A 55,129-nucleotide genomic window follows, 5' to 3' on the forward strand; every position below is an offset into this window, starting at 1 on the left:
CTCGGTGACGGCTTCCTTGTTGTGCTCGAAGTCTTCGCGGCTGAACGCGTCGGGGTATCGCTCCATGAGGATGTTCCCCGTCTTCTTGACGTAGTCGGGCTTGATGGCCATACGGACTGGTTCATTCGCCGCGCGTTAAAAGGATTCGTTTCGCGAGCACGACCCGGTTTCTGGAAGGGAATCTGAGTGAGCGACGTTAACGACGTCAACACCTCGAAAGCCCCCGTGCTGCCGACTCCCGGGACTCGCTGTGCTCCTCGGCCTCGGGCCTGCGGTGCTTGCGTCGTCCGGGTTCGTCGGCAGCACGGCCCCTTTCTGTCCACCCAGTTACCGGCTGACCAACCGCTCCGGGTGGGAATGAAAGGGGCGAGGCTGTAGACGAAGGCAGGCGAAGTAAGCACCGCAGCGTAGCGAGGAGCGCAGCGAGCGCGAGGCCGACCAACGGGAGGCCTCGAACTGCTCGAACGGGGAACGTAGTGACCCGTGAGAGCCTCCCGAGTCTACAGCCTCGGGGCTTTCGAGGAGAACGAGCCGAAGAAATCAGTTACGGCGCGCTACTCCGAGTCGCGCTCGAACGCACCAGCAACCAGAAGCGGGAAGACGAGCGTGGCTTCGGCCTCGATCTGGGTGTAGTTGGTCTCGGTCTCGTCCTTGATTTTCCCCCACGAGACGGCTTCCTCGGGCGGCGCGCCCGAGAGCGAGCCGTCGCCCTCCATGCCGGTGGAGATGTAGACGGCGTACTCGGCGCCGCCGCGGAAGAGGTTCGTCATGATAGCGTGGTGCTTGGGGACGCCGTCGCCGACCGCGATGAGGCCCGTGGTGTCCGCGAGCAGGCCCTCCTCGATGAGCGTGTCGTAGTCGTCGACGATTTCGATGCCGACGTCGGAGTCGTAGCCCTGTCGGTAGTAGTAGAGGAAGTTCCCGATTTCGGCGTCCGTGAGCGCGGGACAGAACACCGGGACGTCGTTGTCGGCGGCGTTCTTCAGCACGGAGTCCTCGTCGTCCAAGGTCTCGCCGAGTTCCTTCGCGAACTCGGTGGGCGTGCGCACCTTCTCCTCGGCGAAGAAGTCCTCGAAGAAGTCGTAGAGGTACTCCTCCAGCCAGACGTAGCGGTCCGAGGGCACGAAGATGTTGCCGAGGCGGTTGATCCCCTCCTCGCGGAGCGCGGCCTCGTCGGCGTCCCACTCGCCCATCTTAAACGGCTTCGCGGTCTTGATGACGTCCTCAGTGAGCGACCCGGAGGTGGTGATGATGACGTCGACGTGGCCCTCGCGGACGAGGTGCGCGACGACCTCCCGGAGCCCCGAGGAGATGATGTTCGACGTGAACGTCAGGTAGACGGTGGCGTCGTCGTCCTGCATGTCCCGCACGATGTCGACGCCCTCCGCGAGGTGCGTCGCCTGGAAGCCCGTGGTCGCGTACGCGTCCAGCATCTCGAAGAAGTCGAAGTCGCCGCGGAAGTCGTACCCGCGGACGTCCTCGGTGTCCAGCTCGCCGTCCGAGCCCGGGAGGACGTTGTCGCGTGTCTCGTCAGTCATGCCACCGCCTAGTGGCCGCGCGGATTTGAACGTCCCGACACGCGACCGGCTACGAACGTGGTGACCCCTCAAAACAGAACTACGCGTTGCGGTCGATCCACTCACAGAACGCGTCGAATTCACGGGCGCCAGCACTCTCCGCGATACCGCGGAGCGTTCCCGTTCGCAGTTCGTCGTGCAGCGGAACGGTCACCTGTCGCTGGTCGTCGTCGTTCGTCGGATGCTCGTAGTACAGCTGCGCGTGGTCGCCGGTCGTTCGACGCCACTCGAAGCCGCCGTGGTTGACGAGAACGCGCACGACTTCGGCGCCGGAGAACGTTCGCCGCCCCATCTCAGTCGAGCACGTCCGGCGGTTCGTCGTCGGCGGTCTCGTTGTCCGCGGGGTCGACGCCGAGTTCTCGGAGTTCCTCGGGAGTCGGCTCCCGACCAGCGTCGCCCTCGTGGAGCGAAACGGCGTCGTCGAGGTTCGCCAGCGCGTCCTCCCGAGTCTCGCCCTGCGTCGTGACGCCGGTTTCGACGTCCTCCGCGACCCACCAGCCGTCCTCGCGCCAGAGGCGGATTTCGTCCTCGTGGGCCTCGCCGTTCCGCGTGGAACTCGCCATCACGACACGGTTGGTCGACCAACCGTATAAGGATTCGGCGGGGAGGCGGCGCGGTGCGCAGTTCTACCGGTAGCTACCACTCGCCGTCGACGTACTCGCGCACTCGCTGGATGGCCTCGCGTTCGCGCTCGCCGCCGCACTTGCGCGCGACGCCCGCGAAGAACCGCAGGCGCTCGCGCAGGGTTTCGGTGTCGTAGGCGGGCACGTCCAGCCGCGACGCGGCGACGGTCGCTTCCACGACGGCGTTGAAGCCGCGGTTTATCGTCGCCGGCGACGCCCGCACGACCTCGCTCTCGACGGGACGGAGTTCCCAGTGCTCGCGCCGCGTGCCGTCGTCCTCGTCCGTCCCGACGTGTTCGACCTCGACCTCGGCCCACGCGTCCGCCGCGTCCAGCACGCGCTCGCGCTCCTCGCGAATCGAGAGCGCGGCGTCAGCGAACACGACGGGGTCGGAGACGAACTGGACGTAGCCGCCGCCCTCGCGGTGGAAGTTCCGGCGCGTGCGCGTGTTCCCCCACGTCGTCGCGGTCGCCGTTTCCCCGTCCTCGGGAGCTGCTCGCGGCTCGCTGCGCTCACGGCTCGCTACGCTCGCCGTTCGTCGTTCCGTGCTCTCCCTGCGGTCGAGCACGCTCTCGCCGCTCGCTCGTTCGGCACCTGCGGGCGCCCGTACCCCCAGCGCCGCGACGTTCCACAGGTCGTTCGGCCCGCGCGTCGTCACGACCGTCTCCGTCGTCCCGCGGAGCGAGACCGGCCACTCAGCCACGGACGGACACCCCGCGTTCGAGCGCGACGAACACCGCGGCGGCGGTGAGGTCCGCGGTCGTCCCGGGGTTGATGCCGCGCTCCACGAGGTCGTCGGCGAACGCCTCGACTTCATCGGTGTCGGCGCGCTGGAGGGAGAGCGCGCGCTCCTGGACCTCGCGGGCGACGCCCTCGCCGTGCTCGGTGACGACGAGCGTGTCGAACTCCTCGGCGAGCAGCGTGAGGAACGCGGAGGCGGCGCGGTCGGTGAGCGGGCCGCGCTCGGCTTCGATGCGGGCGGCGGCGCGGAACACGCGCGGGAACCCCTCGTCCCACTCGCGGGCGTTGGCGTCGTGGTCGGTGCTGAGTTCCATCACGTCTGCGAGCGTGAGGTCGCGCTCGCGGAGCGCGGGAATCGCGGCCGCGCCGCGGCGGACGTCCAGCGCGTCCACTCCCTCGGGCGGGTCCGGGACCGCGACCTCGGCGTGCTCGAACGCGCGGTAGAACGCCGCGGCGTCCGCGACGGTCGTCGCCTCCACGACCTCGGTGACACCGTCGGGCGAGAGGTCGCCCCGGCTCGCGGCGCGCACGAGCGGCGTCAGCAACAGCAGGCAGCCGAACTGCGTGTTCGTCCCGCTGCCGTCGGCCATCCCCGCGACCGCCGTCTCGAAGGCGTCGCCGACGGGCCCGTCTTGGGCGGCTTCGAGGCCGTCGCGCGCGCCGACTGCCCCGGCGAGGAACTGCTCGAAGTGGAGGTCCGCGAGGTCGCGCTCGCGGTCGACATTCCCCGGCTTGGGCGTGCCCGCGACCTCCACGAGCAGCGCGAGTTCGGCGTGCTCGGCGGGCGTCACAGGAACCACTCCTTGACCGCGGCGTACACCGACTGCACTTTCTCGGGGTCGCGGCTCGGCCGCCCGACGCTGACCGCGTCCGCGCCGTACGCGAGGTACTCGAAGACGTCCTCGCGGTCGCGGACGCCGTTGTTGGCGACGACGAAGCAGTCCGTGGCTTCGGCGACGTCACGGACGACGCGCCGGGAGTCCATCGCGTCCACGTGAATCGCGTCGGCGCCGGCACGCTCGATGGCTTTCGCGAGCGTCGGCAGGTGGACGCCCTCGACTTCCGCGCGCACCTTCACGGAGACCGCGGCGCCCGCGTCGCTGGCCGTCTCGACCTGCTCGCAGAGCCGCTCGGTGTCTCGGAGGAGGGTTTCGCCGGCGCCGGCGTCGCACATCTCGTCCTGCCGGCAGTGCGCGTTCACTTCGAGCATCGCGTCGTGGTCGGCGCAGACCACTGCGACCTCCCGGAGCGAGTCGAGTTCGACCGCGCGGACGTTCATGCCCGCGCGGAGGAACGCGTCGTCGAGGTCGGCGAGCTGGTCGTCGACGAACGCAATCGGGTCCGCGGGGAGGAACTCCTCGCGGTCGCGTTCGACCATCTCACGGGCCGCGTCGCGGGTCGGTTCGTCGATGGCGATGCCGCCGAGGAAGGCTGCGCCGGCGGGGCGCGCGCAGGCCTCCGCCCACTCGGCGTCGGACTCGCCGCTGAGGCTCGCGAGCGCGACGCGCGGCGCGAACATCAGGCCACCTCCCCACTGGCGCGCTCGACGGCCTGCTGGCACGCGCGTGCGACGCGCTCGGCGTCCGCGTCGTCGTTCATCGCGGTGTCCGTGCGGACGACCGGCCGGTCGAGGCTCGTGTTGTCGGCGTCGTCGAGCACGAACGCGTCCGCGAACGGGTAGGCGTCCGCGACGCCCGCCGTCGACGGCTCGTAGCCCACTGCGTCCATCAGTTTCGCCGCTGGCCCCGAGAACACCTCGTCCTCCACGAACGGCGAGACGGCGACGACTGTGGACTCGCGGAGCGCCTCGCGCACGCCGTCGAGCGCGAGCATCGGGCCGATACTCGTGACGGGGTTCGACGGGCCGATGACCACGGGGCCGTCGCGGAGTGCGTCGAGGGCGGCGTCCGCGGGTGCGGCTCGGTCGGCGCCGCGGAACTCGACGTCCTCGACCGCGGGCTCGCCGTTCTCAGCGACCCAGAACTCCTGGAAGTGGACGGGGCCGTCGGGCGTGTGGACGATGGTCGCGACGGGGTCGTCGCTCATCGGCACGACGTCGGCCGTGAGGTCGAACGCGTCCGCGAGCGTCCGCGTGACCTCGGTGAGGGAGTTGCCCTCGTCGAGGAGGCTGGTGCGGAGGACGTGGACCGCGCGGTCGCGGTCCCCGATGAACATGAACTCCGACGCCGCCGAGAAGCGCCGCCAGCGCGCGAGGTCGCGGCCCGCGGTCTGTCGGTCGTCGGGGAGGTATCGCGGACCCGGTTCGATGCCGGCCGACCGCGAGAGGTCCGTGAGGTAATCGTGGGTCGTCGCGTCGTCGCCCTCGATGCCCCACCACGTCTCGCGGTCCAGCACGCCGCCGCCCTCGAAGAGCACGGTGTCGACGTCGGGGCAGACGAGCAGGCCGCCGAGCTCCACGTCGTCGCCGGTGTTCGCGACGACCGTGGCGTCGGCGGGGTCGAAGACCTCGCGGCCGCCCGCGAGGAGCTTGGGGGTGCCCGTCCCCCCGGCGAGGAACGTCGTCATGGCTCGTCGTCGGTGCGCGGTCGGGTAAACCCTTGCGTCACCGGCGTACGAACGCAGAAGTAGACCGGAGCGAATCAGGCGGAGGTGTTCGCGCGCGCCTCGTCGAGCCACGCGGGCTCGGAGACGGTCGTCGAGCCCACGTCGACGTACTGCTGGGTGAGGGACGCCGACGCTTCGCCGTTGCCCGTCTCGATGGACAGCGAGTACCCGAACTCGGTCACGAGCCCGTCGTCGGTGACGCGGACCTCCGAGCTGACGTTCGTGAGGTTGCTCGTGTCGAGGTTGGCGAAGCCGGGCGCTGACTCGTTGATTGCCTCGACGCCGTCAGCCTCGTAGACGTGGACGGTCGTGCCGTCGGCGCTCTCGGTGCCGTCGTAGGAGAACGCGAACAGGCCGACGAACGACGCCAGCTGGCCGCCCGCGAGCTGGGTGGTGTTGGGGGTCTGCTGGGGGACCGCGTACCGCGTCTGGTTACCCACGGTGACGCGCCGGAACGCCGTCCCGTTGCCGTAGCCGTACTCCAGGACGTTCTGACCGCGGACCGTCCGGTTGGAGAGGTACGCGCCGGAGCCGAGGTCGACCGCCGTCGACCCCTCGCGGGTGAACGTCTGGCCGGCCTGCGACTCCGTCGACGTGGAGACGAGCGTGAACGAGCCGGCCTCGCGAACCGCACTCTCGTGGTTCTGTGCGACCGTCGTCCCGTTCAGCGGCGACTCGTACACTGCGTCGGCGCCGGTCGCGGTCCCGGGCGCCGTCGTCCCGCCGCCCCCGCCGGCGCTACAGCCGGCGAGCACGAGGAGAGCGGCGACCGCGACAGCCGCAATCTGTTTTCGCATGCTCGCGATTCGAGGGGCGCGCGGAAAACCCCTCCGAACGCCGCCAGCGGGCCGGGTCCGACCGACGGCCCGCAGACGGCCGGCCGCGGCTTTTTACGCGAGAACGCCGAACGCACGCCCGATGACGACCATCAAGGACAGCGTCCACGACCACATCGAGGTCGAGGGCGTCGCCGCCGACTTGCTGGATACGCCGCCCGTCCAGCGGCTCCGCCGCATCAAGCAGTTGGGCACCGTCGCGCTCGTCTACCCCTCCGCGAACCACACGCGCTTCGAGCACTCCCTTGGCGTCTTCCACCTCGCCGACCGCGCGCTCGACCACCTCGGCATCGCCGGCCAGCGCGCCGACCGCGTGCGCGCCGCGGCGGTCCTCCACGACGTCGGCCACAGCCCGTACAGCCACAACGTCGAGGGCGTCGTCGCCCGCCGCACCGGCAAGGAACACGACGACGTGGACGAACTCGTCACCGAGGGCCGCGTCGCCGCCGTCCTCGACGACCACGACCTCTACCCCGCGGAGGTCGCGGCGCTGATTCGCGGCGACGGCGAACTCGCCCAGCTCGTGGCCGGCGAGTTGGACGTGGACCGGATGGACTACCTCGTCCGCGACGCCCACCACACCGGCGTCCCCTACGGAACCATCGACCACGGTCGGCTCGTCCGCGAGCTGACGTTCATCGACGGCGACCTCGTGCTCGACGAGGGGAACGTCCAGACTGCCGAGTCCCTCCTGCTGGCGCGCGCACTGATGAACCCGACCGTCTACAGCCACCACGTCGCCCGCATCAGCAAGTCGATGCTCCGCCGCGGCACCGAAGCCCTCCTGAACACCACGGAAATCGACGCCGAGCAGCTCCGCCGCATGGACGACCACGAGCTCTCCGTCGCCCTGCGAACTCACGACGCGAGCCGCGAGTTCGGCCGCCGGCTCGCCGAGCGCGACCTCTACAAGCGCGCCGTCTGGGCGGAGATGGGCGACGTCAGCGACGCCCTCCTCGACGCCGACCACGACGAAATCCGCGAGTTCGAGCGCGAGGTCGCCGAGGACGCGGGCGTCGATTCGGACGCCGTAATCTTGGACGTCCCCGGGAAGCCGTCGATGCGCGAGTCCACGACCGGCGTGCTGGTCGGCGGGGAGGTCCGTCGGCTGGACGAACAATCCACGCTCGTGCGCGCGCTCCAGGTCGCCCAGCGCGAGCAGTGGCGCCTCGGCGTCTACGCGCCCGAACCGCACCTCGAAGCCGTCGGCCACGCCGCCGAGCGCGTGCTCGGCCTCGAAACCGACGGCGCGCTCATCAGCGACGTGAACACGCCCGGGCGGTACGCGTCGCTGACAGAGTTCGAGTAGCGTGACCGACTGGAAGGAGGTCACGTTACGGCGAGCGCGGAGCGCGTGCTCGACCATCGGGAGAGCACGTTAACGCGAGCGGTGAACGGAGTGAACCGCGAGCAGCGTGACCGACCACGCGCGTCGAGTAACCTTGACGGTGACGGGGGCGCACCTCCCGGTATGGAACTCTCCGGAACCGTCCTCTGGGGCGAGGACTACGAGCCCGTGGAGGGCACGCTCGTCGTCGAGGACGGCGAGGTCGTCCGACTGGACGAGGAACTGACCGACTCCGAGGACATTGTACTGCCGGCGTTCGTGAACGCGCACACCCACCTCGGGGACTCCATCGCGAAGGAGGCGGGCCGCGGGCTCACGCTCGAAGAGCTCGTCGCACCGCCGGACGGCCTGAAACACCGATTGCTCCGCGAGGCGAGCCGCGAGGAGCTCGTCGAGGGGATGCGCCGCAGCCTCCAGTTCATGCACCAGACGGGCACGACGCGCACGCTGGAGTTCCGGGAGGGCGGCATCGAGGGCGTGCACGCGCTCCGCGAGGCCGCCGAGGGCACGGGCGTAGACCCGTTCATCTTCGGGCGGGAGACGACGGACGTGCTCGGCGTCGCGGACGGGTTCGGCGCGAGCGGCGCTGCCGACGGCGAGTTCGGGCGCGAGCGCAACGCCGCCCGTGACGCCGGGAAGCCGTTCGCCATCCACGCCGGCGAGGTGGACTCGCGGGACATCAACCCCGCCATCGACCTCGACCCGGACCTGCTCGTGCACATGGTCCACGCCGAGGGCCTGCACCTCGACCGCGTCGAGGACAACGGGATTCCGGTCGCGGTGTGTCCGCGGTCGAACCTCGTGACGGACGTCGGGACGCCGCCGGTCAGCGACCTTCTCGACCGCACGACGGTCGCGCTCGGCACGGACAACGTGATGACGAACAGCCCGTCGATGTTCCGCGAGATGGCGTTCGCGTCGAAGCTCTTCGACGTCTCCGCGCCCGAGGTGCTGCGGATGGCGACCCGCGCGGGCGCCGAGATTCTGGGAGAGGACCACGGCGTCCTCGAAGCCGGCCGCGACGCCCGGCTACTCGTACTGGACGGGGACTCCGACAACCTCGCCGGCGCCCGCGACCCGGTGCGCGCGGTCGTGCGCCGCGCCGGCGCCAGCGACGTGAAGCGCGTCGTCACGCCCGAGTCGCTGGCGGAGTAGCCGCCGCCCGGGAATCCGCCCCGAAAGTTAAGCCGCTCCCCGACAATCGGTCACACACATGGGCCGCTACGAGCGCATCCTCGTGCCGACCGACGGCAGCGAGGAGACACGGGAGGCGGTCGAACACGCCATCGACCTCGCCGCCGAACACGACGCGACCGTCCACGCGCTGTACGTCGTCAACTCCGCGAGCTTCTCCGGGCTCCCGATGGAGTCCTCGTGGGAGAGCGTCGCCGCGATGATGAACGAGGAGGGCGCCGCCGCGCTCGACGACGTCGAGGCGCTGGCGGACGACCGCGGCGTCCCCGTCGAGCGCGCGCTCGTCGACGGCAACCCCAGCAGAGAAATCGTCCGGTACGCCGAGGACGAGGACTGCGACCTCGTCGTGATGGGGACGCACGGCCGCGGCGGCATCGACCGGCTGCTGCTCGGGAGCGTCGCGGAGAAAGTCGTCCGGTCGTCGTCGGTGCCGGTGTTGACGGTGCGCGTCGACGACGAGAGCTAGGCGCCGTCGGCCGGCCGGAGGTGCTTGCAGTCCCCCGCGTGGACGACCGTTCTGCCGTCCGCCGTTTCCACGACGAGCGCGCCGTGCTCGGTGACGTCCACGGCGTCGCCGACCACGTCCCCGTCGGCGGTTTCGACGCGGACGCGCTGCCCGAGCGTCGCGGCGCGGTCCCGCCACGCGTCGAGCACGGCGTCGGGGTCGTCGCGGAGTTCGTGGAACCGTTCGAGGAACCGCTGGACGAACGCGCGGCGCTCGACGTCCCCCGCTTCCGCGCGCACGCTCGTCGCGTCCCCGGCCAGTTCCTCGGGCTCGACGTTGGCGTTCACTCCGACCCCGACGACCACCCACGAGACCCGGCTCGCCTCGCCCTCCATTTCGGTGAGGACGCCCGCGAGCTTGTCGCCGCCGCGCTCGCTCCCCTCGCGGGGGAGGATGCAGTCGTTGGGCCACTTGATTGCGGCGTCCACGCCGGCCTCCCGAGCGGCGTCCGTCACCGCCACCGCGGCCGCGAGCGTCACCAGCGGGACGCGCGCCGGCGGCACGTCCGGCCGCAACACGAGGCTCATCCAGACGCCGCCGGACGGCGACGACCACTCGCGGCCGCGCCGCCCGCGCCCGCCGGTCTGACGGTCCGCGAGCACCACCACGTCACTGGCACCGTCGGCGGCGAGTTCCCGCGCGCGGTCGTTCGTGCTCGGGAGCGCGTCGTGGTACGCCACGTCGAACGGCACGTCCAGCCCGAACTCGACGGCTTCGGCGCCGTACTCGGGAACGCCCGCGAGTACGTACCCGTCGCCCGTGCTCTCGACGGCGAACCCGGCCTCGCGGAGCGCTTCGACGTGCTTCCAGACCGCGGTCCGCGAGATGCCGAGGTCGTCGGCGAGCGCGGGACCGGCCACGGGCCCGTCGGCGAGCGCGTCCAAGACCGCGCGGCGCGTCTCGTTCATCGTGGGGAGGTTCCCGCTCTGCCAGCAAAAGTCCCGCCATTCGCGGGAAAGGCTGAAGAACCGCCCCGCCGAACCCCGAGACGAGCGTTTCGGGCCGGCTCTGTCCCCCGAACAGCTTTCCTACGAGTAATTTCGGTATATTTTATCTCGGTTATCTTCAAATAGATTGAATATACGGGCGGTGTACGGTGTGAGTAGACGATGTCAGACAACAAGTTCACGCAGTTCCTCGAGGACAACCCCCGGATGGTCGGCGTGCTGTTCAGCCTGATGGTGTTCCTGTCGACGACGGGCGCAGCAGCAGCAGCCCACGGAACCACCACGAGCGGTCCCTAAACGCCCTCGTTCTGCAGTAGCTCGTCGCTCCACGTGAGTTCCCCGTCGAACAGCACGGGGACTACGCCGCGGTTGAAGAACTCGCGCAGGTCACTTGTCGTCACGTCGAACGTATCGACGACCCCGGAATTCAGGTACTGCGTAGTGTTCTCCTTGATGTGAGGGAGGTACAGCGAGCCGATAGACGACCGGGGCGTCGGGTAGCCCCGTACCGTGAGTTCGTAACCGCTGGCGGTCTCCACAAGTTCGGTCGCAATCGGCGTGCCATCCTTGCTCTGGACTAACTGGAGCGTGCCGTCGCCGATGGTGATGTACTTGTTCCCGAACAGCGTCACGTGGCGCGCGACCGACAGCCCGGCCTGCAGCGTGAAGCCGTTGTTCAGCAGGCGAGCGAGCGCGCGACCGATGCGGACTGCGGGGTCGTTGCTGATGTTCGCGAGCGTGACGATGCCGCCGTAGCTCCCGCGCTCGACGAGCGCGTCCCCCTGCTCGTAGGACTTGCAGGCGTTCAACAGGAACGCGTCGACGTTGACCTCCTCCAGCGTCCGCGCGTCGAACATCCCGTCCGCACACTGGAAGCCCCGTTCGTCGACGTGGCCGATGTAGTGCAGGAAGTCGGTGTCCTTGCGCAGGACGTCGGCGAGCTCGTCGCCGGTGAGGTCGTAGTGGACCGCGATGTCGAACTCGAAGACGTCCCGCGTCCCGTAGAACTGTTCGACGATGTCCTCCTCGCTCATCTCGTCCTCGTTGCAGACGATGTCGATGCTGATGGAGTCCTGGTCGCGGGCGGGCCGGTCGAGCCGCCGGAGGTACGACTCCACGCGGGTCTTGCTCGCGCCCAGCGGGAACCCCTCCGCAATCCACGCGTGCTCGATTGCGTCCGTCTCGTCGGGCTTGACGACGTTCGACCAGTCGGCCGCCGCCTCCTCGCCGGCCGTGCTGCGGACGGTCGCGCCGTCGGCCCGGTAGAACTCCGTCAGCGCCTCGGGCTCGTCGTGGACGTCGGGGTCCTCTTCGTCCTCGGGAATCCTCACCGTCGCGAGTTCGTTCGCGACGAACGGAATCGCCTCGACGTGGTCGGGGTCGGGCTCGATGTCCGCGGTGAGCTTCCACTGCGGGAGGTGTGGCGCCGTGACCTCGTAGGGGACGTCGAGGTACGCGCGGAGGCGTTCGGCCGGCGTCGCGTCGTAGACGGCCGCCGAGTCGAACGGGAGGTCGGGCTCGACGACGTTCCGCTCGTGGAGGTTCACCGGGTAGAACCCCTCCGTGCGGGTGACGCAGTCGAGGAAGAAAACGTGCTTGAGCAGGTTCGACACCTCCGCTTCGAAGCCGCGGTCGGTGTCGAGGTCGTAGCGCTCGCCCGCGACGTCGAGCACGCGGTCGTCGCCGGGGACGACGTCCGCGCCGAGGTAGTACGCCAGCGAACTCACGCGGAAGAGGTCGCCGTAGTCGCGGGGAATCTCGATGGCGACGTCGGTCTCCGGGCGCTCGAAGGCGTCCGGCGCGTCGAAGCCGTCGGCGCGCTCGATGAGCGGCGGGTGGCCGCGCAGGGACGGGAACGACCGCTCCGGGGACGTCGTCTTCAGCGCGGAGCCACTGAGCGCAACGGCGCGCATCGCGTCCTCGACGTCGTCGCCGATGGTGATGGTGCCGGCGGGGGACTCGTGGAGCGACCGGACGCCGAGCAACAGCGGCGTCTCGCCGGCGAACTCCACCTGCGTCGCGTTCTCCGAGCGGCGAACCGTCAGCCCGCTCTCCGCCACTATCTGGAGTTTCATCGGGCCGAGCGGCAGGTCCAGCGAGTACCACCCGCTGGCGTGCTCGGTGTGTTGCTGGTTGACGGACTCGCCGACCATCGTCCCGTCGTCGTCCCACAGGAAGACGTTCACCAGCCGCGGAATCTCCAGTCTCCCGGCCTCGATGGCGACGGCGCTGTCCACCGGGAGGACGAACTGGTCGGTGTCGGTCTCCACGGGGTCGACGACGCGGTCGGTGTACAGTTCGAACTGCGCGTTCTCGATGGGGTCGCGCACGAGGACGCCGTCCGGGTCGACCAGCGGCTCGAACTCCGGCCTCATCGCTTTACCCGCGCGTCTCGTCGGTGAGTCGGCTCGCTGCTGGTGTCGCCACCCATGGTGCGTCGGTGCTCCAGCCTAGCGGGGCCGCTACGGTTACGCTGCTCGGTGCCTCCCGGCCGCGGCGCGGCGTCGAGTGGCGGCGCGGACCCGCGGCAGCCAGCGCTGTAGACGGCTGACAGGTCAACGAGCGCCCACGGGTCGTCGCACGACGACGCCGCCACCCCCGGCATTATGTCACAGAGGGATAGTACAGGTAATAAAAATTCGGGCGTCGGCGCTCAGTCGATGACGACGAGCACGTCGCCCATGTCCACGCTGTCGCCCTCCTCGACGGCGACCTGCGTGACGGTGCCGCCGTGGGAGGCGACCACGTCGTTCTCCATCTTCATCGCCTCCAGCACCACGAGCACGTCGCCGGGTTCGACCTCGTCGCCCTCCGCGACGTCCACCGAGAGAATCGTCCCCTGCATCTCGGACTCGACGGTCTCGCCGCCGCCCTCCACGACCGTCTCGGAGTCCTCGTCGCCGCTCCCGCCGGCGGTCTCGGGCGGTCGGCCGGCGCCGCTGTCGGACCCGCCGACCGCGAGCTGGGCGGCGCCGCGCTCCTCGAGTTCGACCTCGAAGCGCTTGCCGTTGACCTCCACGGTGAAGTCGCGCTCGACGACCTCCTCGTCGCTCTCCGTGCCCGCGGCCTCCGTCCCCCACTTCTCCTGGGCGTCGTCGATGCGCTCGGGGTCGAGGTGCTCGTCGAGGTACTTCGTCGTGTGCGTCCCGCCGACGAACGCGTCGTCGGTGAGCATCAGCCGGTGGAACGGCACGATGGTCGGGATGCCCTCGATGTCGTACTCGGCGAGCGCGCGCTCCGAGCGCGCGATGGTCTCCTCGCGGTCGCTCCCGTGAACGACGAGCTTCGCGACCATCGAGTCGTAGTCGGTGACGAGGTCGTCGCCCTGCCGGAGCGCGTCGTCGACGCGCACGCCGATGCCGCCCGGCGGGTCGTACGTCTCCAGGCTGCCGCCGGTTGCGGGCGCGAAGTCGTCGGCGGCGTTCTCGGCGTTGATGCGGTACTCGATGGCGTGGCCGTCCAGTTCCACGTCGTCTTGGGCGAAGTCCAGTTCCTCGCCGGCGGCGACCCGGAGCTGGTACTTCACGATGTCGATGCCCGTCAGCTCCTCCGTGACGGTGTGCTCGACCTGAATCCGAGTGTTGACTTCGAGGAAGTAGAAGTCCGCGTCCGCGTCCAGCAGTTCACCGGCCTCCCGGTCGGGGTCGTCCTCCACGAGGAACTCGAAGGTCCCGGCGTTCGTGTAGCCGGCGGTGTCGGCGCCGCGGCGCGCGGCCTCCCCGATTTCCTCGCGGAGGTCGTCCGTGAGCGCGGGACTGGGGCCCTCCTCGATGACCTTCTGGTGGCGTCGCTGCAGCGAGCAGTCGCGCTCGCCGAGGTGGCGGACGTTGCCCTGCTCGTCGGCGACGATTTGGACCTCGATGTGGCGCGGGTTCTGGAGGTAGCGTTCGAGGTAGACGTTGTCGTTGTCGAAGTACGCCTCGCCCTCGCGCTTCGCGGACTCGAACTGCTCTTCGGCCTCCTCCGCGCTGTGGACGATTTTCATGCCGCGGCCGCCACCGCCACCCTCCGCCTTGATGGCGACGGGGTAGCCGTGCTCGTCGCCGAACGCCTCGACCTCCTCGGCGGACTCGGCGGGCTCGGTTGTCCCGGGAACGATAGGGACGTCTGCCGCGCGCATCGTCTGTCGGGCCTTCGTCTTCTCGCCGAGCTGCTCCATCGAGTCGGCGGAGGGGCCGACCCACGTCACGCCCTCGGTCTCCTCGACCTTCCCGGCGAACTCGGCGTTCTCCGCGAGGAAGCCGTAGCCGGGGTGGATGGCGTCCGCGTCGGCCTGCCGGGCGGCGTCGATGATGGCCTCGTGGTCGAGGTACGAGTCCGCCGCGCGGGCGGGGCCGACGTTGTACGCCTCGTCGGCGTACCGGACGTGCCCGGAGTGCTTGTCGGCGTCGCTGTAGACGGCGACCGTCTCGATACCGAGTTCCTCGCACGCCCGCATCACGCGGACGGCGATTTCGCCGCGGTTCGCGACGAGAACCTTCTCGAACATTCTTGGGAGACCGTTCTGCGGACGCCCTACTCATACTGTCGGTTCGAATCCGGCCGACAAACGGTCGCACTTCGAGAACGAGCGTCGTCGCTCAGAATCGGTCGCTGCGGCCGGCCGCTGTCCACGGGTCCGTCGGCGCGCCGTCGGGAACGCGGTCCGCGCGCCCGTCCACGGCTTCGAGGCGGCCCGCGAACGTCCACTTCTCGTCGTCCCACGATTCTTCGTCGCCTTCGGCGGCCGCGGCTTCGGCTTCGAGGCGCGCGAGGTGGGCGCTCACCGCGGCCGCGATGGCGGCGGCTTCCGCCTCGGTCGCGTCGTCGGGAACGGAGATGTCGAGGTCGCTGGTAGCCATCACAGGGGGATGTTGCCGTGTTTCTTGTCCGGCGAGTCCTCGCGCTTGCTCGCCAGCATCTCTAGGTCCTGAATCAGGCGCGGGCGCGTCTCCGTCGGTTCGATGACGGCGTCGAGGTAGCCGCGGTCCGCGGCCGTGTAGGGGTTGGCGAACTCCTCGCGGTACTCGTCGATGAGCTGGTCGCGGAGCTCGTCGGGGTTCTCGGCGTCCGCCAGTTCCTCGCGGTAGAGGACGTTCACCGCGCCCTTCGGCCCCATCACGGCGATTTCGGCGGTCGGCCACGCGTAGTTGACGTCCGCGCCGAGGTGCTTCGAGGCCATCACGTCGTAGGCGCCGCCGTAGGCCTTCCGCGTGATGACCGTCAGGAGGGGGACGCTGGCCTCCGAGTACGCGTACAGTAGTTTCGCGCCGTGGCGGATGATGCCGTTGTGCTCCTGGTCGGTCCCCGGCATGAACCCGGGGACGTCCACGAACGTGACGATGGGGACGTTGAACGAGTCACAGAACCGCACGAACCGGCTGGCCTTCTCGGAGGCCTGGATGTCGAGGGTGCCCGCGCTCACGCGGGGCTGGTTGGCGACCACGCCGACCGAGCGGCCGTCGAGGCGCGCGAACCCGACGACCATGTTCTTCGCGTAGTTCTCCTGCACCTCGAAGAAGGAGTTCTCGTCGACGACGCTGCCCACCACGTCGGTCATGTCGTAGGGCTTGCGGGGTTCGTCGGGGACGATGGTTTCGAGGGCGTCGTCGCGGCGCTCGGGGTCGTCGTAGGGCTCGACGCGCGGCGGGTCCTCGACGTTGTTCTGGGGGAGATAGGAGAGCAGGCGCTTGATGTTGTCGAGGGCTTCCTCCTCGCTGTCGCAGGCGAAGTGCGCGACGCCGGACTCCGAGGAGTGGGTGGTCGCGCCGCCCAGTTCCTCGAAGCCGACCTGTTCGCCGGTGACTGTCTCGATGACGTCGGGGCCGGTGATGAACATGTGGCTGGTGTCTTTCACCATGAAGATGAAGTCCGTGATGGCGGGCGAGTAGACCGCGCCGCCCGCGCACGGCCCCATGATGGCCGAAATCTGGGGGACCACACCCGAAGCCTTCTCGTTGCGCGTGAAGATTTCCGCGAACCCGCCGAGGGCGTCCACGCCCTCCTGGATGCGGGCGCCCGCGGAGTCGTTGAGCCCGATGACGGGCGCGCCGACCTCCACGGCCTTGTCCATGACCTTCGTGACCTTCTCGGCGAACACCTCGCCGAGACTGCCGCCGAAGACCGTGAAGTCGTGGGCGAACACGAAGACGGTGCGGCCGTTCACCTCGCCGTAGCCCGTGACCACGCCGTCCCCGGGGAGCTGTTTCTCCTCCATCCCGAAGTTGTGGCTGCGGTGGGTTCGCAGCTGGTCGAACTCGTTGAACGTGCCGTCGTCGAGGAAGTAGTCGATGCGCTCCCGGGCGGTCATCTTCCCCTTGTCGTGTTGGGACTCGATTCGGTCCTCGCCGCCGCCGAGGAGTGCGCGCTCGGTCTTCTCGCGCAGTTCCTCGATGCGCTCTTCCATCGTCATCTGATTGTGACACCGTTCCCCCACCGGCGGCAAAAGGATTCCGAGACGGCCGCACGCGACGGTAGCTTACAGGACCGACCGGGAGCGGCGCAGGCCGAGGAACGACGCGACGGCGACCGCGACGGTGACCGCGAGGAACACGCGAGTCTGGTCGAAGGTGACGCCGAGCAGCGACAGCGGGCCGACGGCGACGCCGAGCGCGCCCGCGAGCCCGGAGACGAACGTGAAGATGAGGAACACGGGGATGACGACGCCGACGGCGTACAGCCACGGCGTCGCCACGGACTGCGCGAACGAGCCGGCGCCGCGGCGGAGTTCCTCGACGGCGGCCGTGCCGAGCACCCAGCCAGCGAACAGCAGGAAGCCGACGAGCCCGCCGGTCAGCAGGAGGTCCACGAGCGGGCCGGCGACGACGCCGAAGACGCCGGCGTCGAGCGCGCAGACGCTGCCGGTGACGGCGAACACGCCGAGCAGGCCGGCGACGGCGCGGCGCCGCGAGACGCCGTACTCGTCGACGAGGAACGACACCGGAATCTCCAGCATCGAGATCGAGGAGGAGAGCGCGGCCAGCAACACGACGCCGAAGAACACGACGCCGACGACCTCCCCGTAGGGGAGCGCGGCGAACGCGCCCGCGAGGCTGACGAACAGCGCGCCCGGGCCGCCGGCGCCCGCGCCGGACCCGAGCGCGAACAGGATGGGGAAGACGACGACGCCCGCGAGCACGCCGACGAGCGTGTTGAGCACGGCGATGGCGGTGCCGTCAGCGACCAGCGAGCGGTCCTCGCCGAGGTAGGAGGCGTAGGTCAGCATCGTCCCGGCGCCCAGCGACAGCGTGAACAGCGCCTGGCCGGCGGCCTGCGGGAGGATGTCGAAGAAGTTCGCGCGCAGGAAGCCGACGTCCGGCGAGAGGAAGAACGCGACGCCCTCGGCCGCGCCGTCGAGGGTGAGCCCCCACGCCGCGAGCGCGACGAGCAACGCGACGATGGCGGGCATCATCAGTTTCGTCGCGCGCTCGATGCCGCGGCGGACGCCGCGGAGGACGACGAGCGCGGTGACGCCGAGGAAGAGGAGGTGGAAGCCGACGGCGTCGAGCCCGTAGCTGACGGAGTCGAAGTGCGCGCCGGGGTTGGCGAAGTACGCGCCCGTGAAGCTCTCCGCGAAGTAGCGCAGAATCCACCCGCCGACGACGCTGTAGAACGAGAGGAGGACGACGCCGGTGACGACGAAGACGTGGCCGAACGCCGACCAGTACTTCGAGTTCGAGAGGTCCGAGAGCGCGCCCACGGGGTTGCGTCGGGAGCGTCGCCCGATGACGAACTCCGCGAGCAGGCCGGGGACGCCGACGAGCAACACGACGCCGAGGTAGACCAGGAGGAAGGCCGCACCGCCGTTCTCGCTTGTCATCCACGGGAACCGCCAGAGGTTCCCGAGCCCCACGGCCGACCCGACGGCCGCGAGGATGAACCCGATTCGCGTCTGCCAGGACTCGCGTGTCATTGTCACGGCGTAGCAACCCCCCGCATTTGAGGGTTGCGACTGACGAACCGTCAAACCGCAGAAAGCACGGCGGAACGACGCTAAAAGACCGTTATAGAACTATGGGTCGGCGCCAAAATCGCGGCGCCGGTGACGGTTCCTAGAGTCCCGGAATCGGCGGCGCGGCGTAGATGTCGGTGACGCCGAGGTACAGCGTCACGAACACGCCGACGAGCACGTACGTCCGAATCGACCACAGCCACGCGGTGGCGAACGTCTCGCCGCCGCTGGTGCCCTTCTTGATCTCGTCGACGGCCTGCGGGCCGTACACCCAGCCGACGAAGACGACGCCGAGCAGCACCGACAGCGGCAGCAGGACGCTGTACGCGAGCGTGTCGAACCACGTCAGCCACGCGGTGTTCCACGCCGCCAGCGTCCCGAGCACGAACAGACTGCCGGCGAACCCGAACGCGGTCGCGGGGCGGCTGTAGCCGTAGTTGTCCACGACGTAGGAGGTGACGACTTCCAGCAGGCTAATCGCGGAGGAGAGCGCGGCGATGAGCACGACGGCGAAGAACAGGGCGCCGAGCGCCTGTCCGGCGGTGCCGAGGTCAGCGAACGCCTGCGCGACGGAGACGAACAGCGCGCCCGCGCCGCCGCCGGCCGCGGCGTCCGGCACGCCGCCGAACTGGACGAACAGCAGCGGGATGACGACGAGGCCGGCGAGCAGGCCGACCGCGGTGTTGAGGACGACGACGAGGCTGCCGTCCGCGGGGAGGCTGTCGTCGTCGCCGAGGTAGGACGCGTACGTTATCATCGCGCCCATCCCCAGCGACAGCGAGAAGAACGCCTGACTCACGGCGAACGGGACGACGCTGCCGAGGTTGTTCGCGAGGTACTCGAAGTCCGGGGAGAGGTAGTAGCTGTACGCGGCCGCGGAGCCGTCGAGGGTGAACGCGTAGATGGCGAGGCCGACGAGCATGACGACGATGGACGGCACCATCAGCTTCGTCGCCTTCTCGATGCCGTCCTCGACGCCGAACGCGACGATGCCGGCGGTGACGGCCATGAAGACGGCGTGGAGGCCGATGGCCTCCCAGCCGGCGGAGACGGACGCGAAGTAGCCGGCGGCGTCACCGAAGTACGCGCCGGTCGCGCTCCCGAAGATGTACCGGATGACCCAGCCGCCGACGACGCTGTAGTAGGAGAGAATCCACAGGCCAGTCAGCAGGCCGAGCGCGCCGACGACCGTCCACGCGGGGTGTTTCAGCCGCTCGAACGCTTCGACGGCGTTGATGTTCGCGCGCCGCCCGACGACGAACTCCCCGAGGATGGCGGGGAGGCCGATGAGCAGCGCGGCCAGCAGGTAGACGAAGACGAACGCCGCGCCGCCGTTCGTTCCGGTCTTGAACGGGAACTGCCAGATGTTCCCGAGGCCGACGGCCGACCCGACTGCCGCGAGGATGAATCCGAGTCTCGTCGCCCAGGTTTCTCGTTCTGTCATGGTGTACCACGGCGTACCCACGCCGCCATTTAAAAAGCGTACGGTTTGAGAACGCGTCCCGCGGCACTCCCCGGCCAGCGAGCGCCGCTCGCCGTCGTCGTTCTCGTTCGCTCGCTCACGCGAGAGGGGACTCGACAGGCCGGGAACAGCGCTTAAATCGGCCGACAGCGGCGACCTCGAATCGTGTCACAGAGCCAACCGCAGGAAAGCGGCAGGGGTGAGTGAGAAGGGTTGGCTTTATGCGAACCCGCGACAGCCTTCCGAGTGCAAAATGAAGCTCCACGAGTATCAGGCGAAGCAGGTCTTCGCCGAGGCGGGCATCCCGACCCCCGGGTCGACGCTCGCCACGTCCGTCGACGAGGTCGTCGAGGCCGCGAGTGACCTCGGCTACCCCGTCGCGGTGAAGGCCCAGGTACACGTCGGCGGCCGCGGGAAGGCCGGCGGCATCAAGCTCGTCGAGAACGACGACGAAGCCCGCGAGGCCGCCGAGGCGATTCTCGGCATGGACCTCAAGGGGTACACCGTCGATAGAGTTCTCGTCGAGGAAGCAGTCGACTTCACGAACGAACTGTACGTCGGCGTCACGATGGACCGCGGCGAGGGCAAGCCCGTCGTGATGGTCTCCGAGAAGGGCGGCGTCAACATCGAGGAAGTCGCCGAGGAAGACCCCGAGGCAATCGCCCGGGAGCACGTCGACCCCGCGTTCGGCCTCCACCCCTTCCAGGCGCGGAAGGTCGTCTACGACGCCGGCATCCCCCGCGAGGTCGCGGGCGACGTCGCGTCCATCCTCACGACGCTGTACGACCTCTTCGAGGACCGCGACGGCAGCGACGTCGAAATCAACCCGCTGATGGTCACGGCCGACGACGAGGTCATCGCCGCGGACGCCGTGATGAACATCGACGAGGACGCGCTGTTCCGCCAGCCCGAACTCGCCGAGATGGAGGACGAGGCCGCCGAGGACGACCTCGAAGCCAAGGCCAACGAGTACGGCTTCGACTACGTGCGCCTCGACGGCAACGTCGGCATCATCGGCAACGGCGCCGGGCTCGTGATGACGACGCTGGACCTCGTGGACTACTACGGCGGCAAGCCCGCGAACTTCCTGGACATCGGCGGCGGCGCGAAGGCCGAGCGCGTCGCGAACGCCCTCGACATGGTGTTCAGCGACGAGAACGTCGACAGCGTCGTGTTCAACATCTTCGGGGGCATCACCCGGGGCGACGAGGTCGCGAAGGGCATCAACGCCGCGCTCGAACAGTTCGACGAGATTCCCAAGCGCGTCGTCGTCCGGCTCGCCGGCACGAACGCCGAGGAGGGCCGCGAGATTCTCAACGACGAGCTGGTGACCGTCGAGGAAACGCTCGAAGGCGCCGTGCAGCGCGCCGTCGAATACGCTGACACGGAGGCAGAACAATGAGCATTCTAGTCGACGACGACACCCGCGTCGTGGTACAGGGCATCACCGGCGGGGAAGGGAAGTTCCACGCCGAACAGATGATCGACTACGGCACGAACGTCGTCGCGGGCGCGGTGCCGGGCAAGGGCGGCCAGGAGGTCGCCGGCGTCCCGGTCTACGACACCGTCCACGACGCCGTCGAGGAGGAGGACGCTGACGCCTCCGTCATCTTCGTGCCGCCGGCGTTCGCCGGGGACGCCATCTTCGAGGCTCTCGACACGGACCTCGACCTCGCGGTCGCCATCACCGAGGGCATCCCCACGCAGGACATGGCGAAGGTGAACAAGCGTCTGCAGGAGACGGACACGCGCCTGCAGGGGCCGAACTGCCCGGGCATCATCACGCCCGGCGAGGCGAAGCTCGGCATCCTCCCCGGGAACATCTTCTCGGAGGGGAAGGTCGGGCTCGTCTCCCGTTCGGGCACGCTGACCTACCAGGTCGTTGACTCGCTCACCCAGCGCGGCATCGGCCAGACCACCGCCATCGGCATCGGCGGCGACCCCATCATCGGGACGGACTTCATCGACGCCCTCGAACTGTTCGAGCAGGACGAGGAGACCGAGGCCGTCGTGATGTGCGGCGAAATCGGCGGCGAGGACGAGGAGGAGGCCGCCGAGTACATCGCGCAGAACATGGACACGCCGGTCGCCGGCTTCATCGCGGGCCGCACCGCGCCGCCGGGCAAGCGCATGGGCCACGCGGGCGCCATCGTCTCCGGCAGCGGCACCGGCACCGCGGAGTCCAAAATCAACGCGCTCAACGAGGCGGGCGTCCCCGTCGGCGACACCCCCGAGGAAGTCGCGGACAACATCGAAGAGCTGCTGTAGTCGGCGCGCGCCGCTTTTCTTTCGGAGCCGAGCGGCCGAGAGCCGCGGCTACCCGGTGAGAAACGTGAGGACGGAGCAGGTCGCTTCGCGCTCGGACACCCCTCGCCGAGCCACGCGACCGGCGTGTGAACGCACACCACGCGAGAAGTTAGGTCCAACGGCCGCGGCCAGCAGTTCTGGTTCCGCGGCGAACCGCGTCGGTAAACTGTCCTAACTCGCGTTAAGCGGCGTGAAACGACGGCCACGGTTTCCCCGGTTTATGTGGCGGGCGGTCGAGAGAGCGAGTACGATGACCACCACCGCACCCGACCCGACGCTCCGGGAGTTCTGCAACGACTGCGACCGACCGACCCGCCACGCGGTCCGCATCGAACTCCGCGTCGAGAACCCGGCCGCGGACAACCCCGGCTGCTCGCGGGAGCCCTACCGCGTGAGCCGGTGTCTGGTCTGCGACGCCACCGACGCGCGCCGCATGAGCGACGCCTGACGCCAGCGAAACGCCTACGTGTCGGCGCCCGGACCACTGAGTGAATGGAGACCACCCACCGCGTCCACGTCGGCGACGCGCGCGACCTCCCGCTCGCCGACAACTCCGTGGACCTCGTGGTCACGTCGCCGCCGTACCCCATGATTGAGATGTGGGACGACGTCTTCGCCGCCCTTGACCCCGCTATCGGCGACGCGCTCGACGCCGGCGACGGCGACCGCGCCCACGACCTGATGCTCTCCGTGCTGGACGAGGCGTGGGCGGAAGTCGCGCGCGTGCTCGCTCCGGGCGGCATCGCCGTCGTCAACGTCGGCGACGCCACCCGCAACCTCGGCCGGTTCCGCGTCTACGACAACCACGCCCGCGTCACCGACGCCTTCGAGTCGCTGGGCTTCGACCCGCTCCCGGGCGTGCTCTGGCGCAAGCCCGCCAACTCCACCGCGAAGTTCATGGGCAGCGGGATGGTGCCGCCGAACGCGTACGTCACGCTCGAACGCGAACACCTGCTGGTGTTCCGGAACGGCCAGCGCCGCGAATTCGAACCGCGCGCGGAGCGCCGCTACGAGGCCGCGTACTTCTGGGAGGAGCGCAACCGCTGGTTCTCCGACGTCTGGGACGACCTCAACGGCGAGCACCAGCCGCTCGCCGACCCCGAACTGCGCGAGCGCTCCGCGGCGTTCCCGCTGGAGCTCCCGTACCGACTCGTGAACATGTACTCCGTCTACGGCGACACTGTCCTCGACCCGTTCTGGGGGACCGGCACCACGAGCCTCGCCGCCGCAATTGCGGGCCGGCACTCCGTCGGCGTCGAACGCGACGACGGCCTCGCGGACGCCTTCGACGACCGCATCCGCGACGCCCCCGCGCTCTCCCGGGAGTTCGCCGCCAGCCGCCTCGACGACCACCGCGCGTTCGTCGAATCCTCTGACGACGACTTCGAGTACGCCGCCGAGCACTACGACACGCGCGTCCGCACCAAACAAGAACAGGGGATTCGCTTCTACGAAGTCGCGGACGTCGAACCGACGCTCGACGGCTGGGAAGCGATCCACGAACCCTACGAGGAGTAGCGGATTCGAGCCGGAGCGAGACGGTCGGGGCGGAGTTGAACCGAAGCAAGACGTGCTCGCGACGCTGCGCGCGACTTGCAGGGTTCAACTCCTTCCGACCGCACACACCCTCGAACGACGCGAGCGACACGCTGGTCGCTCGCGGTCGTTGCTTCGGTAGAAGTGGGTCGGGGCGGAGTTGAACCGCCGACCTGCTCCGTGTGAAGGAGCCGTCATAACCGGACTAGACCACCGACCCGCGCACCAGGTAGTACCCGCAGGCCGCCATTAAGACTTGCGTTTAGTCGGCGGGCGCGGCGACGCGCCGAACCCGGACCCGATGCCCGGCACCGATAGATTTTAGTTGTTTTGGGCCAACCTAAAAATCGAGCGGCGGGCGCCGCCGGCCGTCCGACCGCGTCTGTCCCACCCTGTCACCCGTCGGCACCAACCGCGTCCCGCACCGGGACGAAGGCATCATCATCTCGTCCGCGCGCCGTCAGTACGACGGCGACTCCTCGCGGACACCCTCTCTCCGGTTCGCCAGCCGCGCGAACACGAATAACGCGTCCGAGAGCCGGTTCAGGTACGCGACTGCGGTCTCGTTGACCTCGTCCTCGTGGTCCGCGAGCGCGACCGCGCGGCGCTCCGCGCGCCGGCAGACCGTCCGCGCGTGGTGGAGGCTCGCGCCCGCGTCGCTGCCGCCCGGCAGGACGAACGACTCCAGCGGCTCCAGCTGTTCCTCGCAGGCGTCGATCCACGCCTCGACCTCGTCGACGTGGTCGTCGGTGACGACCGGGTCGCCCTCCTCGGGTTCGGGGTTCGCGAGGTCCGCCTGCACGACGTGGAGGTGGTTCTGCGCGGCCTCCAGGTACTCGTCGAGTTCGTCGACGCCGGTCGGACGAATCGTCCCGAGCAGCGCGTTCACCTCGTCGACGGTGCCGTACGCTTCGATGCGCGGGCTGGTCTTCGACACCCGCGTCATGTCCCGGAGGTCGGTCTGCCCGGCGTCCCCGCGACGCGTGTAAATCTTCATGCGAGCGTCCGTTCCACGTAGTCGAGAATGTTCTCGCTCTCGGCCATCGTCACGCCGTGGTCGTCGTCCACGAGCACGGGGACGCCGCGCTGGCCGCTCACGCGCTTGACCTCGTTTCGCTCGGAGTGCATCGCGTCCACCCACACCGTCTCGTAGTCGACGCCCGCCTCGTCGAGGGCGTCGGCGGCCTTCTCGCAGTACGGGCAGCCGTCCAGTTCGTAGAGTGTCAGGCCCATACCGTCCCTTGGCGCGGCGGCGGCAAAGTAGTTGGTCCCGAACCGTTTTGCCCCCGCACGCCGTCGCGTCGGGCGTGCCATCAGACCTCTTCGAGACGACGTTCGCCGTCGGCGAAGTCGTCGCCGCGGAACCGTTCCCGGAAGCCCGCAAACCAGAGCTCGCGAAACTCGAAATCGACTTCGGCGACGAAGTGGTGCAGTCGGCCGCCCAGACCGGCTACAACTACGACCCCGACGACCTCGTCGGGCGGCAGGTGCTGTGCGCGACGAATCTCGGCACCGTCAACATCGCCGGCTACGAGTCGGAAGTGCTCACCGTCGGCGTCCCGGACGAGGACGGAAATCCCGTGCTCGTCGGCCCGGACGAGGACGTGCCGCTGGGCGGCGAACTCTACTGACTACTCGCCGGCCTCGACGACCTCGTAGCCGACGTTGCGCTCGCGCAGCGGGTCGGTGTGCTCGGAGAGCCGGTCGGTCGTCGCCACGAGCAACACGGACAGCCCCTTGCTCGCGGCCTCCGGGACGGCCTCGGGAGTGCCGAAGCGGATGTCGGGCTCGACGCCGGCGTCCCGCACCGCGACGAGCGCTTCGACGCCCGCGGCGGCGACGCGGTCGTGGTCGGCGAGCCGGTCCTCGACGGCGTCGTCGGCGAGCGCGTGGCTCCCGCCGTCCCGGACGGTCGGGACCGAGAGCACGGTGACTTCGCCGGGCTGGTAGTCGAGCATCCCCTCGAACTCCGCGGCACCCACGTCCTGCCCCGGTTCGGCGGCCGTCACGGCGACCGCGGTGGCGCTCCCGACGTCGCCGGGCGTGGCGTGCATCACGCCGTCCCGCATCGCCAGCGAGACGCGCTCGCCCTCCTCGATTTCGGCGGTCGCGACGGCGGTGTCGACCTCGACCTCCTCGATGACGTTCTCGGAGACGTACTCCACGAACGACCGGAGGTCGTCGGTCTCGGAGATGAGCCAGTCCACGCCCTCTTTGGTGACCTCGTAGCGGCCGCGGCCGTGCTTGCGCACGTGGCCGTCCTCAACGAGGTCGCCGAGGTAGTCGCTGACCGCTTGCGCGGTGACGCCGATAGCTTCCGCGATTTCGCGCTGGCTGACCGCGGGCTGGCGCTCGGCGATTTCGACGAGTATCTGATACCGCGTGGCGTTGCGCTTGCTCCGGAGGACCCCCAGCTCCCCGACGGTGCTCGAATCGCTCATTACCGATACCTGAGGTGTCCCGAGTTCAAGTATCTTTGTCCAAATTGCGCTCTCGGTTGCGCTATCGCCCGTTCCGCCGGCCGTAACGAAAACAAGCTTTGGTTAATACAACCAAAATTGTTTTAGGCGCTACTGCTGTTGTGTTCGGTGATGGCTCAGACCCGACTCCCCCACGACGCCAAGGCCGGACCGACCAAATCGGAGGTGCGAGCGGTCCTCCGGGACAAACTCGCGCTCGGCCCGGACGACCACTTCGCGGAGGTCGGCTCCTGCACGGGCGCCGTCACCGCCGACGCCGCCCGGGACGCCGGCCGCGTCACCGCCGTCGAGCGCAAGCGCGAGCGCGTCGAGACGACCCGACAGAACCTCGCGGCCAACGACCTCGCGGACGCCGTGGACGTGCGCCACGCCGAAGCCCCCGAGGGCCTCCCCGACGACGCCGACGCGCTGTTCCTCGGCGGCAGCCGCAACTACGAGGCGGTCCTCGACTATGCCGTCGAGACCGGCGTCGAGACGGTCGTGATGAACGTCTCCCGGCTGGAGGTCGCGGGCGCCGCCACCGAAGCGTTCCGCGAGCGCGACCTCTTGGACGAAGTGGTCCAGTTCCAGGTGAGCCACGGCTACGAGCTCGCGGGCGCGACCTCCTTCGACTCCCAGAATCCCGTCTACATGCTCGTCGGCAGCGCCACCGGGAACGACGCGGAGGGACAGCGATGACCCTCTACGGCGTCGGCCTCGGCCCCGGCGAAGCCGACCTCGTGACCGTGCGCGGGAAGCGCGTCCTCGAATCGGCGGACGTCGTCTACTCGCCGGGGCGGCTCTCCCGGACGGTCGCGACCGAGCACGTCCCCGAGTCGCGCATTGGCGACCTCGACTTCCCGATGACCCGCGACCCGCAGGAACTCCGCGACGCGTGGCGGGACGCCGCCGGCGAAGTCGCGCCGGAGGCCCGGGACGGCGACGCGGCGTTCGTGACGCTCGGCGACCCGAACGTCTACTCGACGTTCGGCCACCTCCGCCGCACGCTCGACGCCTTCCACCCCGACGTGGACGTGGAGGTCGTGCCGGGGGTCAGCGCGGTCACCGCGTTCGCCACCGCGCTCGGCGTCGAAATCGACGCGGGCGCGGGACTGGCGCTCCGCGAGGCCGCGCAGGGGAAGTCCCCGACCGGCCCCGACCGGATGGTCCTGTTCAAGGTCACCGACGCGCCCGCGACCCACGAGGGGCTCGTGGACGCCGGCTACGACGTGACCTATGGCCGCCGGCTGTTCATGGAGCAGGGCGACGAGCGTGTGACAACGGACCCCACCGAAATCGCCGAGCGGGACTACTACACGCTCGCGTACGCCGAGCGCGCCGACTTGCAGAAGGACCGCCCGACGGCCTTCGAGGACGCCCGCGACGCGGACGGCGCCAGCGGGGTGGTTGGGGATGACTGACGACCCGCAGGCCGCCATCGACGCCGCCAGCGAGCGCCGCGAGCGGGGCCGCGATTCCCGCGTCTACGAGCACACCGCCGGCGACGTGCAGGATGGCATCCCGTTCATCGGTGCGGGGCCGGGCGACCCCGGCCTGCTCACAGTCACCGGAAAGGAGCTCGTCGAGGACGCCGACCTCGTGGTCCACGCCGGCTCGCTCGTGAACAGCGAGCTTCTGGAGGCGTACTGCGCGGACGCCGAGACCGTCTCCTCGGTGGGGAAGGACCTCGAAGAACTGATTCCCCTGATGCGGGACGCCCACGAGGACGGCCGGACGGTCGTCCGCCTGCACAGCGGCGACCCCGCAATCTACGGCGCCGCGCTGGAGCAGATGGACGCCCTCGAACAGGAGGGCGTCCCGACGTACATCGTCCCGGGTGTCACGTCCGCGTTCGCGGCAGCGGCGACGCTTCGCACGCAATTGACGCTGAACGGCACGGCGAACCACGTCGCGTTCACGCGCCCGCAGGGCCGCACGCTCGACCCCGAGGACGACCACGTCTCGGAGTTCGTGGCGATGGGCGACGTGACGACCTGCATCTACCTCGGCACGCACGCCATCCCCGACGTGATGGACCGCCTTCGCGACGACGGCCACGACCCCGACACCCCGGTCACCGTGGTCTACCACGCGTCGTGGCCGGACGAGGACGTCATCGAGGGCACCGTCGAGACCATCGGCGAGAAGGTCGAGGACGCGGGCTACCGCGCGTCCGCGCTGGTCGTGATTGGAGAGGCTGGCGCCGGCGCGAACTACGACCGGTCGTACCTCTACGGCGACTGGGCGAACCGCACAGAGAGCGAGGCAGACGACTGACCATGAGCACCGACAGCAACGACAGCGACGGTTCTGGAGCGCACTGTTCGACCCCGGACTCCGACGGCGAAGTCGCCGAGGACATCGCCATCGTGGCGTTCGAGCGCAAGATGAGCACCGCGGAAGACATCGTGGCGGGCATCGGCGACCGCTACGACTCCATCGAGATTCTGGAGTACCACGGCGACGTGTTCGCCGAGCACTGGGGCGAGTACGACTGCTTCGTCGGCCTGATGGCCTCGGGCATCGCGATGCGGAAGACCGCCGGCCTGCTCGACGACAAGTGGGACGACCCCGCGGTCGTCGTCGTGGACGAGGAGCTGACGTGGGCGATTCCGCTCACGGGCGGCCACCACGGCGCGAACCAGGTCGCCGACGACCTCGCGTCGATGGGCGCCGTCCCGGCGATGACCACCGCCAGCGAGGCCGCGGGCAAGCAGGGCGTCGAGGAGCGCGCGAAGGCCCTCGACGCGCACGTCGTGAACGGCGACTCGACGGTCGCGACGAACCTCGCGGTCCTCGACGAGAACCTCGGCCCCGTCGCGCGCCTCGACGGTCCCGCGGCCGTGCTCGCCAGCGACGACGTCACCGTCCTGAAGCGCAACAAAGCCGATGGCGTCGTCCTCGGCACCGGCAGCGTCTCCGGCGCGAAGAAGGAACAGTTCCTCGACGCGTGGGCGGCCAGCCTCGAAGGCACGGACTACGACCTCGACGACGTGGAGTTCGTCGCCACGGGCACCCGGAAAGAAGAGGAAGAAGGCCTGCTCGCCGCCGCGGAGGAAGTCGGTCTGGGCGTCGTCTCCTTCGAGAAGGAGACCCTCGAAGAGTACGAGGGGCCGACGCCCTCCCGGTCGAAAGAACTCATCGGCTGGCCGGGCATCGCGGAGGCGTCCGCGATTGCGGGCGGCCGCGAGCACGAACTGCTCGCCGAGAAGGAGCGCCACGACGAGGCGGTAACGGTGGCGGTCGGCAAATGAGTACTGAGACACCCACTGACGCCGACAGCGACGCCGCCACCGCCGCCGACACCAGCGACTACGGCACGCTGTACGTCGTCGGCATCGGTCCGGGGCTCCCGGGCGGGATGACCCAGCGCGCGAAGGACGTGGTCCGGGCGGCGGACTGCGTGGTCGCGTCGAACCTCTACCAGGAGTTCCTGCGGCGGGACGGCACGCTCCCGCCCGAGGACTCCGGCGAGCGCCCCGAGCAGGAGGTCGTTCGCTCGACGATGGGGCGGCAGGTCGAACTCGCGCGCGAGGCGTTCGAGCGCGTGCGGGACGGCGAGGACGTCGCGCACGTCTCCGGCGGCGACCCGAACGTCTACGGCAAGTCCGATCTGGTCTACCTGATGGCCGAGGAGGACGAGGCGTACGACGTCCCCATCGAAATCGTCCCGGGCGTGACGGCGGCACTCGGCGGCGCGGCGAACCTCGGCGCGCCGCTGTCGAACGACTTCTGCACAATCTCGCTGTCGGAGAAGTGGCGCGGCTGGGATGAGATCGAGGAGAAGCTCCGCGCGGCCGCCATCAGCGGGTTCGTCGTCGTCCTCTACAACTGCTGGCGCGACTACGAGCGCGCCGTCCGGGTGCTCCGCGAGGAGCGCGCGGACGACGTGCCCGTCGCCATCATCAACGACGCCGGCCGCGGCGACGCTGGCCGGAACACCGACGGCGAGACGCACACCGTGACGACGCTCGGCGAGGTCGCCGACCACGACGAGAAGGTCGGCGGCATGGGCACCTCGATTCTCGTCGGGAACCACGAGACGGAGGTATGGACTAACGACCACCGCGAACACCTCGTCACCCCGCGCGGCGGGCGTGACGTGGAGGACTTCTGATGAGCACTGACGACACCACCACCGAGACGGAGGAATCGACCAGCAAGTGTGGCGCAGCAAGCACGACCGAGACGAGCAGCGAATCGAAGTGCGGCGCGTCGGCGTCCACATCAACGGAGAGCACGGAGCCGGCAGACTCGTCCAGCGAGTCGAAGTGCGGCGCGAGCAGTTCCGACTCGTCATCGTCCGGTTCGTCGTGCGGCGCCTCGTCGACCAGCACCGAGGAGAAGGTCGGTTCGACCGTCGAGGACTTCGACACCGACCCCGGGAAGCTCACCGCCGTCGGACTGGGTCCGGGCCAGCCCGAGGGGATGACCGACCGCGCGAAGGGCGCGCTGGCGGACGCCGAGCACATCGTCGGGTACACGACGTACATCGACCTCATCCCTGACGACATCACCGACGACGCGGAGGACATCTACGACACGCCGATGTGCGGGGAGGTCTCCCGCACGGAGGAGGCAATCGACCGCGCGCTCGCGGGCAACGACGTCGCCATCGTCGGCAGCGGCGACCCGAACGTCTACGCGCTGGCGGGGCTCGCGCTCGAAATCGTGGAGTCGAAGGGCGCGACGGCCTCCGCGCTGGACTTCGAGGTCGTGCCGGGCGTTCCCGCCGCGCAGTCCTGCGGCGCGCGGCTCGGCGCCCCCCTCGTGAACGACTCCGTGAGCGTCTCTCTGTCCGACCACCTCACGCCGATGCCCGAAATCGAGTCGCGGCTGCACGCGGTCGCCGGCGAAGGGTTCACTATCTCCATCTACAACCCGTGGAGCCGCAAGCGCCGCGAGAACTTCCAGAAGGCCTGCGAGATTCTGCTCGCGCACCGCGACGCGGACACGCCCGTCGGCATCGTCCACGGCGCGGGCCGCGAGGACGAGGAAGTCGAAATCACGACGCTGGGCGAGCTCGAATCGTACGGCGAGACCGACCTCGTGGACATGACCACGACAATCGTCGTCGGGAACGAGGACACGTACGTCTTCGACGACCGGATGGTCACGCCGCGGGGCTACGAGACGAAGTACGACTACTGATGTACCGCGTCACCATCGACCGCGAGGCCTGCGACGGCGTGTTCGCGTGCCTGACGCGGGACCAGCGGTTCGTCGAGGACGACGACGGCCTCGCCACGTTCGACGCGGACGGCGGCACCATCGAGCGGACCGACGAGACCGTCGTCGGGACGTTCGAGGACGAGCGCGTCGCGGACGCCAAGCAGGCCGCGGCGGCGTGCCCGTTCGACGCTATCACCGTCGAAGCGGTGGAGGGAGAGCCGTGAGCACCGACGGCACCGACGTGGACCCGCCGGACTCCGCGCTCGCCGCGTACCCCGAGACGGCGTACTTCTGGGGACACGTCGCCAGCGCGGGCGAACTCAGCGAGTCGTGCGTGACCGTGGAGACGAGCGACGAGGCCGCCGCCGACAAGCTCGCGGCAATCGCGGGCGGGGAGCGCACCGGCCACCGCGTCGAGGAGCGCGAGTACGCCCACGACACCTCGATTACTCGCCGCGAGGACGAGTACACGGTGCAGGTGTTCGGCGGGCTCGCGGCCCGCGCGGCGGCCGCGTTCGGCCTCCCCATCGCGGGCGAAGCGGGCGGCTACCGGCTGGACGCGCTCGCCGCCCACGACCGCCAGCTCCTCCGCGGAATCGTCGAAGCCTGTGGAACGGTCTGCTTCAAGTCCTCGTCGGGAACCGTGGGGCTCTCGTTCGTCCACGAGGACCGCGCGCTCCTCGAAACGGTGCAGACGCTCCTCGACGACGCGCCAGTGGACGCGCCGTACGGCGACCCCTCTGAGGCGTCCTCGGGCTACTACTTCAGCGTCGAGGACGACGCCGTCCCCGAACTCGGCGCGTGGCTCTACGAGGATAGTGGCAAGTCGGGGCTGTTCGCGCCGTCGCGGCGCCGGAAGCTCCGGCGGAGCCTCGAACAGGCCGACGACGTCACCGCCTCGCTGGAGGTCGAACCGTGAGCCGCACCGACGAGCCCGCGGCGAGCCTGAACGACGAGGCCGTCCTGCTGGTCGGCCACGGCTCGCGCCGCGAGGAGTCCAACGAGCAGGTGCGCACGCTCGCCGCGGACCTCGAAGCGCGGCTGGGCGTGCCGGTGGACGCGGGCTTCCTCGAACTCGCGGAGCCGTCGATAGAAGCCGCCATCGACGCGCTCGTGCCCGCCGTCGCCAGCATCTCCGTCGTCCACCTGTCGCTGTTCGCCGCCAGCCACGTCAAGAACGACGTGCCCGCGGCGCTCCGGCAGGCGCGCGCGGAGCACCCCGACGTGAGCTTCGACAACGGCTCGCACCTCGGCGTCCACCCCGCCATCGTGGACCTGCTGGACGACCGCGCCGCGAGCGTGGAAGCCGACCTCGGCGTGGACCGCGAGGCCGACGACGTGGCCGTGGTGCTGTGCGCCCGGGGGTCCAGCGACCCGGACGCGAACGCCGACGTCCACAAGCTCGCGCGCCTGCTCTACGAGGGACGGGAGTTCTCCCGGGTGGACGCGACGTTCATCGGCGTCACGGAGCCGACGCTGGACGAGACGCTCCACGACGTCGCCAAGCACCGCCCGGACGCCGTCGTCGTCGTGCCGTACATGCTCGGCGACGGCGTGCTCACGGGCCGCATCCGCGACGGCGCCGCGGAGTTCGACGACGAGTACCCCTACGTGGACGCGGCCTGCGGCGACCCGCTGGGCACTGACCCCCGGCTGCTGGACGTGCTCGGCGACCGCTGGCAGGAGGCCCGCACGGGCAGCGTTGAGATGTCCTGCGACACCTGCAAGTACAAGGTCGAGCTGGACGGCTACGAGGAGGACGTCGGCGGCGCGAAGGCGATGCTGCGCGCGCTCGACCACCGCGAGGCCCACGCCGACCGCGAGAACGTCGCCGACGACCCCCACGCCCACGACGCGCCCGACAAGCACGTCGCGGTCTGCACGAACCAGACGTGCGCCGCGGACGGCGCGCCCGCCGTCCTCGAACGCCTCCGGCAGGCCGCCCGCGACGCCGACGACGGGAACGTGCGCGTCACGCGCTCGTCCTGCCTCGGCCAGTGCGGCGACGGCCCGAACGTCGCCGTCTACCCGGAGGGCGTCTGGTACCAGCGCGTCCAGCCCGACGACGCCGACCGCATCGTCGCCTCGCACCTCGACAGCGAGCGCATCGTCTCCGACCTCGACTCCCAACTGCTATGACCTGCCACGAACTCGAAGCCCTGCGCCTCGGCCTGCTGAACGTCCTCGGCACCGACGACCGGAGCGCCCGCGAGCACGCCGAGAAGGAACTACAGGGACACCTCGACGGCCCCATCGAGGGGCTGGCGAACGCCGACTCCCTCTCCGAACTCCAGCGGCACCTCGACGCCGCGCTCGTGGACCTCGAAGAGGAGGTCGCCGCGACCGACGAGAGCGACCCCGCGTACGACTACCTCCGCGGCCGCCTCGTCGCGGTGCGTGACGCCGAGCGCTCGCTGGCCCGCGTCGCCGACCACGGCGACTCGCTGCTGGCGGACCTCGGTGAGACCCACCACTCGCTGCACGACGCGTTCCCCGCCGACGAGTAACTGTTCTCTCTCAGCGCTCGTCCCGCGCGGCGCGGACGGCGCCGTCGATTCGCTCCGGCGTCAGCGCGTCCAGCGGCACGCGCTCGCCCCCGGACGCCCGCACCACGTCGCCGACGAGGCCTGCGCGACCTCCATCACCAGCGTCAACGACGAGCACGTTCGCGCCCCTGTCGGCAAGCGCGCTCGCCGCCTCCCGAGTGTCCGCCGTCGGCTGGTCGGTACCCGCGTTCGCGCGGCCGTCCGTGACGACGACCACGACCGCGGCGTCCGGGTCCGCGCGCGCCAGCACGTCGTCGGCGGCGCGCAGGCCCGCGGGCAGCGGCGTGCGGTCGCCCGTCGGCAGCGACTTGAGGTGGCGGGCAGCCAGCGTCACGCTGTCCGTCGGCGGCAACACCACGTCGGCGTCCTCGCCCGCGAACGTCACGACGGCGACCTCGTCGCGGCGCTCGTAGGCGTCCCGCAGGACGTCCAGCGCGACGCCCTTCGCGGCGCGCATCGGCGCGCGCATCGACGCGCTGGCGTCCACCGCGAACACGACGAGCGCGGACGCCGACCCCGCGCGCACCGACTGCCGGAGGTCGCGTTTCTCGACGCCGTCGGCGCCGCGCGCTGCGGCCGCCCGCACCGACGCCGCGGCGTCCACGCTGTCCGTCGCGGACGCGCGCTCGGTCCGCACGCGCGCCCCGCGACCGCTCGCGCTCGGCGTCGCGCTCGCGCCGCCGGTCCCGGAGGAGGTCTCCGCATCGGGCGCGTCCGTCTCGGGCGCTCGCCCCGCCCCCGGGTCGGGCGTCTCCGAGCGCGACTGTCCGGGAACCAGCGGCGCCGCCTCCTCCGAATCCTCGCTCTCGTCCCCGCGCTCTGAGTCGTCGCCGTGGTCGGCCTGCCCGCTATCGCCCTCGCGGTCCTCGCCGGCGCCGTCCGGCTGTGGGGCTGGCGACGACTCGTCGCTGTCCTCGTCCGGTTCGGAGTCCGCGCCCGAGTCGTCGCCTTCTTCGTCCGCGTCGGCGTCGGGGTCGTCAGCGTCGTCGCCCGCGTCGGCGTCCGAGTCGTCGCTGTCGGTGCTCTCCCCGCCGTCCTCGCCGTCGTCGAAGTGGTCGTCTACCACGTCCTCGGGGTCGGGCGCGTCCTCGAAGGGACGGGACTGGAGGCGGTGGGGGAGCGCGAACTCGGCGGCGCGCTGGACGTCGGCCTCTGTGACCGTCGGCCGACCGTCGAGCGCGGCGAGCGTGCGCGCGGCGCGAGCGGTGGCGACGTCCGCGCGGTGGCCGTCTACGCCCGCGTCCCGGCAGAGCTCGGTAATCTCGCGGACGAGCGAGTCCGGGAGGTCCACCTCGGGGAGCAGGTCGCGGGCGTCCAGCAGGCGCTCGCGGACCGCCTGCGTCTGGTCGGCGTAGTCGCCGTCGAAGCCGTCGAGCGCCCGTTCGACGATTTCGGCTCGGTCGTCGAGGTCGTCGCTGCCCGCGACCCCCACTCGGAGCGCGAAGCGGTCGCGGAACTGCGGGCGGAGCTCGCCCTCCTCGGGGTTCATCGTCCCAATCAGGGTGAACTCGGCGGGGTGGGTGACGCTGACGCCGTCGCGTTCGACGCGGTTGACGCCAGCGGCGGCGGCGTCGAGGAGCACGTCCACGAGGTGGTCGTCGAGGAGGTTCACCTCGTCGACGTAGAGGAACCCCCGGTTGGCGGCCGCGAGTAAACCGGGGTTGAACTCGGCGTCGCCGTCGAGGGCGTCCGGCACGGACAGCGAGCCGACGACACGGTCGCGGGACGCGCCCAGCGGGAGCGTGACGAACGGGACCGGTCGCGTCTCGACGGGCGGGTCCGCTCGCGTCCGGCAGTCGGCGCACTGGCTCTCGGGGTCGTCGGGCGGACAGCCGTATGGGCAGTCGGCGACGGCGCGCTGGTCGGGGAGCAGGTCGGCGAGCGCGCGGGCGGCCGTGGACTTCGCGGTGCCCTTCTCGCCGGTCGCGAGGAGGCCGTCGAGGTCGTCGTTGGCGGCGACCGCGAGCAGCGCGTCCTTGAGGTCGCGCTGGCCGACGATGGCCGGGAACGGCGTCGGCGCGCGCCCCGCCTGCGATAGCTTTTTCCCGCTTCCTAGTTCAACCATAGTTGTAATACCGAAATCGGAGTTTAACATACTTATGCCTGAGATTGCACTCTACACCGCGACCGAGAACGAACTCGGCTCGATTCAGGCGGCCGCCGAGCGCGTCGAGGCGGACCTCCTCGCGCGCTCAGAGAGCGACCTCGACGACGACGCCGACGTCGAGGCGTTCGTCGAGGCCGCCGAAGACGCCGACGCCGCCGTGTTCTGGCTGCACGGCGCCAAGGACAGTATGCCCGGCTACGACCGCGCGACCCGCCGGCTCGCGGACGCGGGCGTCCCGCTCGTCGTGAAGTCCACGGGGGACGCGTACGCCGTCGAGGACACCACCGTCGCCGCCGAGGACCGCGAGGCGGTCTACGAGTACCTCGACCGCGGCGGCACGGCGAACGTCGCCAACTGCCTGCGCTTCCTCGCGGACCGCTACTCGTCGGCCGATCTCGCGTACGACGACCCCGTCGCGCTCCCCACAGAGGGCGTCTACCACCCCGACCACCCGGGAGCGAGCTACGAGGAACTCCGCGCGACCTTCGACCCCGACGCGCCGACGGTCGCGGTCTGGTTCTACGAGTCCCACTGGACGCACGAGAACACCCGCTACGTGGACGCGCAGGTGCGCGCGCTCGAAGCGCAGGGCGCGAACGCGCTCCCGGTCTTCTGCAATCCCGCGACGGACACAGACGAACAGGAGGACGCGGAGTGGGTGACGGACGAGTGGCTCATAGAGGATGGCGAGCCGGTCGTGGACGCCGTGCTCTCGTCGTTCATGTTCTCGCTGTCGATGGACGAGCGCGGCCGCTCGGCGTCCGACGAGGGCGACGCCGCGGAGGACGTGTTCCTCGACCGCCTCGGCGTCCCCGTCCTCCAGACCGTCACGACGATGCGCTCGCGCTCGCGGTACGAGTCCGCGGACACGGGCGTGATGGGCTTCGAACTCGCGCTCTCCGTGGCGCTCCCTGAGTTCGACGGCAACGTCATCACGCACCCCATCTCGGGGAAGGAGCGCACCGACGACGAGGTGGACATCGGCTCCGCGCCGAAGCAGCACTTCCCCATCGAGGAGCGGGTCGAGCACGCCGCGAGCCTCGCGGTGAACTGGGCGCGGCTGCGCCACCTCGACAACGACGAGAAGCACGTCGCCGTCGTGCTCCACAACTACCCGCCGAGCGACGACGGCATCGGCACCGCGTTCGGCCTCGACACGCCCGAGAGCACGGTGAATCTGCTGGACGAACTGGACGCGCGCGAGTACGACTTAGGCGGACAGACGCCGCCGGAGGGGCAGGCGCTCATCGAGCAGTTGACCAGTCAGCTCACGCTGGACGACCGCTGGGTCGCGCCCGAAGACGTCCGCAAGCACAGCGTCGACGTGGTCTCGACCGACGAGTACGCCGAGTGGTGGGCGGACGCCGACCCGGACTTCCGCGAGAACGTCGTCGCGGAGTGGGGCGACCCGCCCGAGCGCCCGTTCGCGATTCCGGGCGTCGAGTACGGGAACGTGCTCGTCACCGTCCAGCCGCCCCGTGGGTTCGGCATGGACCCGGAGAAAGTCTACCACGACAGCGACCTCCAGCCGCCCCACGACTACTACGCGTTCTACGCGTGGCTCCGCGAGGACTTCGACGCGGACGCCGTCGTCCACCTCGGCACGCACGGCAGTCTGGAGTGGCTACCCGGGAAGACGGTCGGCCTCGATTCGGCGAGCGCGCCGGACGCGCTGCTCGGCGACCTGCCGAACGTCTACCCGTACATCGTCAACAACCCCGGCGAGGGCACGCAGGCCAAGCGCCGGTCGTACGCCGCAGTCGTGGACTACCTCACGCCCGTGATGAGCAACGCGGGCACGTACGACGAACTCGCCGAACTCGAAGAGCTGGCGTCTCGCTACCGGGCAGCCGGCACCGGCTCCGGGGCAGACAGCGAGGAACACCTCGCGGAGCGCATCCGCGGACTCGTCGACGAACTCGACCTCGCGGTCGAACTCGGGGTCGAGGGAGAAATCGAGGAGAAGGCGGACGTGCGCGGCCCCGAGGAAGCCGGCACGTCGCTCGCGGAGGGCGACGTGTCTGGTGACGACGTGGGCATCGAGGAGCTGGTCGAGCGCGTCCACGAGTACGTGACCGACGTGAAGACGACCCAGATTCGGCTGGGGCTCCACACGATGGGCGAACCGCCGGCGGGCGACCGCCTCGTGGAGTACCTCGTGGCGCTCACGCGCCTCGAAAATCCGGGCGCGCCGTCGCTCCGGGAGAGCGTCGCGGGCGTACTCGGTGTCGATTACGAGACGATGCTGGACTCCCCGGGAACGTACAGCGAAGAGCTGGGGATGACGTACGCGGAGGCCGCCGACGAGGTGTACGAGACGAGTGTGGACCTCGTGGAGACGCTCGCCGCCGAGGGTTTCGACGTGCCGGCGTCGAACGTCGAAGCCGGCGCGGACGACGAGGTGAACATGAACCTCCTCGTCGTGGACATCGACACGCTCGGGGACGCACGGGCGAAGTCCGGGGCGCACGACGACCTGCGCGAAGTCCTGCGATTCATCTGCGAGGAGGCCGCGCCGCGGGTGTTCGGCGCCGAATCGGAGATCCCGCAGACCGCGGACGCGCTGAACGGCGAGTACGTCGAACCGGGCGGGAGCGGCGCGCCGACGCGCGGCGGCGTGGACCTCCTGCCCACTGGACGGAACTTCTACACGCTGGACCCGCGGAAGGTGCCCGCGAAGACAGCGTGGGACGTGGGGAAGGAAGTCGCAGACGGCATCGCACAGCGCCACCGCGACGAGGAGGGCGAGTACCCCGAGGAGGTCGGGGTCGTCGCGTGGGGGACGCCGACCGTCCGCACGCGCGGGGAGACCATCGCGCAGGCGCTCGGTCTGCTGGGCGTCCGGCCGGTGTGGACCGACGCCGGGCGCGTGGACGACGTGGAACCGATTCCCCTGGACGAACTCGGCCGGCCCAGAATCGACGTGACGACGCGCGTCTCGGGGCTGTTCCGGGACGCGTTCCCGCAGGCGGCGGGCGTGATTCACGACGCCGTGGAGGCGGTCGCGGACCTCGACGAACCCCACGAGCAGAACTACGTGAAGAAGCACGTCGAGGAGGACGCCGAAGAACTCGAAGCACAGGGCGTCGAGAACCCCGAGAAAGCCGCCAAACACCGCGTGTTCACGACCCGGCCGGGCGGCTACGGCGCGGGGACGAACAAGGCCGTCGACGAGGGCGAGTGGGACGACCGCTCGGACCTCGCGGCGGTGTACGTCCAGTGGGGCGGCTACGCGATGGGGTCGCGAGGCCGCGTCTCGGAAGCCCACGACGCATTCGAGCGCCGCCTCGGGAACGTCGACGCCACCGCCAAAATCGAGGACACGATGGAGCAAGACGAGTTCGACTCCTCTGACTGGTACGCGTTCCACGGCGGCTTCATCACGGCCGTCGCGGAGGAGTCCGGCGAGGAGCCCGCGTCGTACGTCGGGGACTCCAGCGACCCGGACAACGTGGACGTCTACACGAACGAGGAGAAAGTCCGGAAGGCGATGCGCGCGCGCGTACTGAACCCCGAGTGGCTGGACTCGATGGAGGAGCACGGCTACAAGGGCGCCGGCGACCTCTCCTCGACGGTGGACGTGACGCTCGGCTGGGACGCCACCACCGGCGTCGTCTCGGACAGTCTCTGGGAGGAAGTCGCCGAGCAGTACGCCTTCGACGAGGAGCGCCAGGAGTGGATGCGGGACGTCAATCCGTGGGCGCTGGACTCCATCACGGACACCCTGCTGGAGGCCATCGAGCGCGGCCTCTGGGACGCCGACGACGAGACGGCAGAGCGCCTGCGCGACCTGAATCTGCAGGTGGAGGGCGACTTGGAGGCCAGGGCTAGCGACTCCCCGGCCGTGACTCAGGAGGTGTCCTCGGATGACGACTGACGGCGACTTCGAGGCGTACGCGGACCTCGGCGCGACCACGGAGAACGCGATGGACATCGCGGAGACGAGCATGGACCGCGTGCGCGAGCTCGTGCCCGACGAGACGCTCGCGGACCGCGTGCGACAGAAGTCCGTCCACGCGACCGGCGACCCCGAGTTCCAGCACCTCGTGCGGTTCACGGGCGGCGACGACTCCGAGGCCGTCCGCGCGGGCGCTCGAGCGGTCCTCGACGAGGCGCCCATCGTGACGGACATCACGATGGTCAAAGCCGGAATCACGGGCCGCGGCCACGACTGCGAGGTGCGGAAGGCCATCGGCAACGGCGCCGACCTCGCCGCGGAGACGGGGATGACCCGCACGGCCGCGTCCGTGCTCGAACTCGACAAGGAGGACGTCTACGACGGCGCCATCGCCGTGGTCGGGAACGCGCCGACGGCGGCGCTCGCTCTCGCAGACTGCATCGAGGACGGCACCCGGCCCGCAGTCGTCGTCGCGACGCCCGTCGGCTTCGTGAAGGCCGCCGAGAGCCGCAAGCGGCTCCGCGAGGTCGCCGCGGAACACGGCGTGCCCGCCATCACGAACGTCGGGCGGCGCGGCGGCAGCGGGCTCGCCGCCGGGCTGACGAACGAGCTGATTCACGTCGCCAGCGACGCCCGCGACGGCGACGCCTCCCTCGAATCGTGAGCGACGACTACGACCTCGATTCGGGGCCGGACCCGGCGGCGTTCGCGGCCAGCGAGCCGGAACCCGACTTCGGGACCGAGGCGGTCGTCCACGCGGTCGGCGTCGGCCCCGGGAACCCCGAGTTCCTGACGCCGCGCGGCGAGCGCGCCATCCGGGAGGCCGACGTCGTGGTCGGATTCGAGACGGTCGTGGAGTTCGTCGCCGACCGCACGGACGCCGACCTGTTGACGTGTGGCTACCGCGACGAGGGCGAGACGCTGGCGGCGTTCGCGGAGCACGTCGCGGCCGGCGAGAGCGGGACGGCGGTGCTGATGGGCGACCCGAACCACTCGGGCTACCAGTTCCTCGGGAAGGTCGAGCGCGCGGTCGAGGCGCCCGTGCGCGTGGTCCCGGGCATCTCGTCGCTCCAGGTGGCGGCGAGTCGGGCGCGCACGCCGATGGAGGACACGGAGTTCGTCACGCTCCACAAGAGCGGCGACCTCACCGACGACCTCGCCCGACTCCGCGACGCGGTGGGCGAGCGCCACCTGCTCGTGCTGCCGCGGCCGTTCGACCTGATGCCCGGGGACGTCGCCGCCGACCTGCTCGAAGCGGGCGCCGACCCGGACCTGTCGGCGCTCGTGCTGGAGAAACTGACCCACGACGACGAAGCGATTACGCGGACGACGCTCGGCGACCTCGCCGCGCACGCCGGCGAGGAGACGCCGTTCTCGGACCTGACGGTGCTGGCCGTTCGACGCGAGTAGCCGCCGTCAGTCTCGGCCGGCAATCGCTTCGAGCGCGGCGAGCACCCGCCACGCGAAGTAGCCGACGCCGACCAGCAGCGCGGGCAGGACGCCGAGCAGCGGCTGGTGAGCGATTACCAGCGAGTACGCGAACACGGCCACGAGGAGGGCGACGATGGCGACGGTCCACGAGCGGGGGAGGGACGGTGGCGAGTAGTCGGACACACGCGCAGTTCCGCGAGAAGTGACGTAATGGTTACGCGTATTTGCAGTGCGCGTGATGTCCGGTCAGCGCCTCACGCGAAGAGCGCGACGCCGACCACGCCGGCGAGCGCGAGCGCCAGCGAGAAGCAAATGAACAGCAGGCGGCGCGGCCCGCCGGCCTCGGTTGGCGCGGACAGAATCTGGTCGTCGCTGGCCACGACCTCGGGCGTCTCGGAGTTCTCGTTGATGCTGGTGGTGCCGGCGAGCAGCGCGACGGCGGTGAGCCCGCCGAACGCGTAGACGAACGCGGGCATCGTGAGCGGGAGCGACTGCGAGGCGGCGACGGCGTACCCGAGCGCGGCGACGACGGCGGCCGCGGCGCCGCCGTAGAGGGCGGGCGAGAGCAGGGCGCGGAGGTCCATATTTCCGCGTAGAAACGTCAACGTAAAAAGTTGTGTGGTGGACCGACCGGCGACCGTTAGCGGCCGTCGCCGTCGGCGGCGAACGCGGCGGCGTCGGCGGTCAGCGACGCCTCGAAGGTCGCGGCGCCGTCGCGGTCGGCGAGCACGCGCCGCTGGGCGAGCTGGGCTTCGACGGCGTCCGTGAGGCGGGGGTGGGCGCCGAGCGGGTCGGCGTACGCGAGGCCGCCGCGGTCGAGTTCGAGGCGCTCGGGGATGTCGCGGTCGGTGGCGTCGCCGCCCGCGACGAACAGCGGGACGGCGACGGCGTCGTCGGCGTCGAGGTTGTAGCGCAGGCACTCCGCGGCGGGGTTCTGGACGAGGTAGCTGGTGGCGACGTCGTCGTAGTCGCCGTTCGCGCGGAGGCGGGCGGCGTGGTACTCCGCGACCTGTCGGTGGTAGGGGCGGGAGCTGGCGCCGAGCGCGACGAGGCCGAGCGCCTCGGGGGTTCCGTCGGCGGCTTCCGTGGCGCGGTCGCGGAGCGCGTCGGTCACGGCGGGACTGCGACAGACTGGCTCGCAGTAGTGGACGGCCGCGTCGAGGCAGTCGAGCGCGGCGGGGACGCCGACCGTGGTCTCGCGGCCGTGGGCGGCGGTCATCGGGACGGCGAACGCGCGGTCGGCGTCGACGGCCGCGAGCTGGTCGCGGAGGTCCCGCCGGGGCTCGTGGCGGAAGTGGCAGGCGTGGACCGCGTCCGCGACGCCGCAGTCGCGCAGGCGGCTGGCGTGGGTGGCGAGCGTTTCGCGGGCGTGGGGCGTGTCCCGGCCGAGCAGGACGAGAGCGTCGCGTGTCATGGTAGTAAAGTTGGATTGTTCTAACCCAACTCGGTTTGCATAACGTCGCGGGCCGCCTCCCCTAATAGCTTGCGCTGGCCGCGCCGAACGAAGCCACCGCTGACGAACCCGACCGCTGAATTAAAGTTCGCTTGTGCTTTCTCGGAGAACGTGTCCGACACGCAGACGCTGTTCGCGCTCGTCGCCGGCGCCACCGAGACGGCGGCCATCGACGGCATCAGCGCCGCCGGCGCCGACCCCGCGCTGATGGCGCACACGCCCAGCGCGGACGCCGAAATCCTCGCGTACGGCCGACCCGTGCGAGCGCCGATCGTCCCCGTCAGCCCCTCCGGGTGCCCGACGCCCGCGGTCGTCACGCGCGCCGCCCGCGAGCGCGTGGACTTCGAGAGCGTCGTCGTCGACGCCGGCCTCGCAGAGCCCACTGGCGCGCCCACCGTCGACGTCGGTGCGGCGCCCGGCGGCGACGTCCACGACCCCGAACCCGTTCCCGACGCCGGAGGCATCTTCGCCGACGCGCGCCGCTTCGGCGCCGACCTCCCCGCCGAGAGGCTCGTCCTCGCGGAGACGATTCCCGGCGGCACCACCACCGCGATGGGCGTCCTCGCCGCGCTCGGCGAGCGCCGCGCAGTCTCCTCCTCGCTCCCCGAGAACCCCCTCGAACTCAAGCGCGAGGTCGTTGACAAGGGCCTCGACGCCAGCGGCCTCGCACGCGGCGACCTCGCCGGCCAGCCCACCGACGCGGTCCGGCAGATGGGCGACCCCGTGCTCGCTACCGTCGCCGGCCTCGCCGTCGGCGCGCTCGAAGCCGGCACCGACGTGCTGCTCGCGGGCGGCACCCAGCTCGCCACCGCGGGCGCGCTCGTCCGCCACGCCGGCCTCACCGCGGACCTCGAACTCGCGACCACGTCGTTCGTCGCGGCCGACGACTCCGCGGACGTGCGCGCGCTCGCCTCGGAAAACGACCTCGCGCTCACCGTCACCGACCCCGGATTCGACGCCCGCGACGACCACCCCGCGATGGCCGCGTACCTCGCCGGAGAAGCCAAGGAGGGCGTCGGGATGGGCGGCGCGCTCGCGCTCGCCGACGAGGCCGGCGTCGGAATGGACGCGGTCCGGGACGCCGTCGGAGACGTCTACGACCGGGTGACCGGGGAGGCCGCGCCGTGAAGGGCGTCGTCCTCGGCGGCACGGCCTCCGGCGTCGGGAAGACCGTCGCGACGCTGGCGGTCCTTCGCGCGCTCGAAACAGCGGGCTACGACCCCCAGCCGGCGAAGGCCGGCCCGGACTTCATCGACCCGAGCCACCACGAGCCGGTCGCCGGGAAGCCCTCGCGCTCGCTGGACCCGTGGCTCTCCGGCGGCGAGGGCGTGCGCGGGAACTACTACCGCGGCGACGGCGACGTCTGCGTCGTCGAGGGGATGATGGGGCTGTACGACGGAAGCGTCGCCAGCACCGCGGGCGTCGCCGAAGCGCTGGACCTCCCGGTCGTGCTCGTCGTGGACGCGAGCGCGGGGATGCAGAGCGTCGGCGCGACCGCGCTGGGCTTCCGCGAGTACGCCGCGGAAGCCGGCTACGACGTGGACGTGGTCGGCGTGCTCGCCCAGCGCGCGCACGGCGGCCGCCACGCCGACGGCGTCCGCGACGCGCTCCCCGACGGCGTCGCGTACCTCGGCCGGATTCCGCCCAGCGAGGGCCTCGACGTCCCGGACCGCCACCTCGGTCTCCTGATGGGCGACGAGGCGTCCGTGGATGCGGCGGCCATAGACGCGGCCGCCGAGCACGTCGATGCCGAACAGATTGCCGAACTCGCACGGGAGCCGCCGCGACCAGACCCGGAACCGACGCGCGCCGAGACCGGCAAGCGCGTCGCTGTCGCCGCGGACGCGGCGTTCTGCTTCGAGTACCCGGCGACCCGGGAGCGCCTCCGCGAGCGCGCGGACGTGGTGCCGTTCTCGCCGGTCGCGGGCGACGACCTGCCCGACTGCGACGGCGTCTACCTCCCGGGCGGGTACCCCGAACTCCACGCCGAGGCGCTCGCCGCGTCGCCCGCGCTCGACGCGCTCGCGGAGCGGGCGGCCGACGGCCTGCCCGTGTTCGGCGAGTGCGGGGGATTCATCGCGCTCGCGGAGTCACTGACGACGACCGACGGCGAGACGCACGAGATGGCGGGCGTGCTTCCCGCGGACGTGACGATGCGCGAGCGCTATCAGGCGCTCGACCACGTGGAACTCCGCGTTCGCGGCGACGTGCTCACCGCGAACGCGGGCGAACGGCTCCGCGGGCACGAATTCCACTACTCCGAGGCGGACGTGGCCGGCGACGCGCGGTTCGCGTTCGACGTCGAGCGCGGTAGCGGCATCACCGACGAGCGGGACGGACTGACCGAGTACCGGACGCTGGGCACGTACGCCCACGTCCACGCCGACAGCGGCGCCTTCGACGCATTCATCGAGAACCTATGACCGACCAACCCGACGACAGCGACGAGCAGGCCGACCAGCACGCGCGAACACCCGGGAAGGGCCGGACGCCGACCGCGCGCGAGATTACGCCGACCGCGCCCGAGGAGTTCGGGCTCGTGCAGGTCTGGTGGGGCGACGGCAAGGGCAAGACGACCGCGGCGCTCGGGATGGGGTTCCGGGCGGCCGGGCACGGTCACCGCGTCCACCTCCTCCAGTTCATGAAGGGCGGCACCGCCAGCGTCGAGGACGTCCGCGGCGAGTACAACGCCATCGCGGAGATGCCGGGGTTCACGTACGAGAACTCCGGACACTACGGCTGGCACGGCTTCCTCGACGGCAGCGACGACGACGAACACCGGGCGCGCGCGCAGGGCGGGCTCTCCCGCGCCCGCGACGTCGTCGATGCCAGCGACGCCGACGGCGAACTGCCACTGGACGGCCCCGCCGAGGACGGCGTCCACATGCTGATTCTGGACGAAATCCTGTACGCCGCGAACCGCGGCCTCGTCGACCCCGAGGACATCGTTTCGCTCGTCGAGGACAAGCCCGAGAACCTCGAACTCGTGCTGACGGGCGGCCACGACGAACCCGCGTTCGCGACCGAGCGCGCGGACCTCGTGAGCGAGGTGCGCAAGCGGACCCACCCAATCGACGCGGGCCAGCGCGCCCGCAAGGGAACCGAGTACTGATGGCCGACGCCCGCACGCTGCTGGTCGCGGGGACGGCCTCCCACGTCGGCAAGAGCACCGTCGCCGCGGGGCTCTGCCGCCACCTCGCGGATTCGGGGGTGTCGGTCGCGCCGTTCAAGGCCCAGAACATGAGCAACAACGCGCGCGCTGTCCCCGCATCGGAGGCGGCGGCCGCCGCGTGGGGCGAAATCGGCGTCTCCCAGTACGTGCAAGCGAGAGCCGCCCGCGTCCCCGCGAGCACGGACCACAACCCTGTGCTCCTGAAGCCCCGCGGGGACGCCGAGAGCCAGCTCGTCCTCGATGGGCAGGCGGCCGGACACTACGCCGCCGGCGACTATTACGACGAGCACTGGGCGGACGCCCGCGAGACTGCGGAAGCCGCCCACGGGCGCCTCGCCGCCGACCACGACGTGATTGTCGCGGAGGGCGCGGGCAGCATCGCGGAAGTCAACTTCCACGACCGCGACCTCGCGAACGTCGAGACGGCGAGGCTGGCCGACGCGGACGTCCTCGTCGTCGTGGACATCGAGCGCGGCGGCGCGTTCGCCAGCCTCTACGGCACGCTCGAACTGCTCCCCGACGACGTCCGGGAGCGCGTCGCCGGTGCGATAATCACGAAGTTCCGCGGCGACCCCGCGCTGCTCGAACCGGGCATCGAGGAAATCGAGGAGCGCACGGGCGTCCCGATTTTGGGCGTGGTCCCCTACGACGACCCCGGGCTCCCCGCGGAGGACAGCCTCTCGCTCCCGGACGAGGGGCGAGCAGTCTTCGGCAGCGACGCCCCCAACGAGCGGAGCGTCACGGTCGCCGTCCCGCGGCTGCCCCGCATCTCGAACTTCACGGACCTCGAACCGCTCGCCCGCGTCCCCGGCGTCCGCGTCGCGTACGTCCCGCCGGAAAGCGAGTTGGACGACGCGGACGCGGTCGTGCTCCCGGGCACGAAGAACACGGTAGACGACCTCCGAGAGTTGCGCGCCGCGGGGTTCGGCGCCGAACTCCGGGCGTTCGACGGTCCCGTGGTCGGCCTCTGCGGCGGCTACCAGCTGCTCGGCGAGCGCGTCGCGAACGCGGGCGTCGAGTCCACCGACGACCTCGACGCTATCGAGGGGTTCGGACTGTTGCCCGTCGAGACGGTGTTCCGCGAGGACAAGCGCGTCGAAGCCGTCACACGAGAACTTGACGGCGTGGGGCCGCTCGCCGGCGCGAGCGGCGAGGTGTCGGGCTACGAGATTCACATGGGCCGCACCGACGTCCCCGAGTCGCTACCGAACCCGGTGGGGCCGACGAGCGCCGCGACCGACCGCGTGCTCGGCACGTACCTCCACGGGCTGTTCGAGAACGAGAACGCGCGAGAGGCGTTCGTGGACGCCGTCTACGAGCATGCGGGCCGCGAGCGCCCCGACGCGGACGAGGACCGACGGTCGCCGTACGACGCGGCCGCGGACCTCGTGCGCGAGCACGTCGACCTCGCCACGCTGGACCTCCCCGCGTAGCCACCGACCGATTCAAGTCCACTTGCAGTAAGTAACCCACAGTGCCAACGACGTTCGACCTCTTCGGGACGCTGGTCGCCGCCGAGCGCCCCGAGCGTCCCGCGAGCGCCGTCGCCGACGCGCTCGCAGCGCGCGACGTTCCCGTCCCCGACGACTGGGCGGACGCCTACCGCGAACCCCACGATTCCGTCCCCGAGGGCACGGAACTGCCGCTCCCCGGCCACGTCGCGGCCGCCCTGGAGAGCCGCGGCGTGGACGCCGACCCGAGCGCCGTCCGAGCAGCGACGCTCGCCGCGTTCGACCGGCCAGTCTCAGTCCGTCCGGGCGCGCGCGACGCGCTCGCCGCCGCCCGCGAACACGGACCAGTCGCCGTCCTCTCGAACTGTAGCGTCCCCGGGCTCGCCGAGCGCGCGCTCGACCGCGCCGACCTGAGCGTCGAGACGGTCGTGACGAGCGTCGGCTGCGGCTGGCGGAAGCCAGACCCGCGCGCGTTCGAGGCGGCCGCGGACGCCCTCGACGCAGCCCCCGAGTCGCTCGTCCACGTCGGCGACGACCGGGACGCGGACGGCGGTATCGAAGCCGTCGGCGGGCGCGCGGTGCTCCTCGACGAGACGCCGCTGGAGTCGGTGCCGTCCGAACTGGAGGGGATAGCGTGTCGCTGACCGCGGCGGGCGCGGTCGCGCTCGCGTTCGCGCTCGAAGCGGCGTTCGCGGAGCCACCAGCGAGCCTGCACCCGGTGGCGTGGTTCGGCCGCGCGGTCGCGCCCTTCGACCGCGAGTGGGCGAACCCGCGGGCGGTCGGCGCACTCGTCGCCGCCGTCCTGCCGCTCGTTGCCGCCGTCCTCGTCGGGTCGCTCGTCGCGCTCGCGGGCCGCGTGGACGCCCGAGTCGCCGCCGGCGTCGCGGGACTCGCGCTGTTCGCCACCACCAGTCTGCGAATGCTCTCGGCGGAAGCGCGCGCCGTCGTCGCGGCGACCGAGACGGACCTCGACGCCGCCCGCGACCGCCTCCAGTCGCTCGCGGGCCGGGACGCCGGCGACCTCTCAGCGGGCGAACTGCGGAGCGCGGCCGTCGAGAGCGCCGCGGAGAACCTCGCGGACGGCCTCGTCGCGCCCCTGCTCGCGTTCGCGGTCGGCGCCGTCGTCTCGCTGCCGGTCGCCGCGGCCGCCGCGGCGTGGGTGAAGGCCGTGAACACGCTGGACTCGATGCTGGGCTACCGCTCGAAGCCGGTCGGGACCGCGAGCGCGCGCCTCGACGACGCCGTAATGTGGCTGCCCGCCCGCGTGAGCGCCGCGCTCGTCGCGTTCGCGGAACTGGACGCGGCCGCGCTCGCTCGCGCTCGGGAGCACGCCGACGCGCCGCCGTCCCCGAACTCCGGGTGGCCGATGGCGACGCTCGCCGCAGTGCTCGGCGTCCGCCTCGCGAAGCCGGGCGTCTACGACCTGCCGCTCGGCGGGGAGTTTCCGACCGTCGCCGAGAGCCGGCGCGGCGTCCGCGTCGTCGGCGTCGCCGGCGCGCTCGCGTACGCGCTCGCCGCGGGGGTGGTCACGTGGTCGTGAGCGCGCTCCGGGGCGCGCTCGGGTTCCTGACGCGGCTCCGCGTCGGTCACAGCGAGGCCGCGTGGGCGGCGTTCCGGGGCTCGCCGTGGGCGTTCCCGCTGGCGGGCTACGCCGTCGGCGCGCTGCTGGCCGTGCCGTTCGCGCTCGACGCGCTCCCGCCGGGCACGCTCGCGCTCGCGTACCTCGCCGCCGTGTTCGCCGTCACGGGCATCAATCACCTCGACGGCGTCGCGGACGTCGGGGACGCGCTCGTCGTTCACGGGGACAGCGACGAGCGCACGCGCGTCCTCAAGGACACCACGGTCGGCGTCGGCGCGGTCGCGGCGGTCGCGGTCGCGGTCGCTGGGCTCGTGCTCGGCGCGCTCGGGGTCGCGGGACTGCCGACCCGCGCCGCGATTGCGGTCGTCGTCGCCAGCGAGGTCGGCGCGAAGCTCGGGATGGCGGCGGTCGCGTGCTTCGGGACGGCCGCGCACGAGGGGCTGGGCTCGCAGTTCACGGAGCGAGCGAGCAGGTCGGAGTTACTCCCCGCCGTCCTCGTCGCGCTCCCGGCCGTCGCGCTCTCGTGGCCGACGCCGGCGGCCGCGGGCGCGCTCGTCGGGGCCGCTGTCGCCGGCCTCGGCGCGCTGTGGCGCCTGCGCGCGCTCCTCGGCGGCGTGAACGGCGACGTCTTCGGCGCCGTCAACGAGGTCGGGCGCGTCGTCGGCCTGCACGTGGGGGTGGTCGCGTGGACGCTCTCCTGATGTGCGGCGGCCGCGGCACGCGCCTCGAAAGCAGCGCGGAGAAGCCGCTGTTCGAGATTTCGGGGCGACCGATGGTAGACTACGTGAGGGACGCGCTCGCGGAGAGCCGCGTCGAGACCACGCACGCCGTCGTCTCTCCCCACGCGCCCGAGACGCGCGCGCACCTCGAAGGTGAGCTGCCGATTATCGAGACGCCGGGCGAGGGGTACGTCGCGGACCTGCTGACCGCGCTCGACACCGTGGAGACTCCCGTCTTGACCGTCGCGGCGGACCTCCCGCTGTTAGAGGGCGCCGTCGTGGACACCGTGCTGGACGCGGCGGACGGCTCCACGAGCGTCCGCGTGCCCGCCGCGCTGAAGGACGCGCTCGGCGCGAGCACGGACGAGGACGGCGCGTGGGTGCCGACGGGCGTGAACGTCGTCGCCGACGACGCGGACTCGGTGTTCCGGAGCTACGACGCGCGCCTCGCGGTGAACGTGAATCGGCGGGCGGACGCCGCGCTCGCGGAGCGCTTGCTCGCGCTGCGGACCGACGCACCGAAATCCGGCGAGGTCGTGGAGGGAGACGATGGACCCTGACGCCGTCCGCGACGCCGGCCGCGTGCCCCACGGCGGCAGCGACGACCCCGACGTGCTGGACTTCTCCGCGAACGTGAACCCCCGGACGCCGCCGGGCGTCCGCGAGGTGTACGAGGCCGCGCTCGACGACGCCGGCCGGTACCCGAACGACGACTACCCCGACTTCCGCGACGCCGCCGCGGGGTACGTCGGCTGCGCGCCCGAGCGCGTCGTGCCGACGCCGGGCGGCCTCGCGGGCATCCGGCTCGCAGTCGAGACGCGCGTCGAACCCGGGGACAGCGTGCTCGTCCCGTACCCGAGCTTCGGCGAGTACGCGCGCGAGGTCGAACTGCAAGGCGCAGACCCCGCGTTCGTCCCGCACGACGAACTCCTCGACGCGGACCCGAACGGGCACGCGATGGCCGTCGTCTGCAACCCGAACAACCCCACCGGAACGCTGTACGGCGCGGAGGACCTCCGCGCGTTCGCCGCGCGCTGCCGCGAGGCCGACACCGAGTTGCTCGTCGACGAGGCGTTCCTCGGATTCACAAACGAGGAATCGCTGGCGGGGACGCCGGGCGTGGTGGTCGCGCGCTCGCTCACGAAGCTGTTCGGCCTGCCCGGGCTCCGCGCCGGCTTCCTCGCGGCGACCGGCGACCGGCTGGACGACCTGCGGACGGCGCGGCGCGCGTGGAACCTCGGGACGCCCGCGGCGGCCGTCGGCGCGCACGCGATGCGCCGAGCGGAGTTCGTCGCCGAGACCCGCGAGCGCGTCGCCAGCGAGCGCGAGCGGGTCCGAGCGGCGCTCGCCGACGACTTCGGCGTGTTCGACTCGGCCGCACCGTTCCTCCTGCTCGACGTCGGCGACCGGGACGTGGCCGCGCTCTGCGAGGCGACCGAAGCCCGGGGCGTCGCGATTCGGGACGCGACGACGTTCCGCGGGCTGGACAGCCACGTTCGGGTCGCGGTCCGCGCGCCCGCGGAGAACGACCGCCTGCTGGAGGCCCTCGATGTTTGACGCGGCGACGCGGGACGGCGTGCTCGAACTCGAACGCGAGCGGACGCGCTGGCTCTCCACGGGCTGGGACGGCGGCTTCGCGGCCGCCGACCGCGCGTACAACGTCACCGTCCCCGAGGGCTGGAATCCGGACGACCTCGACGCATACGTCGCCGACCGGCTCGCCGACGCCGGCTTCTCGCGGGCTGGCGACGAGCCGGTCCTGCTCACCGGGGTCGCACAGCACCACGCCCGCGGCGCGCGCTGTGGGCCCGTGGAAGCCGTCGCGACCGTCGGCGTGTCGAACCCCGCGGCGCTCCCGATGGACCCCGAGGACGGTGCGCTCCCCGAGGAAACCGAAGCCGTCGCCGGGACGGTGAACGTGTTCGTCGGGACGACGCGCGCGCTGGACGACGCCGCGCTCGCGAACCTCGTCGCCGTCACCGCGGAAGCGAAGACCGCCACACTACTCGAAACTGTGGGATTTCCGGGGACGACGACGGACGCGGTGGTCGCGGCCTGCGACCCCGCTGGCGAGGACGCGGCGTTCTCCGGGAGCGCGACCCGAGTGGGCGCCGCCGCCCGCGCCTGCGTCCGGGACGCCGTGCGGGCGAGCTACGCCAGCCGGTACGCCGACGACGACCCCCCGGAGTCGGTCGCCGACGCGAGACACGGCGTGCGGACGGACGTAGAAGGCGACGTGTTCGTCCCCGGCGAGTGAGGAAAGCGAGTCAGTCGTCGGCGACGGCGGGCGCGCGCCGCGTCTCGGGGTCGAGTTCGGCTCCCGCGACGGCGGGCGTCCACGCGAGGTCCTGTTCGTAGTGGAACGCGCGGTGGTCGCGGGTCGGGTCCACGACCGTCAGCGCGAGCCAGTCGTTGTCCAGCAGCACCTGCAGTTGCTCGTGCTCCGCGAGCACGCCCTCGACGCGCTCGACGGGCGCGTGGACGACCGTCGAGAGGCGCAGCGGCTGGTGGTACGGCTCGTCGGCGGCGGTCGTCAGCGACTGCAGCGGGAGGCCCGTCATCAGGTCGCCGCCGTTGCCCTGGTAGACGCCGAGGTTCCCGACGGGGTTGTGCGTGACCTTCGAGCCGCTGCCGTAGACGGCGTTGTCCACCGTCGAGAAGTAGTACTGGGCGTTGATCCACTGCGTGACGACCATCGGCCCTGTGAGAATCGCGGCCAGCGCGTCGCCGTCGGGGTCGGCGGCGTGGTCGTAGGAGTGGAGGAACGCGCGGCCGTCGAGGTCGAGGTCGCTGGTGAGTTCGCGCGGGCCGACGACGAAGCCGGCGTTGCCGGCCAGCCCCAGTTCTGGGCGGGTCTCCGCCCAGTCGCCGGCGCGGCGCTCGGTCTCGCTGACCGGGTCGCCGTCCGCGCCCAGCGATTCGGCGCGCTCGGCGGCCGCGCGCTCGCGGGCACTCGCGAGGTCCGCGCGCAACTGCTCGACGTCGTCGGCGTGGCTCTCGGGGACGTCGCCGTCGTACAGCTCGACCTCGTCGGTCGTCGTGTTGTGCTCGGCCGCGAGGAAGACGGTGTCCTCGGGAATCTCGAAGCCGCGCTCGCGCAGCGCGGCCTTCACCTCGGGGTCGCTACAGATGGCCGCGAGCACGCGGGCGTTCGGGCCGCCGGAGTTGCCGGCGCACGCGCCGCAGTCCAGACTCGACTCGTAGGGGTTGTTCGCGGTCTCGCTGGCGTGGCCGGTGAAGACGACGAGGCGACCGAACTGCTCCCAACCCATCAACTCGAAGGCGGCGGCCGCGTACTCGACGCGCTCCTCGGTCGTCAGGCCGGCGGGCAGGCCCTCGTCGGCGTGCTCGTGGTCGAGGTCGGGCTCGCAGAACTCGTGGACGTCCGGAATCGGGCCGGTAGCGGCGCCGACGAGGCCGCGGACGCGCTCGGGGACGAGCGTGCGCGCCGCGAGCGCGACGCCGTAGCCGCTCCCCGCGCTCTCGACGAACCCGTATGCCGTGGCGGCGTTGGCCTCCAGCGTCTCCACGACCTCGGTGGCCGCCTCGCGGAGGCCCGTCCAGCGGTCGTGGCTCGCGTGCGCGTCTTCGTCGGCCGGCGCCTCGGCGACGCGGTGCTGGGGTTCGACGATGGGCGGGCAGGCCTCGACGGAGACGTCGGCGTCGTAGCCCTCGTACTCCATCGGGACGCCGAAGAACCCCGCGTACCCGTGGGTCTCGTAGTCGCCGGTCTCCTCGACGTGGCGCCGGATGACCTCCGAGCGAGTGTCGATGCAGAACACCAGTTGGGCGTCCGGGCGCCCCGAGTCCGCCTCGCCGTCCGCGAGCGACTCGCTCTCGGCCGCGACGGCGTCCACGAGGTCCTCGCGGTAGGTCGCTTCCCACGCGCGCAGGAACGCCGCGGCGATTTCGTCCGCGGCGTCCGGCTCACCGGCGTCGCTGTCCGGCGAGAGGTCGGCGTCGAGGGCGTCCAGCACCGCCAGCCGCGCCGCCAAGTAGCCCGCCAGCGAAATCGGGTGCGCGGACTGCCACTCGCCGCCGTCCTCGACGCGCCGATTGACGAACCACGTCCACCCCGGGAGCGCAGCCAACTGCTCCTCGAAGATGGCGCTCCACTCGCCCTCCGGGTACGGTTCGAGGGCCGCCGCGACGGCGTCGGTCGGCTCCTCGGGGAGGTCGGCGGCGACGCCCGCGTCCGGGATTTCGTCGTCGTGGGCGGCGACCTCGCGGAACGCGGCGTAGAAGCCGGCCTCGCGGTTCGGCATCGACCAGTGCGCGCTCCCCTCGTCGAGGAACGCCGACAGCCACTTCGAGAGCACGCGGTCGACGTGCTCGGTGGCGTCGTCGGCGTCGCCTTCCGCGGGGTCGGGCGCGTCGGCGAGCCGGTCGAGCAGTGCTTCGGGGGCGGCGTCGTAGCCGGCTTCGTCGAGTTCGGCGTCGAGGCGGTCGCGGGAAATCTGTCCCCGCTCTAGGGCGGCGCGGAACGTCTCGGCGCTCGGGTAGCCGCGGCCGCCGAGGAGCTCGGCGGCCTCCGCGACCGCCTCCTCGAAGGGCCGGTCCTCGAAGCCCGAGAGCGGGTTCGCGGTCACGAACGAGTGGACCGGCCAGAGGGAGCCGACGACGCCGGCCGCCTCCTCGATGCTGTCGCGGATTGCCGTGTCAGTGCTCATTGTAGTCCTCCGTGTTCGTCAGGACGGTTTCGGGCGCCGGCCGGCTGGCGTTCAGCAGGGCGACGTAGAGCCGCCGGCTGCGCTCGTGGACGCCGGTCTCGATGGCGACGTAGATGGCGGTGAACGCGGCGGCGACGGCGACGTGCAGCAGGGTGAGTTCGGTCGGCGCCTGTTCGACGGGCAACAGCCCCGCGACGCCCTCGTAGACGACGGCGTAGACGAGAATTGCGGGGAAGAACACCACCGGGACGGCGGCGTAGCGCGCGAGCGCCGACAGCGACGTGTGTCCGACCGCGTCGCGGGCGGCGTGCAGCGTGGTGAACACCACGAAGAACGTGAGCAGGAGGCCGCTGTCGGCGTGCGTCCCCTTCCCGGTCAGCACCGCGAACAGCGCGCCGCCGGCGAGTCCGGTCAGCAGCGTCACGATGCCGCCGGCGACGCTCGGGAGGCCGCCCGCGGTGTGCGGGGTGCCGTCGCTCGGGCTGGTGTGTTCGACCTGTCCCCCGGAGCCGAGGAACTGGTAGGCCTTGTAGAAGCCGTGCAGAATCAGGTGCGTGACGGCGGCTGCGAAGAAGCCCAGCCCCGCCTGCATTATCATGAAGCCCATCTGCCCGACGGTCGAGCAGCCGAGCTTGCTCTTGACGTCCGTCTGCACGGACTTCAACAGCTTCCCGCCCGCGGCGCTGACTGCGCCGACCGCGACCACCGCGAGCATCAGCGTGGCGTCGGCGGTGATGACGGGCGCGAAGCGCGCCAGCAGGATGCCGCCGGCGTTGACGAAGCCGGCGTGCATCAGCGCCGACGCCGGCGTCGGCGCGGTCATCGAGGACAGCAACCACGTGTGGAACGGGACGAGCGCGGACTGAATCATCGCCGCGAGCACGAGCGCGCCCGCAGCGAG

General features: G+C 70.9%; 57 protein-coding genes and 1 tRNA gene (2 of these 58 running past the window's edge). 32 read left to right on the plus strand and 26 right to left on the minus strand.

All coding sequences use genetic code 11. The annotated features are described in order from the left end of the window. The 9 genes from ABSL23_RS14165 to ABSL23_RS14205 all read right to left on the minus strand — a co-directional run. Positions 1-111: the 5' portion of a 30S ribosomal protein S17e gene (locus ABSL23_RS14165; protein WP_059057270.1), read on the minus strand. 69 nt of this gene lie to the left of the window's left edge; the window shows 111 of its 180 coding nt (coding positions 1-111); its start codon is at positions 109-111; its stop codon lies beyond the left edge, outside the window. Between the two features lie 443 nt (positions 112-554). Continuing rightward, positions 555-1,538 carry a deoxyhypusine synthase gene (locus tag ABSL23_RS14170; RefSeq protein WP_353634206.1) on the minus strand — a complete coding sequence of 328 codons (984 nt, stop codon included), beginning with the start codon at positions 1,536-1,538 and terminating at the stop codon, positions 555-557. Between the two features lie 79 nt (positions 1,539-1,617). After that, entirely contained in the window at positions 1,618-1,869 is a 252-nt protein-coding gene (locus tag ABSL23_RS14175) for a type II toxin-antitoxin system HicA family toxin (RefSeq protein ID WP_059057272.1), read from the minus strand. A 1-nt stretch (position 1,870) separates the two neighbouring features. Then, positions 1,871-2,140, minus strand: coding sequence for a type II toxin-antitoxin system HicB family antitoxin (locus ABSL23_RS14180; protein ID WP_059057273.1), 270 nt, complete (start codon positions 2,138-2,140; stop codon positions 1,871-1,873). Positions 2,141-2,213: 73 nt separating this feature from the next. Then, complete coding sequence (locus tag ABSL23_RS14185; RefSeq protein WP_059057274.1) at positions 2,214-2,903, minus strand: DUF447 domain-containing protein; 690 nt, start codon at positions 2,901-2,903, stop codon at positions 2,214-2,216. Next, the gene (locus ABSL23_RS14190) at positions 2,896-3,732 is read right to left on the minus strand and encodes a triphosphoribosyl-dephospho-CoA synthase (protein WP_353634207.1); all 837 of its coding nucleotides are present in this window, start codon (positions 3,730-3,732) and stop codon (positions 2,896-2,898) included. The genes ABSL23_RS14185 and ABSL23_RS14190 overlap by 8 nt, the downstream gene beginning before the upstream one ends. Further along, complete coding sequence (locus tag ABSL23_RS14195) at positions 3,729-4,460, minus strand: tRNA-dihydrouridine synthase (protein ID WP_353634208.1); 732 nt, start codon at positions 4,458-4,460, stop codon at positions 3,729-3,731. The genes ABSL23_RS14190 and ABSL23_RS14195 overlap by 4 nt, the downstream gene beginning before the upstream one ends. Next, entirely contained in the window at positions 4,460-5,467 is a 1,008-nt protein-coding gene (cofD, locus tag ABSL23_RS14200) for a 2-phospho-L-lactate transferase (protein WP_353634209.1), read from the minus strand. Before cofD ends, ABSL23_RS14195 begins: the two co-directional genes overlap by 1 nt. A 74-nt stretch (positions 5,468-5,541) precedes the next feature. Continuing rightward, positions 5,542-6,303, minus strand: a complete 762-nt coding sequence (locus tag ABSL23_RS14205; RefSeq protein ID WP_353634210.1) for a hypothetical protein — start codon at positions 6,301-6,303, stop codon at positions 5,542-5,544. Positions 6,304-6,424: 121 nt separating this feature from the next. Here ABSL23_RS14205 and ABSL23_RS14210 point away from each other — a divergent pair, with 121 nt between their 5' ends. From ABSL23_RS14210 to ABSL23_RS14220, 3 genes are all read left to right on the plus strand, one after another. Then, on the plus strand, positions 6,425-7,651 hold the full coding sequence (locus ABSL23_RS14210; RefSeq protein ID WP_353634211.1) for an HD domain-containing protein: 1,227 nt from the start codon (positions 6,425-6,427) through the stop codon (positions 7,649-7,651). Positions 7,652-7,813: 162 nt separating this feature from the next. Then, complete coding sequence (locus ABSL23_RS14215; protein ID WP_353634212.1) at positions 7,814-8,845, plus strand: amidohydrolase family protein; 1,032 nt, start codon at positions 7,814-7,816, stop codon at positions 8,843-8,845. Positions 8,846-8,903: 58 nt separating this feature from the next. Next, on the plus strand, positions 8,904-9,350 hold the full coding sequence (locus ABSL23_RS14220) for a universal stress protein (RefSeq protein ID WP_353634213.1): 447 nt from the start codon (positions 8,904-8,906) through the stop codon (positions 9,348-9,350). Here the strand turns inward: ABSL23_RS14220 and ABSL23_RS14225 are convergent. Next, positions 9,347-10,297 carry a biotin--[acetyl-CoA-carboxylase] ligase gene (locus tag ABSL23_RS14225; protein WP_353634214.1) on the minus strand — a complete coding sequence of 317 codons (951 nt, stop codon included), beginning with the start codon at positions 10,295-10,297 and terminating at the stop codon, positions 9,347-9,349. The genes ABSL23_RS14220 and ABSL23_RS14225 overlap by 4 nt on opposite strands. 201 nt (positions 10,298-10,498) lie before the next feature. On the opposite strand from ABSL23_RS14225, the gene ABSL23_RS14230 reads away from it, so the two are divergent. After that, complete coding sequence (locus ABSL23_RS14230; protein ID WP_353634215.1) at positions 10,499-10,633, plus strand: hypothetical protein; 135 nt, start codon at positions 10,499-10,501, stop codon at positions 10,631-10,633. On the opposite strand, the gene ABSL23_RS14235 is transcribed toward ABSL23_RS14230, so the two are convergent. From ABSL23_RS14235 to ABSL23_RS14260, 6 genes are all read right to left on the minus strand, one after another. Beyond that, the gene (locus ABSL23_RS14235; RefSeq protein WP_353634216.1) at positions 10,630-12,711 is read right to left on the minus strand and encodes a hypothetical protein; all 2,082 of its coding nucleotides are present in this window, start codon (positions 12,709-12,711) and stop codon (positions 10,630-10,632) included. The genes ABSL23_RS14230 and ABSL23_RS14235 overlap by 4 nt on opposite strands. A 278-nt stretch (positions 12,712-12,989) precedes the next feature. Beyond that, the gene (locus ABSL23_RS14240) at positions 12,990-14,825 is read right to left on the minus strand and encodes an acetyl-CoA carboxylase biotin carboxylase subunit (RefSeq protein ID WP_353634217.1); all 1,836 of its coding nucleotides are present in this window, start codon (positions 14,823-14,825) and stop codon (positions 12,990-12,992) included. A gap of 91 nt (positions 14,826-14,916) precedes the next feature. Continuing rightward, positions 14,917-15,177 carry an acc operon protein gene (locus tag ABSL23_RS14245; protein WP_353634218.1) on the minus strand — a complete coding sequence of 87 codons (261 nt, stop codon included), beginning with the start codon at positions 15,175-15,177 and terminating at the stop codon, positions 14,917-14,919. After that, positions 15,177-16,721, minus strand: coding sequence for an acyl-CoA carboxylase subunit beta (locus ABSL23_RS14250; RefSeq protein WP_353635386.1), 1,545 nt, complete (start codon positions 16,719-16,721; stop codon positions 15,177-15,179). The genes ABSL23_RS14245 and ABSL23_RS14250 overlap by 1 nt, the downstream gene beginning before the upstream one ends. 72 nt (positions 16,722-16,793) lie before the next feature. After that, positions 16,794-18,227, minus strand: coding sequence for a sodium-dependent transporter (locus tag ABSL23_RS14255; RefSeq protein WP_353634219.1), 1,434 nt, complete (start codon positions 18,225-18,227; stop codon positions 16,794-16,796). Positions 18,228-18,366: 139 nt separating this feature from the next. Beyond that, entirely contained in the window at positions 18,367-19,710 is a 1,344-nt protein-coding gene (locus ABSL23_RS14260; RefSeq protein ID WP_353634220.1) for a sodium-dependent transporter, read from the minus strand. A gap of 271 nt (positions 19,711-19,981) precedes the next feature. Here ABSL23_RS14260 and sucC point away from each other — a divergent pair, with 271 nt between their 5' ends. The 4 genes from sucC to ABSL23_RS14280 all read left to right on the plus strand — a co-directional run bounded on the left by sucC (position 19,982) and on the right by ABSL23_RS14280 (position 23,553). Beyond that, positions 19,982-21,130, plus strand: coding sequence for an ADP-forming succinate--CoA ligase subunit beta (gene sucC / locus ABSL23_RS14265; protein ID WP_059057288.1), 1,149 nt, complete (start codon positions 19,982-19,984; stop codon positions 21,128-21,130). Next, positions 21,127-21,996 carry a succinate--CoA ligase subunit alpha gene (gene sucD / locus ABSL23_RS14270; RefSeq protein WP_059057289.1) on the plus strand — a complete coding sequence of 290 codons (870 nt, stop codon included), beginning with the start codon at positions 21,127-21,129 and terminating at the stop codon, positions 21,994-21,996. The genes sucC and sucD overlap by 4 nt, the downstream gene beginning before the upstream one ends. Positions 21,997-22,285: 289 nt before the next feature. Then, on the plus strand, positions 22,286-22,483 hold the full coding sequence (locus ABSL23_RS14275) for a hypothetical protein (protein ID WP_353634221.1): 198 nt from the start codon (positions 22,286-22,288) through the stop codon (positions 22,481-22,483). 44 nt (positions 22,484-22,527) lie between these two features. Then, a complete protein-coding gene (locus tag ABSL23_RS14280; protein WP_353634222.1) occupies positions 22,528-23,553 on the plus strand; it encodes a site-specific DNA-methyltransferase in 1,026 nt (341 codons plus the stop codon). A gap of 163 nt (positions 23,554-23,716) precedes the next feature. On the opposite strand, the gene ABSL23_RS14285 is transcribed toward ABSL23_RS14280, so the two are convergent. From ABSL23_RS14285 to ABSL23_RS14295, 3 genes are all read right to left on the minus strand, one after another. After that, positions 23,717-23,791 (minus strand) — tRNA-Val (locus ABSL23_RS14285). A gap of 240 nt (positions 23,792-24,031) precedes the next feature. Next, entirely contained in the window at positions 24,032-24,568 is a 537-nt protein-coding gene (locus tag ABSL23_RS14290; RefSeq protein WP_353634223.1) for a cob(I)yrinic acid a,c-diamide adenosyltransferase, read from the minus strand. Continuing rightward, positions 24,565-24,804, minus strand: a complete 240-nt coding sequence (locus ABSL23_RS14295; protein ID WP_353634224.1) for a glutaredoxin — start codon at positions 24,802-24,804, stop codon at positions 24,565-24,567. The genes ABSL23_RS14290 and ABSL23_RS14295 overlap by 4 nt, the downstream gene beginning before the upstream one ends. A 74-nt stretch (positions 24,805-24,878) precedes the next feature. Here ABSL23_RS14295 and ABSL23_RS14300 point away from each other — a divergent pair, with 74 nt between their 5' ends. Then, positions 24,879-25,202: a tRNA-binding protein gene (locus ABSL23_RS14300; RefSeq protein ID WP_353634225.1), complete on the plus strand. Its 324-nt coding sequence runs from the start codon at positions 24,879-24,881 to the stop codon at positions 25,200-25,202. Here the strand turns inward: ABSL23_RS14300 and ABSL23_RS14305 are convergent, their stop codons facing one another. Beyond that, positions 25,203-26,012 (minus strand): MarR family transcriptional regulator, encoded by an 810-nt coding sequence (locus ABSL23_RS14305; RefSeq protein WP_353634226.1) that lies wholly within the window; start codon positions 26,010-26,012, stop codon positions 25,203-25,205. A 150-nt stretch (positions 26,013-26,162) separates the two neighbouring features. Between ABSL23_RS14305 and cbiT the strand changes: the two genes are divergently transcribed. Genes cbiT through ABSL23_RS14355 form a run of 10 tightly spaced genes read left to right on the plus strand, consistent with a single transcriptional unit; the run spans position 26,163 to position 33,709 of the window. After that, positions 26,163-26,729 (plus strand): precorrin-6Y C5,15-methyltransferase (decarboxylating) subunit CbiT, encoded by a 567-nt coding sequence (cbiT, locus tag ABSL23_RS14310; protein ID WP_353634227.1) that lies wholly within the window; start codon positions 26,163-26,165, stop codon positions 26,727-26,729. After that, a complete protein-coding gene (locus tag ABSL23_RS14315) occupies positions 26,726-27,451 on the plus strand; it encodes a cobalt-factor II C(20)-methyltransferase (RefSeq protein ID WP_353634228.1) in 726 nt (241 codons plus the stop codon). Before cbiT ends, ABSL23_RS14315 begins: the two co-directional genes overlap by 4 nt. Further along, on the plus strand, positions 27,444-28,307 hold the full coding sequence (locus tag ABSL23_RS14320; RefSeq protein WP_353634229.1) for a cobalt-precorrin-4/precorrin-4 C(11)-methyltransferase: 864 nt from the start codon (positions 27,444-27,446) through the stop codon (positions 28,305-28,307). Before ABSL23_RS14315 ends, ABSL23_RS14320 begins: the two co-directional genes overlap by 8 nt. Before the next feature lie 2 nt (positions 28,308-28,309). Beyond that, the gene (gene cbiG / locus ABSL23_RS14325) at positions 28,310-29,284 is read left to right on the plus strand and encodes a cobalt-precorrin 5A hydrolase (RefSeq protein ID WP_353634230.1); all 975 of its coding nucleotides are present in this window, start codon (positions 28,310-28,312) and stop codon (positions 29,282-29,284) included. After that, positions 29,281-30,147, plus strand: a complete 867-nt coding sequence (locus tag ABSL23_RS14330; RefSeq protein ID WP_353634231.1) for an SAM-dependent methyltransferase — start codon at positions 29,281-29,283, stop codon at positions 30,145-30,147. The genes cbiG and ABSL23_RS14330 overlap by 4 nt, the downstream gene beginning before the upstream one ends. After that, positions 30,147-31,181, plus strand: a complete 1,035-nt coding sequence (cobJ, locus tag ABSL23_RS14335) for a precorrin-3B C(17)-methyltransferase (RefSeq protein ID WP_353634232.1) — start codon at positions 30,147-30,149, stop codon at positions 31,179-31,181. The genes ABSL23_RS14330 and cobJ overlap by 1 nt, the downstream gene beginning before the upstream one ends. Beyond that, positions 31,181-31,426 (plus strand): ferredoxin, encoded by a 246-nt coding sequence (locus ABSL23_RS14340; RefSeq protein ID WP_353634233.1) that lies wholly within the window; start codon positions 31,181-31,183, stop codon positions 31,424-31,426. Before cobJ ends, ABSL23_RS14340 begins: the two co-directional genes overlap by 1 nt. Then, positions 31,423-32,121: a cobalamin biosynthesis protein gene (locus tag ABSL23_RS14345; protein ID WP_353634234.1), complete on the plus strand. Its 699-nt coding sequence runs from the start codon at positions 31,423-31,425 to the stop codon at positions 32,119-32,121. The genes ABSL23_RS14340 and ABSL23_RS14345 overlap by 4 nt, the downstream gene beginning before the upstream one ends. Beyond that, positions 32,118-33,341, plus strand: coding sequence for a CbiX/SirB N-terminal domain-containing protein (locus tag ABSL23_RS14350; protein WP_353634235.1), 1,224 nt, complete (start codon positions 32,118-32,120; stop codon positions 33,339-33,341). Before ABSL23_RS14345 ends, ABSL23_RS14350 begins: the two co-directional genes overlap by 4 nt. Further along, positions 33,338-33,709, plus strand: coding sequence for a DUF3209 family protein (locus ABSL23_RS14355; protein ID WP_353634236.1), 372 nt, complete (start codon positions 33,338-33,340; stop codon positions 33,707-33,709). Before ABSL23_RS14350 ends, ABSL23_RS14355 begins: the two co-directional genes overlap by 4 nt. Positions 33,710-33,719: 10 nt before the next feature. Here the strand turns inward: ABSL23_RS14355 and ABSL23_RS14360 are convergent, their stop codons facing one another. Beyond that, positions 33,720-35,813, minus strand: a complete 2,094-nt coding sequence (locus ABSL23_RS14360) for a VWA domain-containing protein (protein ID WP_353634237.1) — start codon at positions 35,811-35,813, stop codon at positions 33,720-33,722. Between the two features lie 34 nt (positions 35,814-35,847). Between ABSL23_RS14360 and cobN the strand changes: the two genes are divergently transcribed. The 3 genes from cobN to ABSL23_RS14375 are packed head-to-tail and all read left to right on the plus strand — an operon-like array spanning position 35,848 to position 41,163. Then, positions 35,848-39,732: a cobaltochelatase subunit CobN gene (cobN, locus tag ABSL23_RS14365; protein ID WP_353634238.1), complete on the plus strand. Its 3,885-nt coding sequence runs from the start codon at positions 35,848-35,850 to the stop codon at positions 39,730-39,732. Next, entirely contained in the window at positions 39,722-40,417 is a 696-nt protein-coding gene (locus tag ABSL23_RS14370; RefSeq protein ID WP_353634239.1) for a precorrin-8X methylmutase, read from the plus strand. Before cobN ends, ABSL23_RS14370 begins: the two co-directional genes overlap by 11 nt. Then, on the plus strand, positions 40,414-41,163 hold the full coding sequence (locus ABSL23_RS14375; protein ID WP_353634240.1) for a cobalt-precorrin-7 (C(5))-methyltransferase: 750 nt from the start codon (positions 40,414-40,416) through the stop codon (positions 41,161-41,163). Before ABSL23_RS14370 ends, ABSL23_RS14375 begins: the two co-directional genes overlap by 4 nt. Positions 41,164-41,169: 6 nt before the next feature. On the opposite strand, the gene ABSL23_RS14380 is transcribed toward ABSL23_RS14375, so the two are convergent. The 3 genes from ABSL23_RS14380 to ABSL23_RS14390 all read right to left on the minus strand — a co-directional run bounded on the left by ABSL23_RS14380 (position 41,170) and on the right by ABSL23_RS14390 (position 42,598). Then, complete coding sequence (locus ABSL23_RS14380; protein ID WP_353634241.1) at positions 41,170-41,367, minus strand: hypothetical protein; 198 nt, start codon at positions 41,365-41,367, stop codon at positions 41,170-41,172. Between the two features lie 71 nt (positions 41,368-41,438). Further along, a complete protein-coding gene (locus ABSL23_RS14385; RefSeq protein WP_059057310.1) occupies positions 41,439-41,768 on the minus strand; it encodes a hypothetical protein in 330 nt (109 codons plus the stop codon). 56 nt (positions 41,769-41,824) lie between these two features. Then, on the minus strand, positions 41,825-42,598 hold the full coding sequence (locus ABSL23_RS14390; protein WP_353634242.1) for a sirohydrochlorin chelatase: 774 nt from the start codon (positions 42,596-42,598) through the stop codon (positions 41,825-41,827). 150 nt (positions 42,599-42,748) lie between these two features. On the opposite strand from ABSL23_RS14390, the gene ABSL23_RS14395 reads away from it, so the two are divergent. From ABSL23_RS14395 to ABSL23_RS14440, 10 genes are read left to right on the plus strand one after another with little or no spacing between them, the layout of a single operon-like run. Beyond that, positions 42,749-43,765: a nicotinate-nucleotide--dimethylbenzimidazole phosphoribosyltransferase gene (locus tag ABSL23_RS14395; protein ID WP_353634243.1), complete on the plus strand. Its 1,017-nt coding sequence runs from the start codon at positions 42,749-42,751 to the stop codon at positions 43,763-43,765. Further along, positions 43,762-45,060, plus strand: coding sequence for a cobyrinic acid a,c-diamide synthase (locus ABSL23_RS14400; RefSeq protein ID WP_353634244.1), 1,299 nt, complete (start codon positions 43,762-43,764; stop codon positions 45,058-45,060). Before ABSL23_RS14395 ends, ABSL23_RS14400 begins: the two co-directional genes overlap by 4 nt. After that, positions 45,057-45,749 (plus strand): cob(I)yrinic acid a,c-diamide adenosyltransferase, encoded by a 693-nt coding sequence (locus ABSL23_RS14405; RefSeq protein WP_353634245.1) that lies wholly within the window; start codon positions 45,057-45,059, stop codon positions 45,747-45,749. The genes ABSL23_RS14400 and ABSL23_RS14405 overlap by 4 nt, the downstream gene beginning before the upstream one ends. After that, complete coding sequence (locus ABSL23_RS14410; RefSeq protein ID WP_353634246.1) at positions 45,749-47,242, plus strand: cobyric acid synthase; 1,494 nt, start codon at positions 45,749-45,751, stop codon at positions 47,240-47,242. Before ABSL23_RS14405 ends, ABSL23_RS14410 begins: the two co-directional genes overlap by 1 nt. 41 nt (positions 47,243-47,283) lie before the next feature. After that, positions 47,284-47,904, plus strand: a complete 621-nt coding sequence (locus ABSL23_RS14415) for an HAD family hydrolase (RefSeq protein WP_353634247.1) — start codon at positions 47,284-47,286, stop codon at positions 47,902-47,904. After that, entirely contained in the window at positions 47,895-48,800 is a 906-nt protein-coding gene (gene cbiB, locus ABSL23_RS14420) for an adenosylcobinamide-phosphate synthase CbiB (protein WP_353634248.1), read from the plus strand. Before ABSL23_RS14415 ends, cbiB begins: the two co-directional genes overlap by 10 nt. After that, positions 48,791-49,540 (plus strand): adenosylcobinamide-GDP ribazoletransferase, encoded by a 750-nt coding sequence (gene cobS / locus ABSL23_RS14425; protein ID WP_353634249.1) that lies wholly within the window; start codon positions 48,791-48,793, stop codon positions 49,538-49,540. Before cbiB ends, cobS begins: the two co-directional genes overlap by 10 nt. After that, positions 49,540-50,118 carry an NTP transferase domain-containing protein gene (locus ABSL23_RS14430; protein WP_353635387.1) on the plus strand — a complete coding sequence of 193 codons (579 nt, stop codon included), beginning with the start codon at positions 49,540-49,542 and terminating at the stop codon, positions 50,116-50,118. Before cobS ends, ABSL23_RS14430 begins: the two co-directional genes overlap by 1 nt. After that, the gene (gene cobD / locus ABSL23_RS14435; RefSeq protein WP_353634250.1) at positions 50,108-51,115 is read left to right on the plus strand and encodes a threonine-phosphate decarboxylase CobD; all 1,008 of its coding nucleotides are present in this window, start codon (positions 50,108-50,110) and stop codon (positions 51,113-51,115) included. The genes ABSL23_RS14430 and cobD overlap by 11 nt, the downstream gene beginning before the upstream one ends. Further along, positions 51,108-51,815: an adenosylcobinamide amidohydrolase gene (locus ABSL23_RS14440; protein ID WP_353634251.1), complete on the plus strand. Its 708-nt coding sequence runs from the start codon at positions 51,108-51,110 to the stop codon at positions 51,813-51,815. Before cobD ends, ABSL23_RS14440 begins: the two co-directional genes overlap by 8 nt. 10 nt (positions 51,816-51,825) lie before the next feature. Here ABSL23_RS14440 and ABSL23_RS14445 read toward each other — a convergent pair whose 3' ends face one another. Together ABSL23_RS14445 and ABSL23_RS14450 are read right to left on the minus strand one after the other, a co-directional pair. After that, complete coding sequence (locus ABSL23_RS14445) at positions 51,826-54,228, minus strand: DUF2309 domain-containing protein (RefSeq protein WP_353634252.1); 2,403 nt, start codon at positions 54,226-54,228, stop codon at positions 51,826-51,828. Further along, positions 54,218-55,129: the 3' portion of a proton-conducting transporter membrane subunit gene (locus tag ABSL23_RS14450; RefSeq protein WP_353634253.1), read on the minus strand. 576 nt of this gene lie beyond the right edge of the window; only the last 912 of its 1,488 coding nucleotides appear in the window; its start codon lies beyond the right edge, outside the window; the stop codon is at positions 54,218-54,220. Before ABSL23_RS14450 ends, ABSL23_RS14445 begins: the two co-directional genes overlap by 11 nt.

It is taken from the genome of Halobacterium sp. NMX12-1 (assembly GCF_040435975.1).
Lineage (GTDB): Archaea > Halobacteriota > Halobacteria > Halobacteriales > Halobacteriaceae > Halobacterium > Halobacterium hubeiense.

Coding starts and splice junctions, on each gene's coding strand:
- ABSL23_RS14220 (WP_353634213.1), top strand. CDS start 8,904: ATGGGCCGCTACGAGCGCATCCTCGTGCCGACCGACGGCAGCGAGGAG.
- ABSL23_RS14355 (WP_353634236.1), top strand. CDS start 33,338: ATGACCTGCCACGAACTCGAAGCCCTGCGCCTCGGCCTGCTGAACGTC.
- ABSL23_RS14405 (WP_353634245.1), top strand. CDS start 45,057: ATGACCGACCAACCCGACGACAGCGACGAGCAGGCCGACCAGCACGCG.
- ABSL23_RS14195 (WP_353634208.1), bottom strand. CDS start 4,460: ATGTTCGCGCCGCGCGTCGCGCTCGCGAGCCTCAGCGGCGAGTCCGAC.
- ABSL23_RS14295 (WP_353634224.1), bottom strand. CDS start 24,804: ATGGGCCTGACACTCTACGAACTGGACGGCTGCCCGTACTGCGAGAAG.
- cobN (WP_353634238.1), top strand. CDS start 35,848: ATGCCTGAGATTGCACTCTACACCGCGACCGAGAACGAACTCGGCTCG.
- ABSL23_RS14360 (WP_353634237.1), bottom strand. CDS start 35,813: ATGGTTGAACTAGGAAGCGGGAAAAAGCTATCGCAGGCGGGGCGCGCG.
- ABSL23_RS14385 (WP_059057310.1), bottom strand. CDS start 41,768: ATGGACCTCCGCGCCCTGCTCTCGCCCGCCCTCTACGGCGGCGCCGCG.
- sucC (WP_059057288.1), top strand. CDS start 19,982: ATGAAGCTCCACGAGTATCAGGCGAAGCAGGTCTTCGCCGAGGCGGGC.
- ABSL23_RS14440 (WP_353634251.1), top strand. CDS start 51,108: ATGTTTGACGCGGCGACGCGGGACGGCGTGCTCGAACTCGAACGCGAG.
- ABSL23_RS14230 (WP_353634215.1), top strand. CDS start 10,499: ATGTCAGACAACAAGTTCACGCAGTTCCTCGAGGACAACCCCCGGATG.
- ABSL23_RS14175 (WP_059057272.1), bottom strand. CDS start 1,869: ATGGGGCGGCGAACGTTCTCCGGCGCCGAAGTCGTGCGCGTTCTCGTC.
- cbiT (WP_353634227.1), top strand. CDS start 26,163: ATGGCTCAGACCCGACTCCCCCACGACGCCAAGGCCGGACCGACCAAA.
- ABSL23_RS14445 (WP_353634252.1), bottom strand. CDS start 54,228: ATGAGCACTGACACGGCAATCCGCGACAGCATCGAGGAGGCGGCCGGC.
- ABSL23_RS14305 (WP_353634226.1), bottom strand. CDS start 26,012: ATGAGCGATTCGAGCACCGTCGGGGAGCTGGGGGTCCTCCGGAGCAAG.
- ABSL23_RS14250 (WP_353635386.1), bottom strand. CDS start 16,721: ATGGAAGAGCGCATCGAGGAACTGCGCGAGAAGACCGAGCGCGCACTC.
- cobD (WP_353634250.1), top strand. CDS start 50,108: ATGGACCCTGACGCCGTCCGCGACGCCGGCCGCGTGCCCCACGGCGGC.
- ABSL23_RS14205 (WP_353634210.1), bottom strand. CDS start 6,303: ATGCGAAAACAGATTGCGGCTGTCGCGGTCGCCGCTCTCCTCGTGCTC.
- ABSL23_RS14370 (WP_353634239.1), top strand. CDS start 39,722: ATGACGACTGACGGCGACTTCGAGGCGTACGCGGACCTCGGCGCGACC.
- ABSL23_RS14410 (WP_353634246.1), top strand. CDS start 45,749: ATGGCCGACGCCCGCACGCTGCTGGTCGCGGGGACGGCCTCCCACGTC.
- sucD (WP_059057289.1), top strand. CDS start 21,127: ATGAGCATTCTAGTCGACGACGACACCCGCGTCGTGGTACAGGGCATC.
- ABSL23_RS14255 (WP_353634219.1), bottom strand. CDS start 18,227: ATGACACGCGAGTCCTGGCAGACGCGAATCGGGTTCATCCTCGCGGCC.
- ABSL23_RS14320 (WP_353634229.1), top strand. CDS start 27,444: ATGACTGACGACCCGCAGGCCGCCATCGACGCCGCCAGCGAGCGCCGC.
- ABSL23_RS14330 (WP_353634231.1), top strand. CDS start 29,281: ATGAGTACTGAGACACCCACTGACGCCGACAGCGACGCCGCCACCGCC.
- ABSL23_RS14180 (WP_059057273.1), bottom strand. CDS start 2,140: ATGGCGAGTTCCACGCGGAACGGCGAGGCCCACGAGGACGAAATCCGC.
- ABSL23_RS14245 (WP_353634218.1), bottom strand. CDS start 15,177: ATGGCTACCAGCGACCTCGACATCTCCGTTCCCGACGACGCGACCGAG.
- ABSL23_RS14215 (WP_353634212.1), top strand. CDS start 7,814: ATGGAACTCTCCGGAACCGTCCTCTGGGGCGAGGACTACGAGCCCGTG.
- ABSL23_RS14235 (WP_353634216.1), bottom strand. CDS start 12,711: ATGAGGCCGGAGTTCGAGCCGCTGGTCGACCCGGACGGCGTCCTCGTG.
- ABSL23_RS14430 (WP_353635387.1), top strand. CDS start 49,540: ATGTGCGGCGGCCGCGGCACGCGCCTCGAAAGCAGCGCGGAGAAGCCG.
- ABSL23_RS14340 (WP_353634233.1), top strand. CDS start 31,181: ATGTACCGCGTCACCATCGACCGCGAGGCCTGCGACGGCGTGTTCGCG.
- ABSL23_RS14290 (WP_353634223.1), bottom strand. CDS start 24,568: ATGAAGATTTACACGCGTCGCGGGGACGCCGGGCAGACCGACCTCCGG.
- cbiG (WP_353634230.1), top strand. CDS start 28,310: ATGAGCACCGACAGCAACGACAGCGACGGTTCTGGAGCGCACTGTTCG.
- ABSL23_RS14240 (WP_353634217.1), bottom strand. CDS start 14,825: ATGTTCGAGAAGGTTCTCGTCGCGAACCGCGGCGAAATCGCCGTCCGC.
- ABSL23_RS14280 (WP_353634222.1), top strand. CDS start 22,528: ATGGAGACCACCCACCGCGTCCACGTCGGCGACGCGCGCGACCTCCCG.
- cobJ (WP_353634232.1), top strand. CDS start 30,147: ATGAGCACTGACGACACCACCACCGAGACGGAGGAATCGACCAGCAAG.
- ABSL23_RS14260 (WP_353634220.1), bottom strand. CDS start 19,710: ATGACAGAACGAGAAACCTGGGCGACGAGACTCGGATTCATCCTCGCG.
- ABSL23_RS14275 (WP_353634221.1), top strand. CDS start 22,286: ATGACCACCACCGCACCCGACCCGACGCTCCGGGAGTTCTGCAACGAC.
- ABSL23_RS14225 (WP_353634214.1), bottom strand. CDS start 10,297: ATGAACGAGACGCGCCGCGCGGTCTTGGACGCGCTCGCCGACGGGCCC.
- ABSL23_RS14170 (WP_353634206.1), bottom strand. CDS start 1,538: ATGACTGACGAGACACGCGACAACGTCCTCCCGGGCTCGGACGGCGAG.
- ABSL23_RS14210 (WP_353634211.1), top strand. CDS start 6,425: ATGACGACCATCAAGGACAGCGTCCACGACCACATCGAGGTCGAGGGC.
- ABSL23_RS14390 (WP_353634242.1), bottom strand. CDS start 42,598: ATGACACGCGACGCTCTCGTCCTGCTCGGCCGGGACACGCCCCACGCC.
- cofD (WP_353634209.1), bottom strand. CDS start 5,467: ATGACGACGTTCCTCGCCGGGGGGACGGGCACCCCCAAGCTCCTCGCG.
- ABSL23_RS14315 (WP_353634228.1), top strand. CDS start 26,726: ATGACCCTCTACGGCGTCGGCCTCGGCCCCGGCGAAGCCGACCTCGTG.